Genomic DNA, 57,473 nt, shown 5'->3' with positions numbered 1-57,473 from the left:
CTGGAGGGCAACAGGGAGATGCGTTCGTCACTGGTCGACAGCAGCAGTTGACCCGGCAGGCCTTGCGGCACGCTGCCCTTGTGCAGGAACAGGTCGTAGCTGCTGTGCTCCAGGGCGTCGGGATCGTAGCCGAAGTAACTGGTCATCGAGCCGTGGGGGTCGAGATCGACTACGACCACGCGCTTGCCCGCCTCCGCCAGTAAACCGGCTAAAGCGATGGAGGAAGTGGTTTTACCGACACCACCCTTTTGATTGGCGACTGCCCAGACTCTCATTCGGATTGTTCCTCCCGGCCGAATGGATCGACCGAGAAATAGCTCAACGTGTTAATGCGGGTGACGGAGAATTGACGGCGCTCTCTCGTACCGGCGACTTGACCGGGGTCGGTGCAGTTTGTGTGCCAGCACGCTTCAATGCGGCATCCGGTTGCGCATGGGCGGTTCCGGTGCCGGTCAGGCTGCGGCGAACATCGAGGTTGCGCGACACCACCAGCACCACGCGACGGTTGCGTGCGCGGCCTTCAGCGGTAGCGTTGTTGGCCACCGGCTGAAACTCGCCATAGCCCACCGAAGCCAGGCGACCGGGGTTCACCCCTTGCATCGCCAGCATGCGCACGATGCTGGCCGAGCGGGCCGAAGACAGCTCCCAGTTGGTCGGGTACTGCGCGGTGCGGATCGGTTGATCGTCGGTGAAACCTTCGACATGAATCGGGTTGTCGAACGGCTTCAGGATCGCCGCGACCTTGTCGATGATGTTGAACGCGATGTCGCTGGGCATGGCGTCGCCGCTGCCGAACAACAGGCTGGAATTGAGCTCGATCTCGACCCACAACTCATTGCCGCGCACGGTCATCTGGTTGGAGCTGATCAGGTCACCGAACGCCGCACTGATGTCGTCGGCGATGCTTTTGAGTGGATCGCTGGCGCCGGCGACACCGGCATCGACCTGGTCACTGTCCTTGACCAGCGGCTTGGCCGGAGTCACGGTCTTTGGCCTCTCGTCGCCGATGGGGATCGGCTTGAGCGAACGATCGGAATCGGTGAAGACCCCGATCAACGCTTCGGAAATGACCTTGTACTTGCCTTCGTTGATCGAAGAGATCGAGTACATCACCACGAAAAAGGCGAACAGCAAGGTGATGAAGTCCGCGTAGGACACCAGCCAGCGTTCGTGATTGACGTGTTCTTCATGCTGGCGACGGCGAGCCATGAGCTTATTCCCTTAATCCATGAAACCCTGAAGCTTCAATTCAATGGAGCGAGGGTTTTCACCTTCAGCGATCGACAGCAGCCCTTCCAGCAGCATTTCGCGATAACGCGACTGGCGCAACGCGATGGATTTGAGTTTGGCGGCAATCGGCAGCAACACCAGGTTGGCACTGGCCACGCCGTAGATGGTGGCGACGAAGGCCACGGCGATGCCGTTACCCAGTTGCGACGGATCGCCCAGGTTGCCCATGACGTGAATCAGGCCCATCACCGCACCGATGATGCCGATGGTCGGCGCGTAACCGCCCATGCTTTCGAAGACCTTCGAAGCTTCGACATCGCGGCTTTCCTGGGTGTAGAAATCCACTTCCAGAATGCTGCGAATCGCTTCCGGCTCAGCGCCGTCAACCAGCAGTTGCAGGCCTTTGCGCGCGTAGTTGTCGGGTTCGGCGTCGGCGATACCTTCAAGGCCCAGCAGACCTTCCTTGCGGGCGGTCAGGCTCCAGTTCACCACGCGATCGATGCCACCGGCCAGGTCGACACGGGGCGGAAACAGGATCCAGGCGAGGATCTGCATGGCGCGTTTGAAGGCACTCATCGGCGATTGCAGTAGAGCGGCGCCAATGGTGCCGCCGAGCACGATCAGCGCTGCCGGGCCGTTGGCCAGGGCGCCGAGATGACCGCCTTCGAGGTAGTTGCCGCCGATGATGGCGACGAAGGCCATGATGATGCCGATCAGGCTTAGAACATCCATCAGATACAGGCCTCGACCAGGTGCTTGCCAATGTCGTCGAGGCTATACACCGCATCGGCGAGCTCGGCTTTGACGATGGCCATCGGCATGCCGTAGATCACGCAACTGGCTTCGTCCTGTGCCCAGATCGAACTGCCGCCCTGCTTGAGCAGGCGCGCGCCTTCACGGCCGTCGGCGCCCATGCCGGTCAGGACCACCGCCAGAACCTTGTCGCCGTAGGACTTGGCTGCCGAACCGAAGGTGATGTCCACGCACGGCTTGTAATTCAGGCGCTCGTCACCCGGGAGGATTTTCACCGCACCGCGGCCGTCGATCATCATCTGCTTGCCACCCGGCGCCAGCAGCGCCAGGCCCGGACGCAGGATGTCGCCATCCTCAGCTTCCTTGACGCTGATGCGGCACAGCTTGTCCAGGCGCTCAGCGAAGGCCTTGGTGAAGGCGGCCGGCATGTGTTGAACCAGCACGAGCGGGGCCGGGAAGTTGGCCGGCAATTGGGTCAACACCCGCTGCAGGGCAACCGGGCCGCCGGTGGACGTACCAATGGCCACCAGTTTGTAGGCTTTGCGTTTCGGCGCGGGCGACGACGCGGTGGCCGCATGCGTACGCACAGGGATCGGTGCCGGTGCCGGACGCACGGGCGCGCTGCTGCCGTAACTGCCGACACTCGAAGGCGCAGGTGTTGGAGCGGGTGCGGCCACAGGGGCCGGAGCGCTGTAGGCACTGACACGACGATTGCTGCGCGCAATGCTCAGGATCTTCTCGCACAGCAGTTGCTTGACCTTCTCGGGGTTGCGCGAGATGTCTTCGAAATTCTTCGGCAGGAAGTCCACCGCGCCGGCATCCAGCGCATCGAGGGTGACCCGGGCGCCTTCGTGGGTCAGCGAGGAGAACATCAGGACCGGGGTCGGGCAGCGTTGCATGATGTGCCGCACGGCGGTGATGCCGTCCATCATCGGCATCTCGTAGTCCATGGTGATCACGTCGGGCTTGAGGGCCAGTGCCTGATCGATCGCCTCTTTGCCGTTGGTCGCCGTGCCGACGACCTGGATATTCGAATCCGCTGAAAGAATTTCCGAGACGCGGCGGCGGAAAAACCCCGAATCGTCCACCACCAGGACTTTGACTGCCATAAACACTCCATTAGATGGAGCGAGGCCAGGCGCCCCGCTCCACCAGAATCAAATACGCCGTGTGGCGTAACGCTTGAGCATGCTCGGAACATCGAGAATCAGCGCAATGCGGCCGTCACCGGTGATGGTGGCGCCGGACATGCCCGGCGTTCCCTGGAGCATTTTGCCCAATGGCTTGATGACCACTTCTTCCTGACCCACCAGTTGATCGACGACAAAGCCGATCCGCTGCGTGCCCACCGAAAGGATCACCACATGGCCCTCGCGCTGCTCTTCGTGAGCGGCGGAGCTGACCAGCCAGCGTTTGAGATAGAACAATGGCAGTGCCTTGTCCCGCACGATCACCACTTCCTGACCGTCCACGACGTTGGTGGTCGACAGGTCGAGGTGGAAGATCTCGTTGACGTTCACCAGCGGGAACGCAAAGGCCTGGTTGCCGAGCATGACCATCAGCGTCGGCATGATCGCCAGGGTCAGCGGGACCTTGATGACGATCTTCGAACCCTGGCCCTTGGCCGAGTAGATGTTGATCGAACCGTTGAGCTGGGAAATCTTGGTTTTCACCACGTCCATGCCCACGCCGCGACCCGATACGTCGGATATCTCGGTCTTGGTCGAGAAACCCGGGGCGAAGATCAGGTTGTAGCATTCGGTGTCGCTCAAACGGTCCGCCGCATCCTTGTCCATCACACCGCGTTTAACCGCGATGGATCGCAGGACGTTCGGGTCCATGCCTTTGCCGTCATCGGAGATCGACAGCAGGATGTGGTCGCCTTCCTGCTCGGCTGCAAGAATCACCTTGCCGCCCCGGGCCTTGCCCGAGGCTTCGCGTTCTTCCGGTGACTCGATACCGTGGTCGACCGCGTTGCGCACCAAGTGGACCAGCGGATCGGCCAGGGCCTCGACGAGGTTCTTGTCGAGGTCGGTTTCTTCGCCGACCAGTTCCAGGTTGATCTCTTTCTTGAGCTGGCGAGCCAGGTCGCGAACCAGGCGCGGGAAGCGCCCGAAGACTTTCTTGATCGGTTGCATCCGGGTCTTCATGACCGCGGTTTGCAGGTCGGCGGTGACCACGTCGAGGTTCGACACAGCCTTGGACATGGCTTCGTCGCCGCTGTTGAGGCCGAGGCGGACCAGGCGGTTACGCACCAGCACCAACTCGCCGACCATGTTCATGATCTCGTCGAGACGCGCGGTATCGACGCGCACGGTGGTCTCGGCTTCGCTCGCCGGTTTTTCCGCCGGTGGCGCGGCCGGGGCACGCGCAGCAGCAGGTGCAGCGGCAGCAGCCGGCGTTTCAGCTTTTGGTTCGGGTGCCTTGGTCACTGGTTTCGGCGCCGCAGCCTTCGCGGCCGGCGCGGCAACGGACGTGTTCGATCCGCTGGCGACCGTCGCCTTGCCGACTTCGCTGAACCTGCCTTTGCCGTGCAACTCATCGAGCAGCGATTCAAATTCGTGATCGGTGATCAGATCGCTGCCGACCGCTGCGGCGGCTGGCGCGGCAGGTGCTGGCACAGAAGCAATGGCCGACTCGAGCGCATCGACAGCAAAGTTACCCTTGCCGTGCAGTTGGTCGAGCAGTGCTTCGAATTCGTCGTCAGTAATATCGGAGCTGTCGCCGGCCGCTTTCGGTGCTTCTGGCGCAGCCGGCGTAGGGACCACTGCGACAACGGCGAACTGGCCTTTACCATGCAGTTGATCGAGCAACGACTCGAACTCGGCATCGGTGATTTCGTCGCTGGCAGCGGCATTGCTGGCAGGCGCTGGAGCAGCCGCCGGGGCCTCGGCCTGCGCCTTGACGGCGTTCAGCGAGTCCAGCAGTTGTTCGAATTCATTGTCGGTGATGTCGCCCGATTCGGCTTCAGCCACAGGCGTTTGAACCACAGCAGCGACGGGCGCGGATACCACCTCGTCAGCCGATTGCGGCTCGGCCAGGCGGGCCAGCGCCGCAAGCAATTGAGGTGTCGCAGCCGTGATCGGGCGGCGTTCGCGGACTTCGCTGAACATGCTGTTCACCGCGTCCAGCGCTTCGAGAACCACGTCCATCAGTTCCGAGTCGACGCGACGTTCACCCTTGCGCAGGATGTCGAACACGTTCTCGGCGATGTGGCAGCACTCCACCAGCTCGTTGAGCTGGAGGAAGCCGGCGCCCCCTTTTACAGTGTGAAAACCGCGAAAAATTGCATTGAGCAGATCCGCATCATCCGGACGGCTTTCCAGCTCGACCAGTTGCTCGGACAGTTGCTCTAGAATCTCGCCGGCCTCAACCAGGAAATCCTGAAGGATCTCTTCATCGGCGCCGAAGCTCATTAAGGGGGTGCTCCTAACAGGTCTACCTAAAATCCAAGGCTGGATAGCAAATCGTCCACATCGTCCTGACCGGACACAACGTCTTCTCTTTTATCGGCATGAATCTGCGGACCTTCACCCTGAGAGAGATGTTTTTGTGGATCTTTTTCAGCAAGCATCGCTTCGCGGTCATGTTCGATGCCCGCAAAGCGGTCCACCTGACTGGCCATCAGCACGAGCTTGAGCAGGTTGCTTTCAACTTCGGTGACCAACTGGGTCACACGCTTGATCACCTGGCCTGTGAGGTCCTGGTAATCCTGGGCGAGCAGGATGTCGTTGAGGTTGCCCGACACCGCGCGATTGTCCGTGCCGCTGCGCGCCAGGAACCCGTCGACCCGCCGGGCCAGTTCACGAAACTCTTGCGCGCCGACTTCGCGACGCATGAAGCGCCCCCAGTCCGCGCTCAAGACCTTGGCTTCATCCGCCAGGCCATTGACCAGCGGCGTGGCACTTTCCACCAGATCCATGGTGCGGTTGGCCGCAGCCTCGGTCAGCTTGACCACATACCCCAGACGCTCGGTGGCGTCGGTGATCTGCGACACTTCTTCGGCTTGCGGCATGTGCGGGTCAATCTGGAAATTGACGATCGCGCTATGCAGTTCGCGAGTGAGCTTGCCCACTTCCTGATACAAGCCGCGGTCACGGGTCTGGTTGAGCTCATGGATCAATTGCACCGCGTCGCCGAACTTGCCTTTTTCAAGGCTCGCGACCAATTCGACGGCGTGTTTTTTCAGGGTCGACTCAAAATCGCCCAATGAAGTTTCGTTATTGCCCATAGCTCCCCCATGGCGCACTCATCAACCGATGCGTTCGAAAATCTTCTCGATTTTTTCTTTCAACGCCTGGGCCGTGAAGGGTTTGACCACATAGCCGTTAACGCCGGCCTGGGCCGCTTCGATGATCTGCTCACGCTTGGCTTCAGCGGTCACCATCAGCACCGGCAGGTGCTTGAGCTTTTCATCGGCACGCACGTGGCGCAGCAGATCGATACCGGTCATGCCAGGCATGTTCCAGTCCGTTACCAGAAAGTCGATGCTTCCGCTGTTGAGTACCGGAATGGCGGTAGTGCCATCGTCGGCCTCGACGGTGTTGGTGAACCCAAGGTCACGCAGCAGGTTCTTGATGATCCGCCGCATCGTTGAGAAGTCATCAACGATGAGGATTTTCATGTTCTTGTCCAATTCGACCTCCAAGCAGTCTTAAACGCGCCCAGCACCTGGACGCGCCATTTCAATCAATCCGGCAAAGCACTCGATGACTGTCTGGAGCACAACAGATCGCGACCGGCGCAGTTCAACACCACACCGGCCTCGTTCGCAGTGTCCCCCACACTGCCTTCAGCGCGCTCGCCACTCCCCCAAACGCCCCCGCAAACGGGCTGCGCACTGGCTGTGTAACTGGCTGACCCGAGATTCGCTGACCCCAAGGACCTCACCGATTTCCTTGAGGTTCAACTCTTCGTCGTAGTACAGCGCCAACACCAGTCGCTCACGCTCCGGCAAATTGGCAATCGCATCTGCCAGCGCAGCCTGGAAGCGTTCATCTTCCAGGTCGCGTGACGGCTCGATATGAGCACTCGCGCCATCCTCGTGCAGCCCTTCGTGTTCGCCGTCCTGCAACAGATCGTCGAAACTGAACAGCCGGCTGCCCAGGGTGTCGTTCAAAATCCCGTAGTAATCGTCGAGACTCAATTGGAGTTCGGCCGCAACTTCGTGATCTTTAGCATCACGACCGGTTTTCGCTTCAATCGAGCGAATGGCGTCGCTGACCATGCGTGTATTGCGGTGAACCGAACGTGGCGCCCAGTCCCCCTTACGCACTTCATCGAGCATGGCGCCGCGGATTCGAATGCCCGCGTACGTCTCGAAACTGGCGCCTTTGCTGGCGTCATATTTGGTCGACACTTCAAGCAGGCCGATCATCCCGGCCTGGATCAGGTCTTCGACCTGGACACTGGCCGGCAGGCGCGCCAACAAGTGGTAGGCAATGCGTTTAACCAGCGGCGCGTAACGCTCGATCAGCTCGTACTGCGCATCACGCGCCGATGTTTTGTAGAGGTTGTAACCGCTTGCCGTCATAGAACCGGTCCTGCTGTCTGCTGCACGAGGCGCTCGACGAAAAATTCCAGGTGCCCGCGCGGGTTGGCAGGCAGCGGCCAGGTATCGACCTTCTGTGCGATCGCCTTGAATGCCAGCGAGCACTTGGAACGCGGGAAGGCCTCGTAGACGGCGCGCTGCTTCTGCACCGCCTTGCGCACGCTTTCGTCGTAGGGCACCGCGCCGACGTATTGCAGGGCGACGTCGAGGAAGCGATCCGTGACCTTGGTCAACTTGGCGAACAGGTTGCGCCCTTCCTGCGGACTCTGGGCCATGTTGGCCAGGACGCGGAAGCGGTTCATGCCGTAGTCACGATTAAGCAGTTTGATCAATGCGTAGGCGTCAGTGATCGAGGTCGGCTCGTCGCACACCACCAGCAGCACTTCCTGGGCTGCGCGAACGAAACTGACTACCGAGTCACCAATGCCCGCAGCTGTGTCGATCACCAATACGTCGAGGTTGTCGCCGATATCGCTGAAGGCCTGGATCAGGCCGGCGTGTTGCGCGGGGCTCAGATGCACCATGCTCTGAGTGCCGGATGCGGCCGGAACGATACGGATACCGCCGGGTCCCTGCAGCAGTACATCGCGCAGTTCGCAGCGGCCCTCGATCACGTCGGCCAAGGTACGTTTGGGTGTCAGGCCCAGCAGAACGTCGACGTTCGCCAGTCCCAGGTCGGCGTCCAACAGCATGACGCGCCGGCCAAGCTCAGCCAGAGCCAGGGACAAGTTCACTGACACATTAGTTTTCCCGACGCCACCTTTGCCGCCGGTCACCGCGATCACCTGTACGGGATGCATGCTGCCCATGTTATTTCTTTACCTTGTCTTGCATAGACGGAGGCCACATTACTGGCTGCGCGTTCACAAACGGAACAATGCATGGCAGACCATCGATGTAGGTACAAAAACTGTTCATTACTACCTTAGCCAACCTGCTTGGTTTGGCTGTGGTAAATATCAGCGAACATGTCAGCCATGGCTTCTTCGCTGGGTTCTTCCTGCATTTGCACGCTGACGGCGCGACTGACCAACTGATGACGGCGCGGCAGATGGAGATCATCCGGAATCCGCGGGCCATCGGTCAGGTAGGCCACGGGTAACTCATGACTGATGGCCAAGCTCAGCACCTCGCCCAGACTAGCCGTTTCATCCAGTTTAGTCAGGATGCAGCCCGCGAGCCCGCAACGCTTGTAACTGTGATAAGCGGCGGTTAGAACCTGTTTCTGGCTGGTGGTTGCCAGGACCAGATAATTTTTCGAGCGGATGCCTCGACCGGCCAGGCTTTCGAGCTGCATGCGCAGGGCCGGGTCGCTGGCCTGCAGGCCGGCGGTATCGATCAGCACCACGCGCTTGCGCAGCAAGGGCTCCAGCGCCTGCACCAGGGACTGGCCCGGATCGACGTGGGTCACCGGCACGTTGAGAATGCGCCCCAGGGTCTTGAGCTGCTCCTGGGCACCAATGCGGAAGCTGTCCATGCTCACCAGCGCTATGTTCTGCGCGCCGTACTTGAGCACGTAACGGGCGGCCAGCTTGGCCAGGGTGGTGGTCTTGCCCATGCCGGCCGGGCCGACCATGGCAATCACGCCGCCTTCTTCCAGAGGCTCAATTTCCGGTGTCACGATCATGCGCGCCAGGTGCGCCAGCAACATGCGCCAGGCCTGACGAGGCTCTTCGATATCGGTGATCATCGCCAAAAGGTCGCGCGACAGCGGGCCGGACAGGCCGATGCGTTGCAGGCGACGCCAGAGGTTGGCCTGGTCCGGACGGCTGCCCTGCAGCTGATTCCAGGCCAGCGAGCCCAGCTGTACTTCCATGAGTTCGCGCAGGCTGTTGAGCTCGAAACGCATCGAGTCGAACGCGCGCGGGTCCACGCCAGTGGAGGCTGGTGCAGCGGCCGGTGCGGGGCGACGGGGTTCGGCGTAGGTTGGCTCGATCAACGGCTCGGCTGCGGTGAGCGGCAAGCCTGCGAACAACTGGCGATTGGTCGCATTGTCGCTCTCGCCGTCGCCACGCAGGCTCAATTCGGCCTGGGCGGTGACGATCCGCGACTGAGTCTTGCGCAGCTCGTCTTCGAGTTCCATGTTCGGAACCCGCGGTGCCAGCGCCGACAACTTGTAATCCAGTGCAGCCGTCAGTTCGACACCTCCTGCGATCCGGCGGTTGCCAATGATGGCGGCATCAGCGCCCAGCTCATCGCGAACCAGCTTCATGGCCTGACGCATATCGGCGGCGAAAAAACGCTTAACTTGCATAAACCACTACCTCAGCCGTTGGGCCCTACTGTCGCAACGATGGTCACTTGCTTGTTGTCAGGGATTTCCTGGTAAGCCAACACGTGCAAACCCGGGACTGCGAGCCGACCGAATCGCGAGAGCATCGCGCGAACCGGACCTGCCACCAGCAGAATCACCGGCTGACCTTGCATCTCCTGGCGCTGCGCCGCGTCGATCAACGAACGTTGCAGCTTCTCAGCCATGCTTGGCTCCAGCAGAACGCCCTCTTCCGAGCCTTGCCCGGCCTTTTGCAGACTATTGAGCAATATCTGTTCCAACCTTGGCTCCAGCGTGATGACTGGCAGCTCCGACTCAGTGCCTACAATGCTTTGGACGATTGCACGGGATACGCCAACCCGCACGGCAGCCACCAGCGCGGCGGTATCTTGACTCTTGGCGGCATTGTTGGCGATGGCCTCGGCAATGCTGCGGATGTCGCGCACCGGCACTTGTTCGGCCAACAGCGCCTGCAGCACCTTGAGCAGCTGCGACAGCGAAACCACGCCCGGCACCAGCTCCTCGGCCAGTTTCGGCGAGCTTTTGCCCAGCAATTGCATGAGCTGCTGCACTTCTTCGTGACCGATCAGTTCACTGGAATGCTTGTAAAGTATCTGGTTCAGGTGGGTGGCCACTACTGTACTGGCATCGACCACCGTATAACCGAGGGATTGCGCTTGGGCGCGCTGGCTGATTTCGATCCAGACCGCCTCCAGGCCGAAAGCCGGATCTTTGGCGGTAATGCCGTTGAGCGTGCCGTAGACCTGCCCCGGGTTGATCGCCAGCTCGCGATCCGGGTAAATCTCTGCTTCGGCCAGGATTACCCCCATGAGGGTCAGTCGGTAGGCACTGGGCGCCAGGTCGAGGTTGTCGCGGATATGCACCGTGGGCATCAGGAAGCCCAGATCCTGGGACAGCTTCTTGCGCACCCCCTTGATCCGCGCCAGCAACTGGCCGCCCTGGTTGCGGTCCACCAACGGAATCAGGCGATAACCCACTTCCAGGCCGATCATGTCGATGGGCGTCACGTCATCCCAGCCAAGCTCCTTGGTTTCCTGGGCGCGGGCCGGCGACGGCAGCAACTCCTGCTGGCGCTTGACCTCTTGCAGGGCCTGAACCTTGGCGACGTTCTGCTTTTTCCAGAACAGGTAAGCGCCACCGGCCGCCAGGGCCGCCATGCTCAGGAACGAAAAATGCGGCATGCCGGGCACCAGGCCCATGACCGCCATCAAGCCTGCCGCCACCGCCAACGCCTTGGGCGAGGCGAACATCTGGCGATTGATTTGCTTGCCCATGTCTTCCGAACCGGAAGCACGGGTCACCATGATCGCGGCGGCTGTCGATAACAACAGTGATGGCAATTGCGCCACCAATCCGTCACCGATGGTCAACAGCGCATACACCTTGCCGGCGTCGGCGAAGTTCATGTTGTGCTGGAAGATACCGACTGCCATACCACCGATCAGGTTGATGAACAGGATCAGCAGGCCGGCGATGGCGTCACCGCGGACGAATTTGCTGGCACCGTCCATGGAACCGTAGAACTCGGCTTCCTGGGCCACTTCCGAACGACGGGCCTTGGCCTGGGCCTGATCGATCAGGCCGGCGTTGAGGTCGGCGTCGATCGCCATTTGCTTGCCGGGCATCGCATCGAGGGTGAAACGCGCGCTCACCTCGGAAATCCGCCCTGCACCCTTGGTCACCACGACGAAGTTGATGATCATCAAGATCGCGAAGACCACGATACCGACCACGTAGTTACCGCCGATCACCACCTCGCCGAAGGCCTGGATCACCTTGCCGGCGGCGGCATGACCGTCCTGGCCGTGGAGCATCACCACCCGCGTGGAAGCCACGTTCAACGCCAGGCGCAACAGGGTCGCCACCAGCAGAATGGTCGGGAACACCGCGAAATCCAGCGGGCGCAAGGCGTAGACGCACACCAGCAGCACGACGATGGACAGGGCAATGTTGAAGGTGAAGAACACGTCCAGCAGGAACGGCGGCACCGGCAACATCATCATCGCCAGCATGACCAGCAACAACAGCGGCACGCCCAGATTGCCCCGACTGAGGTCGGCAATGTTGCTGCGGGCACTGTTGATTAACTGAGAGCGATCCACCGGTTTTCCCCGTTCCTTTAAAGCAAACTTTTGACGCCCGAAGCAGGCGCAGAACGGCTACTGCAAGAAGCTTTCCAACTTTTGCAGAGGCAAGAAACAGAGGGGTTACCGAGAGTTTTTTGCGAACCCTGTGGGAGCGAGCCTGCTCGCGATGACGGCGTGTCAGTCGACACAAATTGTGCCTGTGCAGGCGCTATCGCGAGCAGGCTCGCTCCCACACTGATCGATATCGAAATCAGGAATCGCGGCGCAAATCCGGCGGAATCGGCAGGTCATCCTTGAGCGGATCCGGCCGCTTGCCCTTGCCCGCCCGGTACTGTCGAATCTGATAAACGTAAGCCAGCACCTGCGCGACCGCCAGGTAGAGCCCGCCGGGGATTTCCTGCTCAAGTTCGGTGGAGTAGTAGATCGACCGCGCCAGCGCTGGCGACTCCAGCAGCAGGATCTCGTTGGCCGCCGCGATCTCGCGGATCTTCAGGGCCAGGAAGTCGCTACCCTTGGCCAGCAATACCGGCGCATTACCCTTTTCCGGATCGTACTTGAGGGCCACGGCGTAGTGCGTCGGGTTGGTGATGACCACATCGGCCTCGGGAATGGCGGCCATCATTCGCCGCTGGGACATCTCGCGTTGCAGCTGTCGAATCCGCTGCTTGACCTCCGGCCGCCCCTCCTGGTCCTTATGCTCGTCACGCACTTCCTGCTTGGTCATCAGCAGTTTCTTGTGGCTTTCCCAGAGCTGTACCGGCACATCCACCACAGCGATCAGGATCAGCCCGCACGCCATCCACAAGGTACTCCAGCCCACCACCTGCAGGCTGTGAATGATCGCCATGTCCAGGGGCTCATGGGCGATGCGCAGCAGGTCATCGATGTCCGACGACAGTACCGCCAGCGCCACGAACAGGATGATGATGAACTTGGCCAGGGCCTTGAGCAGCTCGATCAGCGACTTGGTCGAGAACATGCGCTTGAGGCCAGGACCGGGATTCAAGCGGCTGAATTTGGGCGCCATGGAACTCGCCGCGAACAGCCAGCCACCCAGGGAAATCGGACCGATGATGGCGGCCAGCACCAGCGTGATCATCACCGGCTGAATCGACCACAGGGCAATTTGCCCCGAGCGCATCAGGTAGGTGGCCATGGAGCGCTGATCCAGAATCACTTCCCGCGGCAGCGAGAAGTTGATGCGCATCAGCTCCATCATGTCCTGTGCCATGGCGCCGCCAAAAATCAACAACGCCGAGGCACCGACCAGCATGATCGCCAGGGTGTTGAGTTCCTTGGACCGGGCTACCTCACCCTTTTCACGGGAGTCCTGCTTGCGCTTCTCCGTGGGGTCTTCTGTTTTGTCCTGACCGCTTTCGCTCTCGGCCATGACTCAGCTCGCCCGCGCCATTTCGCGTAACAACTGCAAGGCCTCGGTGGCCAGCGGTTGATACTGGTTGAGAATGTCCGCCAGCCCGACCCAGACGATGAACAGCCCAAGCACCAGGATCAGCGGGAAGCCGACCGAGAAAATATTGAGTTGCGGCGCCGCCCGGGTCATGACGCCAAACGCAATGTTGACCACCAGCAATGCGGTGATCGCCGGCAGCACCAGCAACAACGCCGAACCGAGTACCCAGCCGAGCTTGCCGGCCAGCTCCCAGTAGTGATTGACCATCAGGCCACCACCGACCGGCAACGTGGTGAAACTCTCGGTGAGGATCTCGAACACCACCAGATGACCGTTCATGGACAGGAACAGCAGCGTCACCAGCATGGTGAAAAACTGCCCGATCACCGCCGTCGACACACCGTTGGCCGGGTCGATCATGGAAGCGAAGCCCATGCCCATCTGGATGGCGACGATTTGCCCGGCGACCACAAAGGCCTGGAAGAACAGCTGTAAGGAAAAACCCATCACCGCGCCGATAAGGATTTGCTCGGCAATCAGCAACAGCCCGCTCAAATCCAGGGGATTGACCGGCGGCATCGGCGGCAGGCCCGGCGCGATGACCACGGTAATGGCCAAGGCGAAATACAGGCGTATGCGCCGGGGCAGCAGGGTCGTGCCAAACACCGGCATGACCATCAGCAAGGAGCCGACGCGAAACAGCGGCAGCATGAACGTCGCCACCCAGGTGCTGATCTGCGTATCGGTCAGCGCTAGCAGTGACATGGTTTAGCCGATGACCTGAGGAATGCTGCCGTACAACTGCAGGATGTAGTCCATGAAAGTCTGCACCATCCATGGACCGCCGACGATCAGCGTCACCAGCATCACCAGCAGGCGCGGCAGGAAGCTCAGGGTCTGTTCGTTGATCTGGGTGGCGGCCTGGAACATCGCCACCAGCAGGCCCACAAGCAAACTTGGAATCACCAGGATCGCCACCATCATGGTGGTCAGCCACAGCGCTTCGCGAAAGATGTCGACCGCGACTTCTGGCGTCATGGCGAGACACCACCGAAGCTGCTGGCCAGCGTGCCGATGATCAGCGCCCAGCCATCCACCAGCACGAACAACATGATCTTGAACGGCAGGGAAATGATCAGCGGCGACAGCATCATCATACCCATGGCCATCAACACACTGGCCACGACCAGGTCGATGATCAGGAACGGAATGAAGATCATGAAGCCGATCTGGAACGCCGTTTTCAGCTCGGAGGTCACGAAGGCCGGCACCAGGATGGTCAACGGCGCCTGATCCGGCGTCGCGATGTCAGTGCGCTTGGACAGGCGCATGAACAACTCCAGATCACTGGAGCGGGTCTGGGCGAGCATGAAGTCCTTGATCGGCACCTGGGCTTTGGCGACCGCATCCTGGGCGCTCAGCTTTTCTGCCAGGTACGGTTGCAAGGCGTCCTGGTTCACCCGGTCGAACACCGGCGCCATGATGAACAGGGTCAGGAACAGCGCCATGCCGGTGAGGATCTGGTTCGACGGTGTCTGCTGCAGGCCCAGGGCCTGGCGCAGGATCGAGAACACGATGATGATCCGGGTGAAGCTGGTCATCAGCATGACAAACGCCGGGATAAAACTCAGCGCCGTCATGATCAGCAGGATTTGCAGGCTGACCGAGTATTCCTGCGCACCCTGCGCATTGGTGCCCAGGGTGATGGCCGGGATCGACAGCGGATCGGCGCCAAATGCCAGCGGCGCGGCCAGCATCAGGGCCAGCATCAAGACGATGCGTAGCGCACCCATTATTTTTTATCCTTCTGATCTTTACCCAGCATCTCCAGCAGGCGCTGGGCAAACTCCGGCGTCGGCTTTTCGGTACTCGGCACTTGCACCGGTTCCTTGAGAACGTGCAGCGCAGCAATGTTGCCGGGGCTCAAGCCCAACAGAATCTGCTCGTTGCCGACCTGCACCAGCATCAGGCGGTCGCGAGGCCCCAGCGCGCGGGATCCGACAATCTCGATCACCTGCCCCTTGCCGGCCGGACCGGCCTGCTGGACCCGACGCAACAACCAGGCGAGGAGAAAGATCAACCCCAGCACCAGCAGCAAGCCGAACACCAGTTGCGTCAGTTGCCCAGCCACGCCACTGCTCACCGCCGGCGCAGCGGCGGTGGTCGCCGTGGCAACCGGCTCGGCCGCCAGCACGCTGAACGGCATTGCGAGCACAAACCCCAGAACCTTTTTCACTCAGCGCAGCTTCTTGATGCGTTCGCTTGGGCTGATCACGTCCGTCAGGCGGATGCCGAACTTCTCGTTGACCACCACCACTTCACCGTGGGCGATGAGCGTGCCATTGACCAGCACGTCCAGCGGCTCGCCGGCCAGGCGATCAAGCTCGATCACCGAACCCTGGTTCAGTTGCAGCAGGTTGCGGATGTTGATATCGGTGCTGCCCACCTCCATGGAAATCGACACCGGGATATCGAGGATCACGTCCAGGTTCGGGCCTTCGAGGCTGACCGGGTCGTGGTTTTTCGGCACGCTGCCGAACTCTTCCATTGGCAAGCGGTTAGACGCGGAACTGCCGGAATCGGCGGCCAGCAAAGCGTCGATGTCAGCCTGCCCGGCATCACCGGTTTCTTCCAGGGCCGCAGCCCATTCATCGGCCAGTGCCTGATCGTCCTGCGTGTTCATATTGTCAGTGTCCTCGGCGAGCAAAAATTCAGAATTCGGTTAATCGCGAATGGGTACGAGCGCCGGTCAACGGCGCTCGATCGGCTCGATCACTTGCAACGCCAGGTTGCCCTTGTGCGAGCCCATCTTGACCTTGAAGGCCGGCACGCCGTTGGCGCGCATGATCATTTCTTCCGGCATCTCGACCGGGATCACATCCCCCGGCTGCATGTGCAGGATGTCGCGCAGGCGCAACTGACGACGAGCCACCGTGGCCCCGATCGGCACGTCGACGTCCAGCACGTCCTGGCGCAGGGCGTTGACCCAGCGCTCGTCCTGGTCATCGAGGTCCGACTGGAAGCCGGCGTCGAGCATTTCGCGCACCGGCTCGATCATCGAGTACGGCATGGTCACGTGCAGGTCGCCGCCACCGCCATCGAGTTCGATGTGGAAGGTCGACACCACAATGGCTTCGCTCGGGCCGACGATGTTGGCCATGGCCGGGTTCACTTCCGAGTTGATGTACTCGAAGTTGACTTCCATGATCGCCTGCCAGGCTTCCTTCAAGTCGACAAAGGCCTGCTCCAGCACCATGCGCACCACACGCAGTTCGGTCGGGGTGAATTCACGCCCCTCGATCTTGGCGTGCCGGCCGTCGCCGCCGAAGAAGTTGTCCACCAGCTTGAACACCAGTTTGGCGTCGAGGATGAACAGCGCGGTGCCGCGCAGAGGTTTGATCTTGACCAGGTTGAGACTGGTCGGCACGTACAGCGAATGCACGTATTCGCCGAACTTCATCACCTGCACGCCGCCGACCGCCACGTCCGCCGAGCGACGCAGCATGTTGAACATGCTGATGCGGGTATAGCGGGCAAAACGCTCGTTGATCATTTCCAGGGTCGGCATGCGTCCACGGACGATGCGATCCTGGCTGGTCAGGTCATAGCTTTTGACGGTGCCGGGTTCGGCAGCGTTTTCGGTCTGTACCAGACCATCGTCGACGCCATGCAACAGCGCATCGATCTCATCCTGGGACAGCAGGTCCTGCACGGCCATGTCGTGTTCCTACTGCAGTACGAAATTAGTGAAAAGCAACTGTTCGATCACCACTTTGCCGAGCTCTTTCTGCGCCACTTCCTGGACACTGGCGGTGGCTTTCTGCCGCAGCATTTCCTGACCGACGGGCGAGGCGAGGGTCGCGAAGTCCTGCCCGGAGAACAGCATGACCAGGTTATTGCGGATCACCGGCATGTGGACCTTGAGGGCATCCAGATCCACCTGGTTGCGCGCGAGCATGGTGATGCTCACTTGCATGTAGCGCTGGCGACCGTTCTGGAGGAAGTTGGCCACGAAGGCCGGCGCCATCGACTCGAAAATCGCTGGCTGTTTGCCGACGGGAGCGTTTTCTGCCACGGCGGCAGCAGGCTTGCTCTGAGCGCTGTGCATGAAGTACCAGGTCGCCCCCACGGACACACCGATCGCCAGCAGCAGGGCCACCACGATCACGATAATCAGCTTGAGTTTGCCTTTGGTTGCGGGGTCTTTTACTACTGCTGCGTCGCTCTTCGCCATGCCAATAATCCGTCACTATTCGGGTTTTCACAGTCGCACGGCAAGGCAAGAGCAAGTGTTATGCCATGTAGGAGCAGCCGGTCGACGCTCGATTGTTCGCGAAGAATTCAAGAGCGCCGCGTTTAGCCAGTAAGCACGCGTTATCGTTAACGATCATCGCGAGCAAGCTCGCTCCTACAGGGGGGGGGCGTTTGGTCAGGCGTAGTAATCGACCGCGCTGGAGCCGATCACGCGGGTGGTATTGGCAGCCACTTCAGCGACGCTCGGGGTAATGTCGTCGTCCATTGAATCGAGGCGACCGCCGCTGGCATTGGTCCGCCCGCTCTGGTTTTGCCGGGCTTGTTCCTGCCCTTGCTGCGAACCACGGGACTGGTCCGAAACGTTGACATCGACCTGCCCCATGCCCTGTTGCGCGAACATGTCGCGCAAGCGATGGACCTGGCCATCCAGCGCCTCACGGACACCCGGATGCGCACTCATGAACGTGACCTGGGTCTGTTGATCGGGAACCATGCTCACCCGAATGTCCAGGCGCCCGAGTTCAGCGGGCTGCAATTGGATGTCCGCCGCCTTGAGATTGGCGCTGGACAGGTACATGACCCGGTTCACCACCTCTTCGGTCCAGCCGCTCTGGTGCATGGCAATCGGCTGGTTCACCGGCAAGGCATTGGCTGTCTTCGGTGTGGCCGCCTGGGTCAGCGCTGCCAGACGGTTGGCGAAATCATCGACACGGGTGTCGCTGCTGGCGGACTTGAGATCCTTCAGGCCGTCATCGATCAAACCGCTGAAAGCCTTGTCGTCGCCCTGACCGGTGCTGCTCTTGTCGCCCTGAACATCCAGCAGGGTCGCCATGCCGGCGGCAAAGTTTTGCGCCGGTGTCAGCTCACCGTCGGCCTGGGCTTGCGCCTGTGTCGGAGCAGCCTTGGGCTGTGTCTGGCTGGAAGCCGATACGTGACCGCTCTGCTCCATCGCCAGGCGCACCGCCGGCAAGGCGTCGAGCGGATCGGTCGAGGGGTCGAAATCGCCGTCGGTAGTGGCCAGCGCTGGAGCGATTGCAGCCGTCGCCGCGGCGGCAACTGGCGCTTCAACGGCAGGTTGCACGGTGTCGGCCACGGCGGGTGCTACCGGTGCCGGCACGACTGGCGGAAGGACCGGCTGCAATGAAGGATCAAGCGCCGGATCGAGCGGTGCGGCATCGACGACTGGAGCCGGGTCGGCAACTGACGCCTCATCGCCGACAGTCTTGTCGTCAGCCTGCACCGACGTGTCGGCAGGCAAGGATTTGCCGCCATCGGCAACCACCGGTTCCTCGGCGGCAGGTTTGTCGTCGCCGGCGTCTTTTTTTCCGGCGACATCGCAGTTTTTTTCGTGACTCGGCTTGACCGAGGCATCCGCCAACGCATCGGGCTTGCTCTGGGCCTGGCTGGCGTAGACATGAGCGAAGCTTGCGGCCTTGTCCCCGGGCTCAGCAGTCAGCGCCGGAGGATTGGCGCAGGCCGCTTGAATCTTGGCCTGCCTGGAGGCCTGAAGCAGAATATTGGGGGTAACGGGCATGAAACAGTCTCCGCTGCACGGGGCTCGTAAGTACAGTTGGATGAGTTAAATGCAAAGGTCGAGCCAGTTTCACTCGAAGGAGACCAAATGAAGCATATGCTCAGATTTTCGCCGTGCAACGCTGTCGTTCAGCTTCGTACAGAGGCCGGATATCGGCGAACTCGCGGTCGATTTCGCCGACCAGTTCCTGAACGCCGGCCCATGGCAAACTTCTGGCCTGCTGCTCAAGTTGATGGCAAAGCTCGGTCAGCCTGACTGCGCCCATATTGCTGCAGCTGCCTTTGAAGCTATGGGCGGTTTCAACGAGCAGTGCGGCACTGTCAGCCGTTCTCAGGACGCTCAGGCGCTCTTCGGAATCCGCAAGAAAGATATCCAGCAGATCCGGATAACCCTCTTCCATCACTTCCTGCAACGCACTCAGCACGCCGCGATCCACATGTTTGTCGTCCACTTGCTCACTCCTTGATCAAGAATGCGCGGATTATGCCGCAGCCTTCCAGATAAACTCCACGCGTGCACTTCGACCATCGTCGGTCCAGCGGGCATTACGCCCCAACTGGCGGATCAGACTGACCCCACGTCCCGACAGGCGGATGTCATCCACGGGTCTTGCCATCATCCGCTCGACATCGAAACCCTTGCCGCTGTCTTCGATGTGAATCGTCAGGCAACCGCCGTCGTCTGTTGGCGCCACCTGCAAATGCAGCCGTACATAGCCGTCCTGCAGCTCGTCCAGCCGAGTATTGCGCTCTTGATAATACCGCGCAAACCCCGATGCATCGCGCTTGAGGCTCGAATCCAGCCCCAGCACGCCATGCTCCAGCGCATTGGAATAGAGCTCCGCCAGCACACTGTAGAGCGCACCGCTCTGAGCCCGAAGGCCATGCACCTCAAGCAGCAACTGCAATAGATAGGGTAAGGGATTGAAACGCTTGAGCGTGGCGGCGCGAAACTCGAAACTCACCGACCAGTCCAGCGGACAGGACTGGCCGCTGTCGGAGTAGACCAACGCCGGCGGCGTGATCTGCGCCGGCTCCAGCAGGCTGATTTCGACCATGCTGACATCGTCGCGCGCTTCTCCGCCAAACTGTCGCAGCGCCTGCTCGATCTCTTCGAACAGCGCATCCGGCTGCCGATTGGCGGCAAACACCTGCTGCAATCGCTGCACGCCAAACAACTGATCGTTGGCATCGCAAGTGTCGATCACCCCATCGGACAGGAGAAACACCCGATCCCCGAGCGCCATGGGAAACACCTCGGTACGCTCATCGAAGGATTCCGGGCTCAGCACCCCCAACGGCAGGTGCCGCGCCGGCAGAGGCGTTCGCTCGCCACTGGCAACGCGATGCAGGTAACCGTCCGGCATGCCGCCGTTCCAGACTTCCACCGAACGACGCTGAAAACTCAGGCACAGCAACGTGGCACAGCAGAACATGTCCACCGGCAGGATGCGCTTGAGCTTGGCATTCATCTCGCGCAGGGTTTCCGCCAGGCCGTAGCCTTTGGCGGTCATCCCGTAGAAGACTTCGGCCAGGGGCATGGCACCCACTGCCGCCGGCAAACCGTGGCCGGTGAAGTCGCCCAGCAGCACGTGCATGTCTCCGGCCGGGGTGAACGCGGCCAGCAACAGGTCGCCATTGAACAGCGCATAGGGCGATTGCAGATAACGGATGTTCGGTGCGGCATTCAGGCAGCCGGAGTGCGCCACCTTGTCGAAAACGGCCTTGGCCACGCGCTGCTCGTTGAGCAGATAGTCGTGGTGCCGGGCGATCTGGTCACGCTGTTGCAGCACGGTGTCCTGCAAGCGCCGCAAGCGATCCATCGCCTTGATCTTGGCAGCGAGAATCACCTGGTTGTAGGGCTTTGCCAGAAAGTCGTCACCGCCGACCTCCAGGCAGCGGGCCAGGGCTTCGCTTTCGGACAACGACGTAAGGAAGATGATCGGCACCAGGGTTTCCCCGGCCAGGGCCTTGATCTGCCGGGCCGCCTCGAAGCCGTCCATGACCGGCATCATTGCATCCATCAACACCAGGTGCGGTTGTTGCTGGCCAAACACGTCGACCGCTTCGGCGCCGTTGGCCGCCGTCAGCACTTCGTGCCCCAGGCGGCGCAGGATGCTCGACAGCAGCAGGCGATCGGCGGCGCTGTCCTCGGCAATCAGGATCGTCAGCGGCTCCAATGGCTGCATGGCAATCAACTGATGTCGAACAATTTGTCGAAGTTGGAGATGGCGAAGATTTTGCGCACGTCGGTACTGCTGTTGACGACGCGCACATCGGAGTCGTCGCCACCGGCGTGATCGCGCAGCAAAAGCAGCATGCCCAAGGCCGAGCTGTCGAGATAAGTGGCCTCTTTCAGGTCGACCACAACCGCCGATAGCTGTTTATCTTCGTAGGACTGACGAAATTCCTGATGCTTGGCAAAATCGAATCGTCCTTTGACCGATATCGTCAATTTTTGCCCATCAGGGGATACTTCGGTAACGACTGACATTCAATGGCTTCCTTGTCTTTGGAGAACGTTTAGAAGGTTTAGCACCTGCTGTGGATGGGGGCAAGCCAGCCTGTTTTTCGAAAGCGCGCTCAATACGGGTTCTCGCGCGGCAAGCGCTGGGACAATTCATCCAGCAGTTTCTGTTCGCGCCGGTCTTCAAGCGCCCGCGCCTCATCGGCATAGCGCTGAACCAGCTTGCGCAAACCTTCGACCCGGGCAAACGCCTGCTGCCAGGTGTCCCGGGCCTTGTTCAGGTTGTTTTGATGCCAGGCCAGGCTTTGCCGCTGCTGGTCGATGGCCGTGCCCAGCTGCGCGAGAAAGCCCTGATAACCCAGCAACCATTGGCCCGAGACGCCGCCGCTGCCGCGTACGATCCATTGTTCCTGGTAGTCGAGACGAAAGGCTTCGAGGTCGGCAAGTTTGCTTTGTGCCAGGCGAACCTGCCCTTGAAAGTGCCCCAGACGCTGGACCGCGGTTTTCTCGGCCTTTTCAGCCATTTCCACCACTGGCGCCAGCCTTCCTGCCCGACTCAGGGCCATGACCGCTTAACCGCCTGCCGCGGGCGCGAAGATCGAGGCGAGATACGCCTCGCTTTCGCCCAGGCTGATGCTGTCGTTGAGGCCCTGACGCAGGTATTTGACCAATTGCGGCTGCAGGGAAATCGCCAGATCGGTCTCCCGGTCACCGCCGGCGACATAGGCACCGACGCTGATCAGGTCGCGGCTCTGCTGATAGCGCGACCACAATTGCTTGAAATATTGCGCACGGGCCATGTGTTCCGGCGACACCACCGCCGGCATCACCCGGCTGATGGATGCCTCGATATCGATGGCCGGGTAATGCCCTTCCTCGGCCAGGCGCCGGGACAGCACGATGTGCCCGTCGAGCACGCCCCGCGCCGAGTCGGCAATCGGGTCTTGCTGGTCATCGCCTTCGGACAGCACGGTGTAGAACGCGGTGATCGAACCACCGCCCTTCTCCGCGTTGCCGGCGCGCTCCACCAGTTTCGGCAATTTGGCGAATACCGACGGCGGATAGCCCTTGGTCGCCGGCGGCTCGCCGATGGCCAGGGCGATTTCCCGCTGGGCCTGGGCGAAACGGGTCAGCGAATCCATGAGCAACAGGACGTTCTTGCCCTTGTCGCGGAAATACTCGGCGATGCGCGTGCAATACATCGCAGCGCGCAGGCGCATCAGCGGCGCATCGTCCGCCGGGGACGCCACCACCACTGAACGCTTGAGCCCTTCTTCACCGAGGATGTGCTCGATGAACTCTTTAACTTCACGACCCCGTTCACCGATCAGCCCGACGACGATGATGTCGGCCTCGGTGAAGCGCGTCATCATGCCCAACAGCACGGACTTACCGACGCCGGTACCGGCGAACAGCCCGAGGCGCTGGCCGCGACCGACCGTCAGCATGCCGTTGATGCAACGGATGCCCACGTCCAGCGGCTCGCTGATCGGTTCGCGCTTGAGCGGGTTGATGGTCGGACCATCCATTGGCACCCAGTCTTCGGCCTTCATCCCGCCCTTGCCGTCCAGCGCACGGCCGGCGCCATCCAGCACCCGCCCGAGCATGCTCATGCCCATCGGCAAACGCCCGGTATCGGACAAGGGAACAACGCGGGCGCCAGGCGCAATACCGGCGACGCTGCCGACCGGCATCAGAAAGACTTTGCCGCCGGAGAAGCCCATCACTTCGGCTTCGACCTGCACCGGGTGATAGCTGTCGTCGTTGATCACCATGCAGCGACTGCCCATGGCTGCGCGCAGACCTTCGGCTTCGAGGGTCAGGCCGACCATGCGCAGCAAGCGACCCTCAAGGATCGGCGCGCCAGCCAATTCAGTCGCCTCGGCATAACTGCCCAGGCGCTTGGCGAAGCTGGTGCGTTCAAGGCGCATCAGGTGCATCCGCTTCTGGCGCGGTCGCAGGTTTGCTGTCGATCGGCAGTTCCAGGCTCAAGTCCGGCGCAGCCGGGTGCAAGGTTTGCTCGTGCAACTGATCGAACAGCTTGTCCATCACCTGCGCGATGCGGGTTTCCACCGTGGCGTCGATGCGGCTGTGTTCTGTCTCGACCCGGCAACCGCCAGGCAATAACGATTCGTCCTCGACGATGCGCCAGGTTTCTTCATGGCGTTCGCGCAGGGCTTTGACCTGTGCGAAATCCTGCGGATTGATGTACAGCCGCACATTGCCCACGCCCAACGGCAAGAGTTTGAGGGCTTCGCGCATGACGTGTTCGATCTGCGTCGAGTCGATGGCCAGTTCGCGCTGGATCACCTGTCTGGTGATGTGCTGCACCAGGTCGACCAGGGACTTTTCGATCTGGGTGTCCTGCTCGGCGATGGGCTCGAACAGATGGGTCATCAGTTGCTCCAGGCCGGCAAGCTTCGGCGCCAATGCCTGTTCGGCTTCCTGGCGGACCTTAAGCGTGGTGCTGTGGAAACCCTCTTTCTCACCCACCGCGAAACCTTCGTTGTAGGCTTCCTGGCGAATGCTTTCGAGCTCTTCGAGGGTCAGTGGCTGGACTTCCTCCAGCGGCACTTCCTCCATTTCCGGTGGCTCGGGTTCAGGCTCAGGTTCCGGCTCGGGTTCCGGCGGGTCGAAACTGGGCAGCGCCCAGGTATCGAAGCCACTGACATCCCTGGCCCGGATCAGGTCAGTAGGCGCTTCATCATGCTTGGCCATGGTGTTAGATCATTTCCTCGCCGCCCTTGCCGCCGAGCACGATTTCTCCGGCTTCGGCCATACGACGGGCGATGGTGAGGATTTCCTTCTGCGCGGTTTCCACGTCGCTGACGCGCACCGGGCCCTTGGCTTCCAGGTCGTCGCGCAACAGTTCGGCCGCACGCTTGGACATGTTCTTGAAGATCTTCTCCTTAACGCCTTCGTCCGAGCCCTTGAGGGCCAGCACCAGCACATCGGAGGACACTTCGCGCAACAGCGCCTGGATGCCGCGGTCGTCGACATCGGCCAGGTTGTTGAAGACGAACATGAGGTCTTCGATCTGACCGGACAGGTCTTCGTCGACTTCGCGGATCGAGTCCATGAGCTGGCCTTCGATCGAGCTGTCGAGGAAGTTCATGATGTCCGCCGCGCGCTTGATGCCACCCAGGGTGGTGCGCGAGGCATTCGAGTTGCCGGAGAACTGCTTCTCGAGAATCTGGTTGAGTTCTTTCAAGGCCGCTGGCTGTACGGTGTTCAGCGAAGACACCCGCAGGATGATGTCCAGCCGCACCTTGTGGTCGAAGTTGCCGAGTACTTCACCGGCCTGGTCCGGATCGAGATACGCCACCACGATCGCCTGGATCTGCGGGTGCTCGTAACGGATCACGTCGGCGACGGCGCGCGGCTCCATCCACTTCAGGCTGTCGAGGCCGCTGGTGTTGCCACCGAGCAGGATGCGGTCGATCAGGCCGTTGGCCTTGTCTTCGCCCAGGGCCTGGGTGAGCATTTTGCGCACATAGTCGTCGGAGCCGACGCCCAGGCTGGTCTGGTCGCCGACGATATCGACGAACTCGCTCATCACCTGCTCGACCTGCTCGCGGTGCACATTACCCATCTGGGCCATGGCCACGCCCACGCGCTGAACCTCTTTAGGGCCCATGTGGCGCAGCACCTGGGCCGCGTCGGTGGAGCCCAGGGACAGCAACAGGATTGCGGCCTTGTCGACCTTGGACAGTTTGGCGGCAACGGCTCGGTTATCACTCATCTGCGTTAATCCACTCTTTCACGACCTGGGCCACGCGACCCGGGTCTTCTGCCACCAGACTCTTGATTGCGTTCAACTGAGCGTCATAGCCTTCGCTCGGGCTCGGCAGCAGGATGCTGGTCGGGCCACCGAGGCTGACACGGTCGTTGGCCAGTTCGCCATCCAGACCGCCCATGCCCCCCAACTCGACGTCGCTGCCGATACCGGCCAGCTGCTTGCCCTTGCCGCCACCGGTGATGTTGTTGAGCACCGGACGCAGCACACCGAACACCAGCACCAGAATGAACAACACACCCAGCACTTGCTTGACGATGTCCCAGAACCACGGCTGGGAGTAGAACGGAATATCGGCAATCACTTCACCGCGTTCGGCGGAGAACGGCATGTTGATTACGCTGACGCTGTCACCACGGCTGGCATCGAAGCCGACTGCGTCCTGCACCAGACGCGTGAAGCGCGCCAATTCATCGGCGCTCCAGGGCGCACGGCTGGTTTCGCCGTTGGCCGGGTTGATCTTGACCTGATCATCGACCACCACCGACACCGACAGGCGATTCAACCGGCCCTGCTGCTGCTTGGTGTGGCTGATGGAACGGTCGAGTTCGAAGTTCTTGGTCGATTGTTGACGCTTGTCCGCCGGGTATGGGGCGAGCATCGGCTGACCGGTGGCCGGGTCCATGATTTGCTGGCCGTTGGCATCGATCAGCGGCTGGCCTGGCTGCACCATACCCGCCGACGCGGTGGCGCCACCAGTGGTTTGCGGTGCGGAGGCCGGTGACGGCGGCTGGTTGCTCAAGGCACCCGGTACGCCTTGCGGACCATTGCTGGCGGTACGTTGTTCGTTGACCGACTGTTCGCTGCGCAATGCCGGCTGGTCCGGATTGAACTGCTCGGAAGTCGACTCGACCGCACTGAAATCCACGTCAGCCGAAACTTCGGCCTTGTAACGGTCGTTGCCCAGCACCGGCTGCAGGATGTTGTGCACGCGCTGGGTGAGCATGCTTTCCATGCGACGGCTGTAGTCGAACTGCTTGCCGGCCATGGTCAGTTCGGAGTTTTCCGCCTGATCCGAGAGCAGGTTGCCCTTCTGGTCGACCACGGTGATCTGCGACTTGCTGAGTTCGGGAACGCTGGTCGCCACCAGGTTGATGATGGCCACCACCTGGCCGGGTTCGAGGGAGCGACCGGAATAGAGTTCTACCAGAACCGAAGCGCTCGGCTTGCGCTCGTCGCGCACGAACACCGAGCTTTTCGGGATCGCCAGGTGCACGCGGGCACCCTTGACGTTGTTCAGGCTGGAGATGGTGCGGGCCAGTTCGCCTTCGAGGCCACGACGATAGCGGGTCGCTTCCATGAACTGGCTGGTGCCCAGTCCCTGTTCCTTGTCGAGGATTTCAAAACCAATGTTGCCGTCGCTGGGAGTGACACCAGCGGCCGCGAGCTTGAGCCGCGCACGGGACAGGTCATCGGCCTTGACCAGCAAGGCACCGGAATTGGGTTCGACGGTGTACGGAATATCGGCGGAGGCCAGGGTATCCATGACCTGCTTGGCGTCCATCCCGGCAAGACTGCCGTACAGAGGCCGGTAGTCCGGTTGCTGGGACCACAACACCACGGCAAAACCAATCGCCACGCTCGCTGCCAGGCCGACCAACAGGCCCACCTGACGCAACATGGTCATCTCGGAGAGGTTTTCCAGGAAGGACAACCCGAACAGCGGCGGCTTGCCATCTATTGGGGTGGCCTTGGCCGGAACGTTATCGGCGACTGCTTCTGCCATGACTCAATCTCGTCCTTTAAACCGGCATCTGCATGATGTCTTGGTAGGCCTGAACCACTTTGTTGCGCACTTGGGTCAACGCCTGGAATGACACGCTGGCCTTCTGCGAAGAAATCATCACGTCCGTGAGGTCGACGCCGCTTTTGCCGATTTCGAACGCACTGGCCAACTGCGTGGAAGCCTGCTGGGTGTCGTTCACTTTATTGATGGCCTGACCGAACATGTCGGAAAAGCTGCTGCCCGTCATTTCAGGGACGGCAGTCGATTTCGGCGCAGACATGGCATCCATTTGCATGGCGCGCATATCCAGCATCAACCGATTGAATTCAATACCTTGGCTCATGGTTTCTCTCTTTGACGACCCGCAATTTTTTGACACTCACTCGGCGGGTAATGAGGTGTTAGCAACAAGGGTGCCAGCTTTCCCGGCGCCTCATCTGTAGGAGCGAGCTTGCTCCGGGCGGCGTTCCGACGATGAACCCAAGAACAACGTATTTATTCTGAATCCCCGCGTTATCGTTAACGACCATCGCGAGCAAGCTCGCTCCTACAGGAACACGGTCAAGTCGCGAACAAAAAGGCTTCCACATCCATGCCGGCATCGCGCATCTGCGCCAGCTTGTAGCGCAAGGTGCGCGGGCTGATGCCCAGGCGCTCGGCCGCCTCTTTGCGACGACCGCGCTCGGCGCGCAAGGTATCGATGATCATCTGGAATTCACGGCGACGCAGGTCATCACCCAGCGCACCAGCCGACTCGGATTCGACTTCCACGGCACGCATCGGCGCCTGCGCCAATGCAGGCAGAGGAGCGCAAGTCACCGGCCCGGCCAGGCAGAAATCCTGCGGCTGGATCAAGCCACCCTGCTGCAGAATCAGCGCACGCTGAATCGCGTTGTCCAGTTCACGCACGTTACCCGGCCACGGATAACCGATCAGGCACGCCTGGGCCTCGGGCGACAATCTGGCAGCCGAATGCATCATTTTATTGACGTGCCTGGCCAGCAGGCGCTCGGCCAGCGGCAGGATGTCGGCGGTACGTTCGCGCAATGGGCGCCAGGCCAGGGGAAATACCGACAGGCGATAGTAAAGATCTTCGCGGAAGCGCCCTGCCGCCACTTCACCCGCCAGGTCGCGATTGGTGGTCGCGACCACGCGAATGTCCAGCGTGATCGGTTTACGCGCCCCAACCCGTTCGACCTCGCGCTCTTGCAGCACGCGCAGCAATTTGGCCTGGAGCCCCAGGGGCATTTCGGAAATTTCATCGAGCAGAATGGTACCGCCGTCGGCCTGCTCGAACTTGCCGGCTTGCGCGGCAATGGCGCCGGTGAAGGAGCCCTTCTCGTGACCGAACAAGGTCGCTTCGAGCATGTTGTCCGGGATTGCCGCACAGTTGATCGCAATGAACGGCTGACGGGCGCGATGAGAATGCTGATGGATGTAACGTGCCAGCACCTCCTTGCCCGTGCCCGACTCACCCGAGATCAACACCGTGGAATCACTGCGCGCGACCCGCGCCGCCAACTCGAGCAATTGCGCACTCGCCGGCTCGAACGCTACTGGCCCTTCGCCCTCGGTCAGGCCGAGACTGCCCAGGGCATGACGCCCCACCAGATCGAGCAACGCCTTGGGCTCGAAAGGCTTGACCAGGTAGTCCGCCGCCCCTTGGCGCATCGCATCGACCGCACGCTCGACCGCACCGTGAGCGGTCATCAGCAACACCGGCAACTGCGGCTGCCGCGCTCGCAGCAGGCCCAGCAACTGGTGGCCGTCCATGCCCGGCATGTTGACGTCGCTGATCACCAGGTTGAAGGCCTCGCCGCCGACTGCAAGCAACGCCTCCTCTGCCGAACCCACCGCCTTGTAATCGTGCCCCCCGAGCAATAGCGTATCGGCCAGCGCCTCGCGCAACGCGCGGTCGTCCTCGACCAGCAGAACCTTGATACCCATCTGCGTCACTCCGCTCCTTGAGCGCTGCTGAACAACGGCAGGATCACCTGTGCGCAGGTGCCGCGACCGAGTCGCGAACGCAACTGCAATTCGCCCCGATGAGCACGCGCCACGGCCTTGACCACGGTCAGGCCAAGACCTGTACCGGTGCTCTTGGTGGTAAAAAAGGGTTCGCCCAATCGCGCCAGAACGGCCGCACTGATACCGCTGCCACTGTCACTGACGCACAGGCGCAGGTTGTTGCCGCGGGTGTAGAGGTGAATCTTGAGTCGCAATTGACCGGCACTGGCCTGGATGGCGTTCTCGATCAGATTGAGGATCGCGCCGACCAGGGTGTCGCGATTGCACAGCAACTCCCCCGAGTGACTGTCGCACTGCCAGCGGATCGGCAGATCCTGCACGTGGGTCAGCGCCGCCGCTTGCAACGATTGCATCAGTTGACCGGGCGTCACACGGTCGGTCAGCGGCAACTCGCCACGGGCGAAGACCAACATGTCGCGCACCTGGTGCTCCAGTTCGTGCAGGCGCTCCTTGAGGCGCCCGGCAAAGCGCTGCTGGGTAGCGACCGGCAGCTCTTGCTCGGTCAGATGACTGGCATACAGCAGCGCGGCGGACAGCGGCGTACGTATCTGATGAGCCAACGAAGCGACCATGCGCCCCAGCGACGACAGACGCTCATGACGGGCCAGTTGATCCTGCAGATGGCGGGTTTCGGTCAGGTCGTTGAGCAACACCAACTGGCCGGGCTCGGCGTCCAGCGAGCGCGTGGCGATCGACAGACGCCGACCATCCTTGAGGGAGATTTCATGACCATCGTCTTCGCGCGGCGCAAAACAGCGGGCAATGACGTGGCGCCACAATTCGCCTTCGAGCGGTAAACCCAGCAACTCGCACGCCGCCGGATTGGCTTCGCGCACAATGCCCTGGGCGTCAATGACGATGACACCACCGGGTAACAGATCAAGGAGGTTTTGCAGGCGGTTGGCCAGGCGTTCTTTTTCCGCCAGCTCCTGCATGCGCTGCGCACTGACCACCGCCAATTCACCCTTGAGCTCGGCGACCCGGGCTTCAAGCATGCTGTAGGAATCGGTCAACTGACTGGACATCTGATTGAACAGCGCGAATGCCTGCTCAAGGCCAAGCCGGCTCGCCTGCTCTACGGACGACGGTTGCCGCGAAGCGTCAGGGACAGGAGACATCTGGGCGGCTTGGGGCATTGTGCTCTCTCGCTTGGCTGACCGTCAGTGAAACGGAACGTTGCGAGGGATGTAGCAATACCCGTGCCTAAAAAAACTTCTTATAAATGAATGGATTGGAAAACAGGCGTCAATCATCCGCCTGTTCATCTCCATCACGACGGCTCATGCCGTACTTGCGCATCTTTTCCACCAACGTGGTACGACGGATGCGCAGGCGCTCAGCGGCGCGGGCCACAATGCCATTGGCGTCATCCAGCGCTTGCTGGATCAGCCCCTGTTCCAGACCACCGAGGTAGTCCTTCAGGTCCAGGCCTTCCGGCGGCAGCATGGCATTGGCCGTGAAGTCCTGGGTATGGCCGTTGATGGCCACGCGCTCTTCCAGATCGCTGCGCAGGCTGTCGACCATTTGCTCGTCTTCATCGTCGACGTAGCGGAATTTCTTCGGCAACTCGACCACGCCGATCACGCCGTATGGATGCATGATCGCCATGCGCTCCACCAGGTTGGCCAGTTCACGGACGTTGCCCGGCCAGCCATGCCGGCACAGCGACATGATCGCCGCCGAGTTGAATCGGATCGAACCGCGCTTTTCGTGCTCCATGCGCGAGATCAGCTCGTTCATCAGCAACGGAATGTCTTCGACGCGCTCACGCAGCGGCGCCATCTCGATCGGGAACACATTCAGGCGGTAGTACAGGTCTTCGCGGAAGGTGCCGATCTCGATCATGCTTTCGAGATTCTTGTGGGTCGCCGCAATGATGCGCACGTCGACGCTCTGGGTCTTGTTGCTGCCCACGCGCTCGAAGGTGCGCTCCTGCAACACGCGCAGCAACTTGACCTGCATCGGCAGCGGCATGTCGCCGATTTCATCGAGGAACAGGGTGCCGCCGTTGGCCAGTTCGAATCGACCGGCGCGACTGGTGATCGCCCCGGTAAAGGCGCCCTTCTCATGGCCGAACAATTCGCTTTCCAGCAGCTCCGCCGGGATGGCCCCGCAGTTGACCGGCACGAACGGCGCTTCGCGGCGCTTGGAATGGTAATGCAGGTTGCGCGCAACCACTTCCTTGCCGGTGCCGGACTCACCGAGGATCAGCACGCTGGCATCGGTGTCGGCGACTTGCTGCATCATCTGGCGGACGTGTTGAATCGCCCGGCTGGTGCCGACAAGACTGCGGAAAAGATTGGGTTCGCGATGACGACCGCGCTCGCGGGCCTGGTCGTACATCTCGCGATAGACCTGGGCACGGTGCAGCGAATCGAGCAATTTGCTGTAGCTGGGCGGCATTTCGAGGGTCGAAAGCACTCGCCGACGCTGGTCTTCCGGCAGGTCAATGGAAGAATTATCGCCCATTAACAAAACCGGAAGGAACTCATCCCATGTCGAGAGTGTCTTTAACAAACCCAGAAGTGAACCAGGAGCATTGACCGTCCCGATGAGGACACAGATTACTTCACGACTTGACGACAAAGAGCCGACAGCCTGCTGCCAGTCATGGCTTCCGCAGGGTAAATTTTCTTCACCGAGAAAATTTAAAATCACCGCCAGGTCGCGGCGGCGGACGCTATCGTCATCAATCAGCAGAATTTTGGTTTCACGCCACATGCAATAGCAACTTCCCTAGTCAACTCAATGCCCAAAATGCTGGGGCAAGCTAGACGCTTGCAGACATGTTATGCCTGAAGACGACTGAAATCTGGAACCAGCCACTAGTTAAGTCAAAAAACCGCGCACAGTCAAATTTATGGCGCACATATCTGGATTAACTTGGGGTTAATTAACCAAACAGATGGTAAACCTTTGCTGCGTTCCGCGCTTGCTGGATCTGAGACATTTCATCGACTATCGCCTGCCTCTCCCCCATCGCTACCTCAAGTAGCTGCTTGTAGACATACAGCAACTCCTCAAGATTGCTACGCAGAACTTCTTCGTCCAGCGAAGCCTCGCTCAAGACGTCTTCCATGCAGGAACGGCAATCCAGGTCCAATTGACCGATAGCCTCCCAGTCGCGCTCGGCCAAGGCACCGACCAGCGCTTCACGAGTTTGTTCTATTCGCTGCAATACAAGACTCATGGCGATCTCCCTAGAACTGCGGACCTGGCGCAGCAATGCCGTCCCAGCCTTCTTTCACCGTGCGCAGCAAGCCCGCGACCTCATCGAGAATCCTCGGGTCGCTGCTGATGTTCGCCTCGGCCAGGCGCTTCATCATGTAGATGTAAAGGCTGTCGAGTTCGCCCACGGTATCGGCGCATTTTTCAAGATCCAGGCCTTCACGCAAGCCACCGATGATGCCAATCGCCTTGCTGATCGACACACACTTGCCGGGAATGTCCTTGCGCTCCAGGGCACCTTTGGCCTGAGCGATACGGTCCAGGCCACCTTCCATGAGCATTTGCACCAAACGATGCGGACTCGCTTCGGACGTCTGGGCGTGCGCGCCCACTTTCTGATACTGCCGAAGGGCTAACATTGGATTCATGTTCTACCTCATTACCACAATGACTCGTATAGCCAGTGTATCGTCCGCGCACCGGGAAACTTTAGAGCAAAAGACAAAAACCCGGCACACGCGAAAATGCGTAGCCGGGTTTTGTCGACAGCTTTTGACTAGCTGTTGGACTTCTGGGCGTTCAAGGAAGTGAAGAACGAGGTGATGTTCGTCGCCGTCGCCTTCATTTGCCCGACCAAAAGGTCCATTGCGTTGTATTTGGCAGTCAACGTCTTGGTCATGTTGGCGACACGAAAGTCCAACGCAGTCTGCTGAGTTGAAAGGTTCTTGCTCACGCTCTGCAGGTTGGTATTGCGCTGATCAAGCAACCCGCCCGTCTGCACATAAGGCTGGATTGCGGTGCCCATGCGCGCCAGCAGGCCGTTGGTAGCATTGCTACCGTTGAACAACTGCTGCATCTGGCCGCTCATGCCGTTGATGGCCATCTTCTCGTTGAACGCCGTGGTGTTGAACGCCAGGTTGCCGGTTTTCTCGTTCGTCAACACGCCGATCTGCGACAGCACGGCCAATGGACCGCCCGCCCCGGGAGCCGTCAGCACACCGCGGATATCGGAAATCAGCGTGCGCGACATCGAGTCGCCGGTAAACGCCGCCTGAACCGTCAGGCTGCCATCGGCATCCGCTGTCGCCTTGGACAGGGAGTTGATGGTGTTCATCAGGGTGTTGTAGGAATCAACGAACGATTGGATCGACGTCTGCAAACCGGTGGTGTTAGTCGCGACGGTGATTGTCGCAGCAGCCGGCGGCGTACCCGGGCTCACGGACGCCAGGTTCAGGGTCAGGCCGCTGACTGCACCGGTCACCGTATTGCTCTTGCTGGTCACTGCCAGGCCATCGATGGTCAGCGATGCATCCACCGCAACCCCGTTGACAGCCCCCGAACTGGTAGCCGAAGGGTTAGCGCCCATCGGTTGGGTGCCGTCGATATCAAGGCCGGCGATACCGCTGACCGTAAGGTCGGAACCCGCGCCGGTCTTGCTGGTACTGATCACCAGCCGTGACGCACCGCTGCTGTCGGTCACGATGTTGGCAGAAATACCATTACTCGCCTGCGCAGTGTTGATGGCATCCCGGGTGCTCTGCAAGGTCGCATTGGCTGGAATCGTGACATCGTAATCAGTGCCATTCTGACTGATTTTCAAAGTACCACTCGGAATGGCACTGGCGGCACCGCCGGCAAAAGAAGCACTGGCGACTTTCGAGCTGGTGGCCAGATTATTCACAACAACGCTGTAGGTACCGGCAACGGCGGTGTTGTCGGAAGTTGCACCCAGGATCGACGGGGTACCCGAAGTGGCGGTATAGCCCGCAAACGCAGGATTGGTCTTGCTACCGAGATTGGTCAGCGCCGTCTGAAAGGCCGTCAGTGCGCTTTTCAGGGAACCGACACCGGAAATCTTCAGCGTGTTGGTTTTGGTCTGAGTATCGATCTGCGTCTGTTTCGCCGATTTGTCGGCGTTGACCAGCGCAGTGACGATCGCACCGATATCCAGGCCGGAGCCTAAGCCCGTACCCGGCAAAATTGGACTTGCCATTTTTCGTCTCCCTTCAGGTTGCTGCCACTCTTTTGACCAATACCTGCGCCCAAGAACGTACAAACACTATTCATGCCAGCTATCAGACCTTGGCGTCGAACAATACGTGGCTCGCATTGCTCAGGCTTTCCGCCAGCTTGAGGGCCTCTGCGGAGGGGATCTGTCGCACGACTTCGCCCGTTTCGCTTGCAATCACTTTGACGACGACCTTTCCGGATTGCTCGTCTATCGAGAACTCCAGATTGCGCTTGATCGACTGTACGAACTTTTCGATCTGCTGCACCGCCTGCTTCAAATGGGCGCCATCCACATCCGTTTTTTTATCCGCCACTGGCGTCACTTTGGCGGCTTCAGGCTTTTCCGGCGCTTTATCCGAGACAGCGCTCGCTGGCTGGGGAGCCGGAGCCGGATAAGACACGCCAAGCTTTACGCTCATCTCCATGCCCATCACCTCTTAACGTAAAAAGCGAGAGAGCATGACAAGCACACTCCCCCGCTTAAACTCATTCCGAAATTACTGAAGCAGCTTCAGTACAGCGGAAGGCAGTTGGTTGGCTTGAGCCAGAACCGAGGTAGAAGCCTGTTGCAGGGTTTGCTGCTTGGTCAGGTTCGCGGTTTCTGCGGCGAAGTCGGTGTCTTGTACACGGCCTTGTGCAGCAGTGGTGTTTTCCACGATGTTCTGCAGGTTGGAGATGGTGCTGGTCAGACGGTTCTGCGAAGCACCCAGGTTTGCGCGGGTGGCGTTGATCGATGCCAGAGCAGCGTCGATCGCGGTGATCGCATTGTCGATGTTGGCAGACAGGGTAGCGGAAGTCGCACCGGTCAGAACAACTGTACCGCTGCCTACGGACAGGGATACGGCGTCGAACTTGGAGCTCAGTACCAGGTCGATGCGGTTGGCCGAGCCAGTGTTGGCGCCAACTTGCAGTTGCATGGTACCAGCCGTACCGTCCAGCAGGTTTTTGCCGTTCAGGTTGGTAGAGGCAGAGATACGAGTGATTTCGTCAGACATCTGAGCGAATTCGGAGTTGGTAGCGGTCTGGTCAGCAGTGCTGTTGGTACCGTTACGTGCTTTAACAGCCAGTTCACGCATACGCTGCAGAATGTCGGTCGAAGCTTGCAGCGCGCCTTCAGCGGTCTGGGCAACGGAGATACCGTCGTTGGCGTTCTGCACTGCCTGGTTGCCACCACGAATCTGTGCGGCCATGCGAGTTGCGATCTGCAGGCCAGCGGCGTCGTCTTTGGCGCTGTTGATTTTCAGGCCGGAAGACAGGCGAGCCATCGAAGTCGACAGAGCGTCGGTAGCACGGTTCAGGTTTTTCTGAACGTTCAACGACGTGGTGTTGGTGTTTACTGTTAAAGCCATGACGAATTCCTCGTTGGTTGGGTACTGCGGCTTCCGGCCCTGGCAACCGCCGGGTATGGCCTAGAGAACCTTCGTAATAGTTATCGTCGGGTTGGCAGGTTGCTTGAGGGCTTTTTTTAAAAAAAATGCCATCACCCTGCCACCCCCGAGAAAACAAGGGCTTAGCGCCCCTCAACCACGAAAAAATGACGCCATAAAACTGTCCGACCCACAAACGCCCGTACCAAAGCGGTCGTCGCCCCTCAAACCGACAGGTTTTCGAGCAACTCGATCAATTCATATTCCATGAAATCGGCGAGCCCCAGCCAATCCTGGCGCTCCTGACAGGCCAGCATCTGCCTGAGCATCAAGGCCCAGGCCTGCTGGACATCCCGGGGTGCCTGCGCAAACAGCCGCTGCGCCTCATCGAACAGATCAACCATGTTCAACGCCGCTTCGACATCACGTCCCAGGCGAAAAAGCCCTGCGCACTGCCGGTACTCGTCGATGCCTTTCACTTGAGGCTTCATTGCGCGAAATCCTGGTTGAACTGCGTACCGGCAATCATTGCCCCAGCCCGACTGCTATTGAAAAAAAGCACCTCCGGATGCCTGGCAATGTAACGCTCGAGCTCGCACAGGTAACTGCGGAAATTCAATTGCGTCTTGACCTTCTGCCCATGACCATCGTGCACCCAGTGCCTGGCCTGGTTCACTGGCGGTCCCAGGTCACCATCATTCCAACCGGTATGGGTCTTGTTCATCGGAAAGGAAAAATCCGCACCGAAAAGCGTGATGCGCTGCGCGCCCATCTTCACCGCCAGATCGACCGCCGGATGGATCACGCTGCCGCTGACGTAGAGCTGCGCACGCGGGTGTTGTTCACGCAACGCGGCGTAGATCGGGCTGGCGGAATAACCGCCATACCGTTTGCCTTTCCAGGCCTTCAGCATGTGTGGATCGCTCAAAGGCAAGTACACCAGCGGAATGCCTTCGGAGTCCTCGCCTGGCAGGTGCAGCACACTGATGCGCTGATCGATGCTCACGACCAGGTCAGGTTTGATTCCGTGTTCGCGAAGGGGCCGGTAAGCGGTATCCACGCTGATGAACAGGGGGCGTGGCGTTTGATTACGCACGGCGGCCAGGCGCTCGAAATTCCCTTCAAGGCTGGGCCCTGTGCCGATCACATAGATTTCACGCCCGGAACACGTGCCAAACAGCTGTGCCACATCATCATCGGCCAGCAGCACTTCGAGGGTGTCCTGCAAGCGCTGCTGAATGACCGGAGACTGCGGGTCGAATTCTCGATTGTTGAAACTCAAGTGCACTTCGCTGACCAGGCGATCACGAATCTTCGCACTGAAGTCATCCGCCAGCAGCATTTCGGCCGGCAAGGCAAAAAACGCTGTGCAGATGTCCGACAGATCGCCGGCATACAGCAGTTGCACACGCGGATCGCCCAACCACTGACGCTGATCGATCAGCTGCAACACCAGTGCGAAAAGCGCGCCGTTGAGGATATGGACATAGAGCTTTTCAAGCCCCGGGCGCTCCAGCAAAACCGCAGGCAAATCGCCGAAACCGGTGCCGTAGACGTGCAACTGTTCCTTGTCGAGTGGGAGGTTGGCAGCCTGCAATCGGGCCTCGCCCAAGCGATCATGGCGGCTGGTGAGCTGGATGCCACCCACACACAACGTCGAGTCCCGCCCCTCGATCAGGTCGACCTCGACGGCCAGGCCATCTTCCGCTTTCAATCGCGCATACAGCGACGGCCAGCGCCGCTGGATAACCTGAGCATTGTCTTCAAAGCATTCGCTCATGCTACCTCGCATTCCTTACAAGCAAAAAAGCGCTCAAGGTTAACCCTTGAGCGCTTTTTTGTACCGGCCTTTTTTATTAAAAGACTTTCACTCAAGGGCGATAGATGATCGCCGAACCCCATGACAGCCCCACACCGAAACCGCTGAGCGCAACGCGCTTCCATTCGGAATCGAGAATATGCTTTTCCAGCAGCAATGGAATGCTCGAGGACACCGTGTTACCGGTCTCGACCATGTCCTTGATGAACTTCTGCGGGCACTCTTCGAAGCGCCGCGCGACTGCATCGACAATCGCCGCGCTGCCCTGGTGAATGCAGAACGCATCGATGTCGTCGGCGCTCAGTTGCGACTCGCCGAGCAACTCATGCAAATGTGCCGGCACCTTGAGCAGTGCGAAGTTGAACACCTGGCGACCGTTCATGAAGAACACGCCGTCGGTGACTTTCAAATGTGGAGCGCCGGAACCATCGGTGCCGAACTTGGCCTTGCCCAGAGCCCAGGTCGGGTTTTCGCCCATCCAGGTAGCCGTGGCCGCATCGCCGAACAGCATGGTGGTATTGCGGTCTTCCGGGTCGACGATCTTCGAATACGGGTCGGCAGTGATCAGCAGGCCGTTCTTCAGGCCAGCGGCCTCCATGAAGCCCTTGATCGCATAGATGCCGTAGACGTAACCGGAACAGCCCAGGGAAATATCGAACGCGGCGACGCTGGTCGGCAGGCCGAGTTTGTCCTGAACGATGGCCGCGGTATGCGGCAGGCCTTCTTCATCACCGTTCTGGGTGACGACGATCAACGCATCGATGGATTCACGTTTCAGATCAGGATTGCTGGCAAACAGCGCATTGGCCGCTTCAACGCACAGATCGGAAGTTTCCTGATCAACGCCCTTGCGCGGCAGGAAAGCCGAACCGATCTTGCCCAGGATGAATTCTTCATCCTTCTCGAATTTTGCACCTTGTGCGTAATTGTCCACGCCGGCTACAGGAACGTAGCTCGCAATGCTCTTTATGCCAATCATTACGGCTTCCCAATAATAAACAGCCCAATACCACCACTCGCAGCAATCGAGGGGCGCCGACAAACTGGATTTCCGCCACCCCAAGGCGACGGCCGGGAAGCGTAGAGGGCCATCACTGAACCCGATAAAGGGTCAGGCGCCATCTTCCCGGTCAATACAATACAGTGAAGATGCCCGTTCTGACTCGCAGGTCACGCTATTTTGCCGAATCAGCCCGGCAACGGGTCATTCGACCAATGACCAGTCCAGTGCTGTTCCACGCTTGATAGCCTGACGGGCACGGCGTCCCAGGAGGCTTTGCGCATGCTTGGGCGCCAGCCCGAACCCCGGACGGATGGCTCTCAGATTTGTCCCGTCGAAGGGCTCGCCGGCCTCCATGTCCCGGGTCACATACAACGACCGACGGTACACCAGGGATTGGCGCTCAGCCTCGGTGGCACCGTAATGCACCTGCCCCATGGCTTGCCAGGCGCGTTCGGTTTCGATCACCAGGCTGGCCAGTTCGGAAGGCTCCAGCGAGAAACTGGCGTCGACGCCACCGGCCGCACGGTCGAGGGTGAAATGCTTTTCCACCACCGTTGCCCCCAGTGCCACCGCAGCCACGGACACACCAACGCCCATGGAGTGATCGGACAGCCCCACCTGGCAATCGAACAACTCGCGCAGATGAGCAATCGTGCGCAGGTTGCTGTTCGCGGGTGATGCCGGATAAGTGCTGGTGCATTTGAGCAGCACCAGATCCTTGCACCCGGCCTCGCGGGCGGCGCGCACGGTTTCATCGAGTTCGGCGATGCTGGCCATGCCAGTGGAAATGATCAGCGGCTTGCCCGTCGCGGCCACCCGGCGTATCAGCGGCAGGTCGGTGTTTTCGAAACTGGCGATCTTGTAGGCCGGCACGTCGAGGCTTTCGAGGAAGTCCACGGCGCTGTCATCGAATGGCGTGGAGAACGCCAGCAGACCCAGTTCCCTGGCGCGAGCGAAAATCGGCGCATGCCATTCCCAGGGCGTGTGGGCCTTTTCGTACAGCGCGTACAACGAAGTACCGGCCCACAGGCTGTTCGGGTCCTTGATGAAAAACTCGCCCTCGGCCAGGTCCAGGGTCATGGTGTCGGCGGTATAGGTCTGCAGCTTCAACGCATGGGCACCGGCTTTGGCCGCGGCCTCGACGATTTGCAGCGCCACGTCCAGGGACTGGTTATGGTTGCCGCTCATCTCGGCAATGATGAACGGCGGCGCATCGGCACCGATCAGGCGCTGGCCAATCTTGAAGCTAGTCATCTGCGTGATCCTTCAATACGCGCGTGAACGCGCAGGCACTCTGGGTAAATCCGGCTTCGCGAAAGACCTTCAGCGACGGCTGGTTAGCGGGCAACACCTGGGCGGTGAGCGACTCCAGTTCTGGCCAGTGAGCCTTCACAACGTCCTCCCCACGGTCCAGCAGCGCCCTGCCCCAGCCCAGGCCGAACCGGCCTTCGAACAGGTAAATCGACACCTCGGCGGTAAAGCCACGCAGGTCATAACGCAGCACACCGACCGGACCGTCATCGGCCTCGGCAATCAACAACAGCCGCCGGGGATTGCTCAGGCTCGCGGCCAGCCAGTTTTGATGCGCGGGCCATTCGATCACGCCGGTCTCCAGCGACCAGCGGCGCACGGCCTCGGTGTTGCGCCCGTCGAACAACAGCTGCGCATCACCCAGGGTCGCCGGGCGCACCCTCAGCACCGCGCCGGCCAGCGCAACCGCTACCCGCTGCGCGCCACGACCATCGACCAACAGTCGAGATTGTTGCGCCAGGCTCTGGCGCAGCCCCTGGTTACCCGCGACAAAGCCGATGGCCAGGCGTAGCTGCTCGACACTGACCTGCTCGCGGGCGCCCATGAACACATGGGCGCCCGCGGCCGCCATGACCTCGCCGTTGGCCTGCTGGTTGTTCGATACGGCAATGCAAATCGTCGGCAGCCCCATGGCCGCGCGCTCCCAACTGGTGCCGCCACCCGCGCCGACAAACAGGTCGGCCTCGGTCATCAATCGATAAAAGTCGCTGACAAAACTGTGCAGGCGCCAATGCGGGCGACTCGCCGCCAACACCTGCATCCGCGCCCAGGCCGGATTACCCGCACCGGCGACAAAATCGACTTCCAGCTCGGCAAAATCCGCCAGCGCCAGCATTGCATGATGGGTCTGCATCGCAGCGTCGAACCCACCGAAGTTCACCAGCACACGCCGGGCCTGGGGCTTGATTTCGATAGCCGGGCAACGGAACTCGTCGCGCAACATGGCGAATCGGGGGCCGAACAATGTCCGGCAGCCTGGCGCCAGCAGCGAGGTATAAGCCTCTGGCGTACCCGAGAGGTTCTGATTCAACAGCAAGTCGGCGCTGTAGGTTCGCGTGGCGAGATCATCCACCACGGCGATCCGTGGCGCAAAGCGCCGCGCAGCCGTCTGCCAGTGATGATCGAGGCCGTAGTGGTCGACAATGATCCAGTCGAACGCCGGCTGGTGTTCCAGCAGCGGCTCGAGCGCGGCGATGTCTGCCTGCCAGGGCAGCATGGATTCGATGGCTTGCTGCGGGTCTTCATCTTCGTAGCGCTCGGGCAGCGCGAAGGTTTCGAAACCTTCGGCCCGCAGTGCCTCCAGACGATGCCCTGGTAACAGGCGACAGGCGAAAGCCACATGACTGCCCTGCCTGCGCAATACGCGGGCCAGGCACAAGCAGCGCGCGATGTGGCCGCTGCCGATGGTCGGCGAGGCGTCGGAGCGAATCAGCACTCTCATTGCAGTTCACCTCCGGCTTTGAGCGCGGCATACAGGTACTCCGCGCGCTTCCAGTCCTGCGGTGTGTCGATGTCCTGCACCAGATGACGCGGCAGGATGACCGGCAGGCTGTACGGCGAGTACAGCACCTCGCCACACAGCCAGGCATCGCTGCGGCCCCAGTAGAACTGCCCGGCATCCTGATAGGCGATCGACAAATCCTGGGAGCGGGTATCACGATACTGCGGATACAGCGCCGTCAATGCACCGTGATCATCAAGGGTCAGGGCTCGCTGAACCGGGAAACCGAAGTCGCACACCGAGAAGGCGAAAGACTTGTCAGGATGCTGTTCCAGCAGGCTCAGCCCCTGGGCAAGAAATCGCGATTGCAACAACGGCGCGGTCGCGTAGATGCAACAGGCACGATCAAACTTATCACCCTGTTCACCCAAGGCTTGCAGGGCATGGGCGATCACCGCTGCGGTACCCGTGAAGTCATCGGCCAGTGCCGCCGGGCGCATGAAGGGCACCTGGGCGCCACAGTCCCGCGCCAGCCCGGCGATTTCCTCGTCGTCGGTGCTGACCACCACCCGGGAAAACAACCCGGACTCCAGGGCGACCTGAATCGAGCGGGCAATCATCGGCACACCGGCGAACGGTTTGAGGTTCTTGCCGGGTATGCGCTTGCTGCCACCGCGGGCCGGGATGATGGCAACGTTGTTCAACGGCGTTTTTCCAGGACAAACCAGGTGATGTCATCCACCGGGAATTGCCGATCGCGGTGGTAACCGAAACCGTAATCAACCAGTTGCAGGTCCTCATAGCGATCGAGCATTTCACCGGCAAAATCGCGCTTGAACAACTTGCCGCTGTTGCCGCGATACGGGACCTCGACCGGCGCCGGGTTGTAGTACTCGGCGATCAGTATGTAGCGCTGGCTCAGCTCATACAGTTGCGCGTACGCGGCCGGCAGCAACTCTGGTGCCAGGTGAATCAGCACGCCTTTGCTCAGGGTCAGGTCGAAGGTGCGTTCCCGGGGGAAATCGAACAGCGAACCCTGCCAGATCTGTGCAATACCCAACGCCCGGGCCGCGGCACAGGCGCTGGCATTGATCTCCACGCCGAACAACTCGCAGCGTGGCAACAGCTGCCGCAATGCCTGCAGGTTGTTGCCGGCATTGGTGCCCAGTTCCACCAGGGTGTCGATGTGCCCGACCCGTGTCAGTGCCTTGGCGAACAACGCCAGGTTGGCCGCCACCAGCGGCTGCCCGACATTGCGCTCAACGTACTGGTTGCCGAATTCGCCCTGCCAGAATGTTTCCTGTTCGGTCAGTTCACGCATCACACATTTCCCACCCGCCGCAAGGGCTGGATTATTTCGATCAGCTGCCGCATCTGCTCGACCACGTAGTCCTGTTGTTCATCACTGAGCAACGGATACAACGGCAGGCTGATGGCTTCTGCGTAGTAACGTTCGGCCTGCGGAAAATCTCCTTCGGCGAACCCGAGATCACGATAGTAAGGCTGCAAATGTACGGGAATGTAGTGCAGGTTCACACCGACCCCGGCAGCTCGCAAGCCCTCGAACACCTCACGATGAGTGAGATTGATCTGATCGAGTTGCAGGCGCACCACATACAGATGCCATGACGACTCGGCCTCAGGTTGTGCACCGGGCAAGGTCAGCGGCAAATACGCCAGCAAGCGCTCATAACGCGCCGCCAGTTCACGCCGACGCTCGATGAACTCATCCAGTTTGCTCAACTGCGACAAACCAAGGGCCGCTTGCAGGTCGGTAATGCGGTAGTTGAAACCCAGCTCCACCTGCTCGTAGTACCAGGGGCCGTCGCTGGGTCCGGTCATTTGCTGCGGATCCCGGGTCATGCCGTGGCTGCGCAAGCGTTGCAAACGCTCGGCGAGTTGCGGGCTGTTGGTCATCACCATGCCACCTTCGGCACTGGTGATGATCTTCACCGGATGAAAGCTGAACACGGTCATCGCGGCAAACTCGCCACAACCCACCGGGCGCCCGGCGTAGGACGCACCAGCGGCATGGGCCGCGTCTTCGATCACCGTTACGCCATATCGCCTGGCCAAAGCGGCAATCCTGCGCATGTCGCAGCTCTGCCCCGAGAACGCCACGGCCACCAGGACTTTCGGCAACCGGCCTTCACGCTCGGCCCGCTCCAGCTTGACGGCCAGCGCAGCGGCATCGAGGTTCCAGGTCAGCGGGTCGATATCGACAAAATCCACCTCGGCACCGCAGTAGCGACCACAGTTTGCCGAGGCGAGAAAGGTGTTCGGTGTCGTCCACAGCCAATCGCCCGGGCCGAGCCCCGCCGCCAGGCAAGCGATGTGCAGGGCCGCCGTGGCATTGCACACCGCCACGGCAAAACCGGCCTCGCAGCGTTCGGCCATCGCTCGCTCGAAGCGCTCGATGGTCGGCCCCTGGGTCAGCCAGTCAGACTGCAATACACCGACCACGGCGTCGATGTCCGCTTGATCAAGGCTTTGTCGAGCGTAAGGAATCATGCTGGCAACCAGGCACGCACCAGCGCGTCCCGGATGATCTGACACCCGAACGAACCGGTCCCGCCTGCGATGAAAATCGATTTTCCGTTGAACATGCCTTGAATCCTTATACCTGTTCGCCGGGCCTAGCCGAGCATCTGCGCCCAGTTCACCGAAGCACTTTCACCCAGGGTAAAGCCTTTGCCGTTCAAGGCCAGGTTGGCGTTATAGGCCTGGTCCTGGGCAAAGGCCGCCGCCCACTTGTCACGCAGCGCATCGAGGGCCTGCGGCACCTGTGGCACTTCACCCGAATGAATGACCTGTACCAGCGGCGTCCACACAGTGAGGTAACCGGCCTGACCGGCCCTGAGGCACAGATCGACGTCGCTCAAGCCGTCGGCGAAGGTCACGTTGTCCAGACCGTCCAGTTCGTCGAACAACGCTTTACGCACCATCAGGCACACCTTCGACACCGCCGAGTAGTTCTGCTCCAGCGCCAACCGGTGCAGGTAACCTTCGGCGTCGTGTTTTTCCCCGACAAAGGCTGAGCCCACACCACCGTTCATGCCGAGAACCAGCCCGGCCTGTGTGACCTTGCCGTCGCGGTCGATCAACTTGGGACCGACCACGCCGACTTCCGGACGCTGGGCGTGATTGAGCAGCGATTCAAGCCAGTTCGGGTTGACCACTTCACTGTCGGCGGCCAACAGCACCAGGTACTCGCCCTGCGCCTGCTGGCTGGCAGCGTTGTACAACGCCGCGTCGCTGAGGGTCTGGTCGGCACGCAGCACGCTGACTTTTGGATGCTGGTAAGTACCGAGCCAGTCATTGACCTCGGCCGACTGATTCGGGTTGAGTGCGATCAGTACTTCGAACTGGATGTAGCGAGTTCGCAGCAAGACCGCTTGCAGGCACTGTTGCAGGGCCGAAAGATTGCCCCCGGCCGGCACGATAATCGACACCAGCGGGCGCTCGGTGTGGCGGTAATCGATCTGATAAGTACCCGGCACCGTCGAAGTGATCTTGGCCTTGTAGCCGCGATTGACCAGGTGGCGCAACAACGCCAGGCGCTCATCGGCGTTTTCTTCCAGTACCGGCGCCCGGGCAATCACCAGCGGCTCATCCAGGTGGGCCAGCCCGTTGAGGCCACCCTGCTCGATGATGCGCAGCAGCAGGTCGAATTCCAGGGCCTTGCTGAAGTCAGGCTGGTAGCCGCCGACTTCAATGAACACTTCCCGACGGATCAGCCAGTGACGCGCCATCAAGGCCGGCAGGCTTTGCAGCAAATCCAGATTGAAGCCAGGCCGGAACACGTCCACCAGTGCGCCTTCGGCGGTGCGCTGGATTTCGTCGGTGGCGACGGCGCAGCAATCCGCGGCAGACAGCAGTTCCAGGCTGGCACGCAACAGACCACCGGCGGTGAATTCGTCGCCGGCTTCAGCCAGCATCAACCAGTCGCAAGGCGACTGACGAGCACTCTGGTTCAGCTTGTCGACGTAGTTGCTTTGGGTAACCCGGACAAAGTGCAGGGTGTTCTGCGCCGTGGTCGCGGCCGGTGCTTCACCGGTGGTGAAGACCACGATTTTGAACGCCTTGCCGTGGCCTTCGAGCAGGCTGTCGAGAGAGACCTGCAGCTTGTCGATGTCGTTATCCAGGTCCAGCAGGAAGATCCCGAACTGTGGACCACCGTCGTTGGCCGCCAGGTGCCGGGCGATCGACTCTGCCTCATGGGCATCGGGCTGACGGGGCGCAAGCCACTTGAGCAAACGACCGGAGAGCATCTTGTCGAATGTTGCACGATTACCCTCGACCGACACCGCCTCAAGACGTGCAGCCCAGTCGCGCAGGGTCTGCGCCTCTTCGTCTTCGCCCAGCAGTTCCAGCTGAGCCACCAGACGCTTGACCACCGTGCGGTTGAACACATTGCTGTCGTGGGCTTGCCACAAACGGTCGACCACACTTTCCGGCGTGTCATTGTTACGCGCCAGCATCAGGCTCTGCTGACGGGTCCAGATACCTTCCAGGCCTGCCAACTGAACGCGTCCGGCCGGCATGGCGTGCAACAGGAATTCGAACTGGGTCAACTGATCGAAAAACTGCTGATTGTAGAACGGCATTTCGACGTATTGCTTGGGGCCGAAACGGCGCTCAGGGCCTTTCTCGACGCTCGTCCAGGCGGACTCGATAATCAGCTCGGTGGTCAGTGCGCGCCCGGTGCGCAAGCTATCGGCCAAGGCCTCAAAGCTTTGCAGTGCGAACTGCCGGCCTTGCTCCGGGTCCTCGCCTTGAACTTGAGTCGGCAGCCCGAAGAGGAAAGCGGCAAAGGCTTCACGCTCGGCGACCGTCTTGGCATCGGTATGAGCCAGCGTGTGGAAGATCTCGGTGTTGTGGTCCGAATACCCGTAGTTCATCTCCCGCACCACATACGGGATCGGCAGAATCCGCGCCTTGCCCCGCGCCAGCATGTAGTACGTGTGACCGATTTCCTGCCATTGGAAGGACGTATCCTGAGGCATCACCTGATACCAGTCACGTACCAGGTCGGTGCGCTGTACGGCATAGAAAGGCGGCAGGTACTGGTGCATGTAATCGAGCACACGTTCCTCGGCGTACTCGGACGAATAGTCTTCGCAAACCTTCTTGTCACGCCGCAAGTAGCTGACGCTGTTAGGTTGCGACAGGTACATCATGCTGTAACCGTGGCACAGGCCGTAGTCGGGATTGGCCTCCATGAATGCCACGGCGGCGCGCAGGGCGTCATGTACATGGAAGTCATCGTCGGCGGCGAACACCATGAACGGCGTGGTCACTTGCTCCACGCCAAAGGCCAGCTTGGCGCGAACGCCCCAGTAGCCAAACTGCGGGACATGCTGGTAATCCACATTTTCAAACTGCCCGGCCAGGCTTGGCTGACCTTCGGTCGAAGAATCCAACACCAGAATCCTGCAAGGCAAGCCGCTGTAGAAACGTGCCGCCCGGCGCAAAAATGCCGGCCGCTCGTGAGACATCAGCACCACGGTCAACTGTTCGTTGAGTGCCAACCCGTGTTCAGAATTATTCTTGCCTTGCATACATTTCCCCACAACGGCGAATCGCCGAAAAAACCCAACGATGTCTTGTCGATTACCGCACGCGACGCAGGTAGCCATCCGGCGCGACGGTGATCAGCAGCTTGCTGTGAATGGCCTGGTCGATTTCAAAGTCGCGGTTTTCTTCCAGGTAGGCCCATACCGCGGTTTTCGGGTTGTCGCCCTTGCCCCACGGACGGTCCGGGAAGGCGTCTTCCGGCATGTCTTCAACCACGGTGTCCATCACCACGCAGTAGCTGCCCACCGAGGTCATCGGTGCATAGGCCCGCAGTTCTTCCAGTACGTGTTCGTGGGTGTGGTTGGAGTCCAGAACCACCAGCACTTTCTTGCCTTCGACGCGCTGGCGAACCTGCTCGACGATCGCCGGATCAATGCTCGAACCCTGGATCATCCGGATCCGCTTGCTCATCGGGTGCGCTTCGATTGCCTCACGGTTGTGCTGGCGGATATCGATGTCGACGCCCAGCACTTGGCCATGGCCGATCAGTTCCAGCATCGAGGCGTAAAACACCAGCGAGCCGCCGTGGGCGATACCGGTCTCGACGATGATGTCCGGCCGCAGCGCCCAGATGATCTCCTGCATGGCGACCATGTCCTGGGGGAACTGAATGATCGGGCGGCCCATCCAGCTGAAGTTGTAGGTGTACTTATGTTTGGCTGTGGTGCCAACCCAGTCCAGCGATGTGGCTTGCAAGGCTTTGTCCTGTTGCAGGCCTTCGATGTTGTCTTTTACTTCTTCACGAAACTGCTCATGAGGATTCATTACAGACTCTCCGGAAATTAGTCGCGGTGGTTACTTGAAAACCCGACCGTCTTGAAAGGAAGCAGGATTGGTCTTGATGGTCCTGGCGGGGCTGCCCACCACAACCGCATAGTCTGGAACGTCTCTGGTCACCACGGCGCCCGCACCGATGGTGACCCAACGACCGATGCGCAAACGCGGCAGGATCGTGGCGTTGGTGCCGATGAAGGTGCCGTCACCGATCACGACACAACCGGCAATGCAGACACCCGGCGCCATGAACACCGAATGGCCGACCTGCCCCTCATGCCCGACTACGCTGCCGGCGCTGATACTGGTGTTGTCACCCAGGCTGACTTGCGCCTGCATGATCACGCCCTCTTGCAGATAGGTGCCGACGCCCATGGTGATCATCGTCAGATCGATGCCTGGGTGGATGAAGTTGCCCAGGATGCCACCGGCCTCGACGATCTCGCAGGTGGTCCGGTAACGCAGCGCCGTGCTGCCGGTGATCAGATTGACAAAGCGTGTGTCGGGGCCTTTCAGCTCGGCCACCTTGTCGGTACCACCCACCACCGGCACGCCATGAAACAACGTGCCTTGCTTGGCCGGATCGTTATCGAGAAAGGCGAACTGCACCTCCGGCTGGCTGCGTTGCAGGGTGAGGATCATCCGTACCGCTTCAGGATTGGCCGCCCCCAGCAGGTAAACCTTCATAGCCGCGTCCTTTTGAGTACCAGCACGCGCAGCACCTCGATGACCCGGTGCTGATCGTCATCGGTCATGTCGTGGTAACTCGGCAGATTGATCGCGCGCTCCGGCAGCGAATGCGCCACGGGCGAGTCGGCCGTCAGTTGGCTGAACATCGGCAAGGACGACAGCGGCCAGAAGAACACCCGCGCGTCGATATCGGCGGCCTGGAAGGCTGCGCTCAACATGTCCCGCGTGATCCCCAGCTCGCGGTCAAAGACCACGGTGGGCATCCAGTAACCGTTGCGCGCGTGTTCGGGCTCAGGGTTCATGGACAAGCCCGGCAACGACGCCAACGCCTGGGCGTAGTGGGCAAAGATCGCTCGCTTGCGTTCGATCAACTCGTCGATCCGCTCGACCTGTGCGCAACCGACGGCCGCTTGCAGGTTGCTCATCTTGTATTTGAAACCGAGGAAATCCGGCCAGAACTGTTTGCTGCTGCCGGCCACCCGGCCATGGTTGGACAGGGTCAGTACACGGTCATACAGGGCTTTGTCCGACGTCACGAAGATGCCGCCTTCGCCAGTGGTCATGGTCTTGGTGCCGTGAAAGGAAAACGCACCGAACGCGCCCAGCGAACCGGCTGCCTGACCACGCCACTGCGAGCCGATCGCCTCGGCCGCGTCTTCGATGACCGGCAGGCCAAACTCGCGACCGATGGCCAGCAACGCATCCATGTCGCAGAGATTGCCGTAGAGATGCACCGCCAGAATCGCTTTGGTTCGTGGGGTGATCGCCCGCCTGACCTGCTGCGGGTCGAGGCACCAACTGTCGGCCAGCACGTCGACGAACACCGGCGTTGCGCCTAGATAGGTGATGGGCGCGGCCGAGGCGATCCAGTTGGTATCGGCGAGGATCACCTCATCGCCGGCACCGATGCCCAGCGCCGCCATGCCCATGTGCAGCGCGCCGGTACAACTGGACGTTGCAATCGCGTACGTCGCACCCAGGTGCTCGGCAAAGGACTTTTCGAAGCGCGTCAGGTACTCGTAACAGCGCTCTCCCCAACCATGGCGGACGGCATCGAGTACGTAGTCAGCTTCCAGCTCACCGACACTGGGTTTGGTGTAATGAATTCGGCTCATCGAATGATCAACTCGGGAATGGCAATGACAAAACGACCGTCCCATGCACGGATGCCGGCAAAGGCCTGGGTGATCTCATCCAGCAGGTTCCACGGCAGTACCAGCACGTAGTCCGGTTTTTCGATGTCGATCTGTGCCGGCGACACGATCGGAATGCGGCTACCGGGCAGGTACTTGCCTTGCTTGTGCGGGTTGGCATCGGCCACCCAGGCCAGCAGGTCCGGCTTGACCCCGGCGTAGTTGAGCAGGGTGTTGCCCTTGGCGGCGGCGCCGTAGCCGACCACGCGCTTGCCATCGGCCTTGGCCTGCAACAAGAAGCGCATCAGGCCATGCTTGATGCGCTCGGCGGCGGGCGCCAGGGTCGCGTAGAACTCAGGGGTTTTCACCCCGGCGGCGAGTTCCGCCTGCAGTTGTTGCCGGACCGCCGGTTGTACTTCGCGACGCCCGCCGTCCAGGCGCTGGACGAACACCCGCAGCGAACCGCCATGGGTCGAGAGCTGACTGACGTCGAACACTTGCAGGCCATTGCGCTCGCACAAGGTCTGCACAGCGGTCAGCGACAGGTAGGAATAATGCTCGTGGTACAGCGTGTCGAACTGCTGACCAGCCATCAGCGTCAGCAGTTGCGGAAACTCGAAGGTCGCCACACCCGTCGGCTTGAGCAGGGTCGCGAAACCGCCAAGAAAATCATTGATGTCCGGGACGTGGGCCAGCACGTTGTTGGCGGCCATCAGGTCGGCGCCCCAGCCTTCGTTTTTCAGCTGCGCGGCGGTGTCGCGACCGAAAAACAGTTCACGAATCTCCAGGCCTTTTTCCCGCGCCGCTTGCGCGGTGCTGCGGGTCGGCTCGACGCCCAGGCAAGGGATGCCGCGCCTGGCCACGTACTGCAACAGGTAACCGTCGTTGGCCGCGACTTCCACCACACGGCTGTCGGCGCTCAGGCCGAAGCGCTCGACCATCTCGGCCACATAACGCTCGGCATGGGCCAGCCAGGTGCTGGAGAACGAACTGAAATAGGCGTACTCGGCATCGAACAGGCTGTCGGCGCTGGTGTAATCCTCGGTTTGCACCAGCCAGCATTGCTGGCACACGGCAACCTTCAGTGGCACCCATTGTTCGGCCTGCTCCAGCTGGTCGACACGCACGTAGGCGTTGGACGGCGGCGAGGTGCCCAGGTCGATCAGCGGCAGGGTCAGCGCAGTCGCGCAACCACGGCAGTTCATAGACGCACTCCGGCAAAGTGTTCATCGAGCGCCGGATGACTCGCATCGCGCGCCGACAGATTATTGACAGGCAACGGCCAGGCAATCGCCAGCCGTGGATCGAGCACCGACAACCCGCCTTCGTGTTCCGGCGTGTAGTCGTTGCTGTGCAGGTAAAGCAGCTCGGCGTCGGCGCTCAGGGTCTGGAAGCCGTGGGCGAACCCGGCCGGAATCAACAGGCTGCGGCCATCGCCGGCACGCAAGTGTTCGGCGTGCCAGTGCAGGAAGGTCTCGGAGTCGGGACGCAGATCCACCGCGACATCCCAGACTTCACCGCGCAGGCAGGTGATCAACTTGGCTTCCGGCGCACGGGCATTCTGGTAATGCAGGCCACGCACGCTGCCGCGTTCGCGGGTGCAGGAGTGATTGATCTGGCGGATATGAAACGCCTGGCCAAACGCACCGAGGCTGCCTTCGCAAAACAACCGGGAAAAGTGCCCGCGCCCGTCCTCGAAGCGTTTGTGCTGCACGCAGAACAAACCGCTCAGCGGCAACGCCTTCAGCAGAAATTCACTCACAACGCGCCTCGGTACAGGTTCAATTGCGCCAGGCTGATGGCGCGCATGTCATCGCCGTTCTGCCACGCCAGATGCCAATCCAGGGTCTGGGTCAGGCACTGCTGCAACGACCAGCGCGGTTGCCAGCCGAGCAATTGACGGGCGCGGCTGCTGTCCAGGCGCAGCAGGCCGGCCTCATGCAAATCGCTCGGTTCGATGCGTAGCCCGCGCGCCTGCGGCCAGCGGCTGGCGAGCAGTTCGACCACTTCACCGACGCTGCACATGTCCGTCTCGCCGGGACCGAAATTCCACGCCCCGGCGAATTGCGGGCCTTGCTCATACAGGCCGGCCGCCAGTTGCAGATAGCCGGCCAGCGGTTCCAGCGCGTGTTGCCATGGGCGTACCGCCTGCGGATAGCGCAAGGTCACGGGTTCATCGGCCGACCACGCCCGCAGCACGTCGGGAATCAGCCGCTCCGGGGCGAAATCGCCACCGCCGAGCACATTGCCGGCGCGCGCCGTGGCCAGCGCCAGACCGTGCTCGGCGTGCTTTTCAGGCGCAAAGAACGAGGCGGCATAGGATTGCGCCAGCAATTCGCAGCACGCCTTGCTGCTGCTGTAGGGATCGTGACCGCCCAGCGCTTCGTTTTCGCGGTACGGCCACAGCCATTCCTGATTGGCGTAGACCTTGTCGGTGGTCACCAGCACGCAGGCGCGCACACCGCCCACCTGACGGATCGCTTCGAGCAGATTGAGCGTGCCCATGACGTTGCTGGAGTACGTGCCCAACGGGTCGCGATAACCTTCGCGCACCAGCGGCTGGGCCGCCAGGTGCAGGACGATTTCCGGCTGGGTCTCGGTGATCAGCTCCAGCAAGGCCCCGAGGTCACGCAGATCGCCGCGCTGATCATTGATGCCTTCGTGAGCGCGGGCCAGCCCGAACAGGCTCGGCTCGGTGGACGGATCGAGGGAAAACCCGCTGACCTCGGCACCCAGGCTTTGCAGCCACAACGTCAGCCAACTGCCCTTGAAACCGGTGTGGCCGGTGACCAGCACCCGCTTGCCGCGCCAGAATTGCGGGCTCAGCCCCATTGCTTCCATGGGGCCTCCCCGCTCTGCCACAACGCTTCCAGGTGATTCTTGTCACGCAGGGTGTCCATCGGTTGCCAGAAACCGTCGTGCTGGAACGCCATGAGCTCACCGCGCTCGGCCAGGCCGTCCAGCGGACCGGATTCCCACGAGGTGTCGTCGCCGTCGATCAGCGGCAGCACCTTGGGCGACAGGACGAAGAACCCGCCATTGATCCAGCCACCGTCGCCGCGAGGTTTTTCGGTGAAGCCCAGGACACGATCGCCATCGCGATTGAGCGCGCCATACCGGCCTGGTGGTTGCACTGCGGTGACGGTCGCCAGTTTTCCGTGCTGGAGATGGAAGTCCACCAACGCGCCAATGTTGAGGTCCGACACGCCGTCGCCATAGGTAAAACAGAAAGCCTTTTCGTCTTCGAGGTAGCGGCGGGCGCGGCGCAAACGGCCGCCGGTCATGGTCTCTTCGCCGGTGTCGATCAGCGTGACGCGCCATGGCTCGCTGTAGTTCTGGTGAACATCCATGCGGTTGTTGCACATGTCGAACGTGACGTCAGAGGTGTGCAGAAAGTAGTTGGCGAAGAAGTCCTTGATCGCATAGCCCTTGTAGCCAAGGCAGATCACGAAATCGTGGATTCCGTGGGCGGAGTACTGCTTCATGATGTGCCAGAGAATTGGCTTGCCGCCGACCTCGATCATCGGCTTGGGCTTGAGGTGCGACTCCTCGCTGATCCGCGTACCCAGGCCACCCGCCAAAATAACTGCCTTCATCCCCTTCCTCTCTTGTTCGTCACAGGGCTCAGCCAAGCTGTATCAAGCTTTTGCGGGCCATCCGGGTTAAACCTGCCGCCGTTCAGGGCGCATCCGTACTCACCGGAAGTGCTCGTTTTATGGCGATATAAGGGGGACTTGCAGGAAACGCGCCAGCTCTTTCAATCCGTTACCGGGCAATGCTTGGCGGGCATCTTCAACGCTGATTGCAAAGTCTGGCGGCAAAAAAAAGGCAGGCGACTCAACGTCGCCTGCCTGGTCGGGATGGGTGCGCGAACGGTCAGTCCGCCAGCCAGCCATTTTCCCAGTAGCGCAAATTGTCGCCGCGCAGCACGTAGTCACGCAGCACGATCTCGCGCAACTCATCGCCCATGCGATAGCTGGCGTCCGGATCGTCCAGGTGCATGCGGATCGCTTGCAGCCATTCATCCGTGGAGTTGGTCTTGATCCGGGTGCACGGCAGGTAGCCGCGATAGGCTTCGGTGTCGGTGCAAATTACCGGGTAACCGCAAGCGCCATACTCCAGCAGGCGCAGGTTGCTCTTGCAGTCGTTGAAGATGTGGAACTCCAACGGCGCCAATGCCAGATCCAGGTTCAGGCTGGCCAGTTTGGCCGGGTACACATCCAGCCCGATCACCCCGTGAAACTCATGCATGTACGGGCGCAAATCGTCCGGGCACATGCCGAAGAAGACCCAGTCGACTTCATTGGCCAGTTCGCGAACCACATCGGCGATGACCGCCAGGTCACCGTGGTGGCTGGTGCCGCCACCCCAGCCGACCCGGGGCTTTTTCGAGGTTCTGCGCTGACTGCGCAGGTCGGTCCACAAGTGCGACGCCAACATGTTGGGCACCACGCGAATGTCCTGATGCATGTCCGACAGCGCGTTACCCAGCGGCTCGGTGGAGACCACCACGCGATCGCACATGCCGATGGCACGCCGCACCAGCGCCTCCATTTCGTCCTTGCCCGGCATATTGCGGATATGCGCATTGCGGTGCGGAACGTTGATCACGAAGTCATCCAGCTCATAGATACGTCGCGCGCTGGAGTATTTTTGCAGGCTCGGGATTTCGTTGATCGGACCTTCGGAATAGCGCCCCTGCAAGATGATCACGTCAGGCGAATGGCGCTCGACTTCGATGATGGTCGGCAGGTTGTAATGAATCCGCCCGTGCGCCCTGCCGGCGGCCTCCAGCTCGATCAGCGGCTGCGTGACCCGGTAATGGCCGATGGCGGACGCGTTGACCGGCAACGCGAGAATCTTCGGCAGCTGAGCCTTGGAAAACGGGCTCCAACCGGATCGCAAGCCCGGCTCGAGACTGAAGCTTGCCCCGCCCAATCCCTGCAACGCCAGGTTGGTGTTGTAGGCCGGATCACGGGCCACGATCGGCAGCCAGCGCTTATAGAAGACTTCCTGCTCCTGCTCGCCCCGGGCCTGGTCACCTTCTTGCGCAGCCACCGCCGGTTGCGCGCCCAAGGCCAGTTGCGCGTGAGGCGTCCACACCACCAGATAACCTTCCTGGCCAACCCGCAGGCACAGGTCCACCTCGTTGAGGGATTGCGCCAGGCCCTGCTCGTCCAGGCCGCCGACTGCGTCAAAGACCGCCTTGCGTACCATCAGGCAATCGCCGCCGACGGCACTGTAATTGTGAGCGACCTGCAAGCGGTACATGTACCCCGCTGCGTGCAGCATCTCACCATGGAACGGCATGCCGGCCGGCCCTTGCAACCCGAGAATCAGGCCGGCATGCAGCACGCGGCCATCGGGGTTGAACAGCTTGGCCCCCACTACACCGACTTCCGGACGTTGTGCATGATTGAGCAACTCGCCCAGCCATTGCGCCTGGGTGATCACCGTGTAGGGGTTGAGCATCAGCACGTACTCGCCAGCGGCCTGCTGCACGGCGAAGTTGCGCACCGCCGCCGCATTACCCTGCAACTCGCAGCGCAGCACCCGGATCCGCTCACTGCCCAACTGCGCCATGCCGGCGAACCAGTCAAGCGCCTCGGCGCTCTCGCTGCCGTTATCCACCAACAGCAACTCGTATTCGCCGTAGGCGGTTTTCTCCAGCAGACTCTCGACACAGCGTTGCAGCGCCAGGGTCTGATCCTTGCTGACGATAACGATCGACACCAGCGGCCGATCAGCATGGTGATAGTCGACCCGATTGAGCAGCGCGGAACTGCCCTGGCGAATATCGTGGGCGACACCCAGGCGCTGCAAGTGCGCCTCAAGCAACCGCGGATTGGTGTCCACCACTTGCGGCAGCGACAGCCATTTGGCCAGGTCGAACGCCGACTCCAGCAACACCTCCGAAATGTGCCCGACCACGTGCGTGCCAGCACTCTCGACCATGCGCCATAACACATCGTGTGGCGCCAGTTCGCCGTACACCGAATCGAAACCGCCCAGCGCCAGGAACTGCTCGCGCTCGAATGCCAGCGCTCGCCCCACGTAGGGATAGCTGCGCATCAAGTCCAGGTTGAAGTCCGGCTTGAATGCAGGTTCGGCCGACTCACCCTGATGCAACCCACCTTCGTCGCTGTACAGGCAGGTCAGCGTGCGCGACAACGCAATCCGCTCGGCCATGACCAGCAAGGCCGGCGCCACCAGGCGATCACCGGCACGCAGCAGATAAAACCAGCCAATGCCTTCCAGTTGCGGCAACAGGACGTTGATCTGCTGCTGCCAGCCGTCCTGCAACGGCAAGCGGAACACACGCTCATCCAGCACAGCTTCTGTGCACGATGCCGACAGCACCAGCGTCAGTTCAGGGGGGTAATCCTGATCCGCCAGCGACTGCAGGGTGAGCTCCAGTACCGAACGGCTGCCTTGCTCGTCGATGATGACCGGAACGATTTTGGGTCTGCTTGGCCAAGCCTCCAATGTATCCGCCAGCAGCTCGCGCTGACCGTCGGTGAGACTGCGGCACGCCAGCCACTGGGCATACAGTTGCGCGAAACTGACACTGGCGATGCCGACATGCCAGTCCTGGGTGGTCTGCTTGGTGCCCAGGGTCCGGCTCAACGGCAACTCTTCCCATACCCGCGGTGACTCGTCCACTTTGGTCAGTGGCACATAGCGCACCCAACCCTGGGCCGGCGCTGATTCGCCGCTACGGGCCTTGAGCATCTGCGACAGCCATTGCCGTTCGGTTTCGGCCGCGTCCTTCATCGACTGCTGGCTGCTCAGACGTTCGGGGTACAGGCGCTCGACGCCGAGCACGTGATTGGACACCGCCAGATTGCCGCGCCGCATCAGGCAGACGTACAAGGCAAAATCGAGGGTCGCGACGAAGCAATGGCCGGGCTGCGTCAGTGCCGGGAACAGTTCGAGCACGTCAGCCCGACGGAACATCGCATTGCTGAAACCACCGAGGATATTGACCGGGAAGTTTTCGAAGATCGCCAGCAGGTCCTCGCCCTTGAACACCCCGCCCACCGGGGAAAGCGGGGTGTTTTCCAGGCGCGAAGGCAGCGGCATATCGTCGGCATCCCAGAGCAGGCGCTGGGCGACCACCAGGTTGACGTCGGCACAATCGATGAGCACCTGGGCCTGACGCTCGATGCAGGCGGAAAACAACTGGTCGTCATCACAAAGAAACTTGATGTACTCGCCCTGCGTCTGCTCCAGGCAAGCTTGCAGGTTACCCACCAACCCCAGGGTGCGTTCGTTACGCACATAGCGCACGGTCGCGCCCTGCTCGACCAGCGACGCCACGATGTCTTCGATCTCCTGACCACGACTGTCATCGCAAACGATGATCTCCAGATTGCCGTAGCTCTGGCTCACAGCCGTGTGCAAGGCACGACCGAAAAAGCGTGGATTGAAGGCGGGAATGACCAGGCTGACAAGCGGAAGTGAATTCACGGCGGGCTCACAGGCGGCGCGAGCCCGCCCTGAAAAGCGAGCCCTTTGTTACCGCAAAAAAGACGATAAATACTGAAGGGGCAAGGCCATCGGGCGCCTGCGCGCCCGACCACCGTCAGATCTTGTTGAACAGGCCCAACTGGGAAATCTTGCTGAACGCCAGCTGCGCCGCCTGCAACATGGTCTGCTGCAAGGTCAGGCGAGTCATGGCTTCAGCCGGGTCCGAATCGCGAATCGACTTCTGGCTGGCGCTGTTCGCCAGGGTCAGGCTCTCGTTGGTCGCGGCCTGGTTATCCAGTGCCTGACCGCGGGCACCGATCGTGGTGATGGCTGAGCCGATCTGGTTGGCGGCACTGTCGATGTTGCCCATTCCCGACTCCATGGCCCCCAGTAACTTCTGCTTGGCCACCGGGTCGCCGTCGATCGGCGTGTTCAGCGCGGTGATCATCTGGCCCAGGGTGTCGAGCACGTTCTGGGTCTGATGGTTGTTGGACTGAATCACGAACTGGTCGCCGGACGCCGGGGCGCCACCGCCCAGGGCAAAGGTCACGCCCGCCGCGGTGGCGTTGCCGCCCGCCACG

The 57,473-nt window shown here is 60.9% G+C and carries 55 protein-coding genes (2 of these 55 cut by a window edge); all 55 read right to left on the bottom strand.

The window, feature by feature from the left end; all coding sequences use genetic code 11:
- Positions 1–275 carry the start of a ParA family protein gene (locus AC3ITY_RS07845; protein ID WP_046037687.1) on the bottom strand. The gene continues 514 nt to the left of window position 1, outside the view, so only the first 275 of its 789 coding nucleotides appear in the window; it begins with the start codon at positions 273–275; its stop codon lies beyond the left edge, outside the window.
- A gap of 43 nt (positions 276–318) precedes the next feature.
- Positions 319–1,209 carry a flagellar motor protein MotD gene (gene motD / locus AC3ITY_RS07840; RefSeq protein WP_085716991.1) on the bottom strand — a complete coding sequence of 297 codons (891 nt, stop codon included), beginning with the start codon at positions 1,207–1,209 and terminating at the stop codon, positions 319–321.
- 12 nt (positions 1,210–1,221) lie between these two features.
- Positions 1,222–1,962, bottom strand: a complete 741-nt coding sequence (locus tag AC3ITY_RS07835) for a flagellar motor protein (protein ID WP_150724481.1) — start codon at positions 1,960–1,962, stop codon at positions 1,222–1,224.
- Positions 1,962–3,092 (bottom strand): protein-glutamate methylesterase/protein-glutamine glutaminase, encoded by a 1,131-nt coding sequence (locus AC3ITY_RS07830; RefSeq protein ID WP_489308346.1) that lies wholly within the window; start codon positions 3,090–3,092, stop codon positions 1,962–1,964. Before AC3ITY_RS07830 ends, AC3ITY_RS07835 begins: the two co-directional genes overlap by 1 nt.
- Positions 3,093–3,140: 48 nt before the next feature.
- Positions 3,141–5,399, bottom strand: a complete 2,259-nt coding sequence (locus AC3ITY_RS07825; protein WP_489308345.1) for a chemotaxis protein CheA — start codon at positions 5,397–5,399, stop codon at positions 3,141–3,143.
- 26 nt (positions 5,400–5,425) lie between these two features.
- A complete protein-coding gene (locus tag AC3ITY_RS07820) occupies positions 5,426–6,214 on the bottom strand; it encodes a protein phosphatase CheZ (RefSeq protein ID WP_223460026.1) in 789 nt (262 codons plus the stop codon).
- 21 nt (positions 6,215–6,235) lie between these two features.
- Positions 6,236–6,607, bottom strand: coding sequence for a chemotaxis response regulator CheY (locus tag AC3ITY_RS07815; protein ID WP_003183998.1), 372 nt, complete (start codon positions 6,605–6,607; stop codon positions 6,236–6,238).
- A gap of 168 nt (positions 6,608–6,775) precedes the next feature.
- On the bottom strand, positions 6,776–7,516 hold the full coding sequence (gene fliA / locus AC3ITY_RS07810; RefSeq protein ID WP_223460028.1) for an RNA polymerase sigma factor FliA: 741 nt from the start codon (positions 7,514–7,516) through the stop codon (positions 6,776–6,778).
- Positions 7,513–8,343, bottom strand: a complete 831-nt coding sequence (gene fleN, locus AC3ITY_RS07805) for a flagellar synthesis regulator FleN (protein WP_008001746.1) — start codon at positions 8,341–8,343, stop codon at positions 7,513–7,515. Before fleN ends, fliA begins: the two co-directional genes overlap by 4 nt.
- Positions 8,344–8,459: 116 nt before the next feature.
- Complete coding sequence (flhF, locus tag AC3ITY_RS07800; RefSeq protein ID WP_489308344.1) at positions 8,460–9,788, bottom strand: flagellar biosynthesis GTPase FlhF; 1,329 nt, start codon at positions 9,786–9,788, stop codon at positions 8,460–8,462.
- Between the two features lie 11 nt (positions 9,789–9,799).
- Positions 9,800–11,929: a flagellar biosynthesis protein FlhA gene (flhA, locus tag AC3ITY_RS07795; protein WP_477752423.1), complete on the bottom strand. Its 2,130-nt coding sequence runs from the start codon at positions 11,927–11,929 to the stop codon at positions 9,800–9,802.
- Positions 11,930–12,164: 235 nt separating this feature from the next.
- The gene (gene flhB / locus AC3ITY_RS07790; protein WP_489308343.1) at positions 12,165–13,304 is read right to left on the bottom strand and encodes a flagellar biosynthesis protein FlhB; all 1,140 of its coding nucleotides are present in this window, start codon (positions 13,302–13,304) and stop codon (positions 12,165–12,167) included.
- A 3-nt stretch (positions 13,305–13,307) separates the two neighbouring features.
- Positions 13,308–14,090, bottom strand: a complete 783-nt coding sequence (fliR, locus tag AC3ITY_RS07785; protein WP_150724473.1) for a flagellar biosynthetic protein FliR — start codon at positions 14,088–14,090, stop codon at positions 13,308–13,310.
- 3 nt (positions 14,091–14,093) lie between these two features.
- The gene (gene fliQ / locus AC3ITY_RS07780) at positions 14,094–14,363 is read right to left on the bottom strand and encodes a flagellar biosynthesis protein FliQ (protein ID WP_007983364.1); all 270 of its coding nucleotides are present in this window, start codon (positions 14,361–14,363) and stop codon (positions 14,094–14,096) included.
- Positions 14,360–15,118: a flagellar type III secretion system pore protein FliP gene (gene fliP, locus AC3ITY_RS07775; protein WP_489308342.1), complete on the bottom strand. Its 759-nt coding sequence runs from the start codon at positions 15,116–15,118 to the stop codon at positions 14,360–14,362. The genes fliQ and fliP overlap by 4 nt, the downstream gene beginning before the upstream one ends.
- Positions 15,118–15,531, bottom strand: a complete 414-nt coding sequence (fliO, locus tag AC3ITY_RS07770; RefSeq protein WP_477799524.1) for a flagellar biosynthetic protein FliO — start codon at positions 15,529–15,531, stop codon at positions 15,118–15,120. The genes fliP and fliO overlap by 1 nt, the downstream gene beginning before the upstream one ends.
- A 30-nt stretch (positions 15,532–15,561) precedes the next feature.
- Positions 15,562–16,008, bottom strand: a complete 447-nt coding sequence (gene fliN, locus AC3ITY_RS07765; RefSeq protein WP_489308341.1) for a flagellar motor switch protein FliN — start codon at positions 16,006–16,008, stop codon at positions 15,562–15,564.
- Positions 16,009–16,074: 66 nt separating this feature from the next.
- A complete protein-coding gene (gene fliM, locus AC3ITY_RS07760; RefSeq protein ID WP_057398369.1) occupies positions 16,075–17,043 on the bottom strand; it encodes a flagellar motor switch protein FliM in 969 nt (322 codons plus the stop codon).
- A gap of 9 nt (positions 17,044–17,052) precedes the next feature.
- The gene (gene fliL, locus AC3ITY_RS07755; RefSeq protein WP_489308340.1) at positions 17,053–17,559 is read right to left on the bottom strand and encodes a flagellar basal body-associated protein FliL; all 507 of its coding nucleotides are present in this window, start codon (positions 17,557–17,559) and stop codon (positions 17,053–17,055) included.
- Between the two features lie 195 nt (positions 17,560–17,754).
- Complete coding sequence (locus tag AC3ITY_RS07750; protein ID WP_489308339.1) at positions 17,755–19,113, bottom strand: flagellar hook-length control protein FliK; 1,359 nt, start codon at positions 19,111–19,113, stop codon at positions 17,755–17,757.
- 100 nt (positions 19,114–19,213) lie between these two features.
- Complete coding sequence (locus tag AC3ITY_RS07745) at positions 19,214–19,564, bottom strand: Hpt domain-containing protein (RefSeq protein ID WP_489308338.1); 351 nt, start codon at positions 19,562–19,564, stop codon at positions 19,214–19,216.
- A gap of 30 nt (positions 19,565–19,594) precedes the next feature.
- On the bottom strand, positions 19,595–21,301 hold the full coding sequence (locus AC3ITY_RS07740) for a SpoIIE family protein phosphatase (RefSeq protein ID WP_489308337.1): 1,707 nt from the start codon (positions 21,299–21,301) through the stop codon (positions 19,595–19,597).
- 5 nt (positions 21,302–21,306) lie between these two features.
- A complete protein-coding gene (locus AC3ITY_RS07735; protein ID WP_489308336.1) occupies positions 21,307–21,606 on the bottom strand; it encodes an STAS domain-containing protein in 300 nt (99 codons plus the stop codon).
- An 89-nt stretch (positions 21,607–21,695) separates the two neighbouring features.
- Complete coding sequence (gene fliJ / locus AC3ITY_RS07730; RefSeq protein ID WP_150753430.1) at positions 21,696–22,145, bottom strand: flagellar export protein FliJ; 450 nt, start codon at positions 22,143–22,145, stop codon at positions 21,696–21,698.
- 6 nt (positions 22,146–22,151) lie between these two features.
- Entirely contained in the window at positions 22,152–23,510 is a 1,359-nt protein-coding gene (gene fliI / locus AC3ITY_RS07725) for a flagellar protein export ATPase FliI (RefSeq protein ID WP_489308335.1), read from the bottom strand.
- On the bottom strand, positions 23,500–24,297 hold the full coding sequence (gene fliH, locus AC3ITY_RS07720; RefSeq protein ID WP_489308334.1) for a flagellar assembly protein FliH: 798 nt from the start codon (positions 24,295–24,297) through the stop codon (positions 23,500–23,502). The genes fliI and fliH overlap by 11 nt, the downstream gene beginning before the upstream one ends.
- Positions 24,298–24,301: 4 nt before the next feature.
- Positions 24,302–25,321 carry a flagellar motor switch protein FliG gene (gene fliG, locus AC3ITY_RS07715; protein WP_007983391.1) on the bottom strand — a complete coding sequence of 340 codons (1,020 nt, stop codon included), beginning with the start codon at positions 25,319–25,321 and terminating at the stop codon, positions 24,302–24,304.
- On the bottom strand, positions 25,314–27,101 hold the full coding sequence (gene fliF, locus AC3ITY_RS07710) for a flagellar basal-body MS-ring/collar protein FliF (protein ID WP_489308333.1): 1,788 nt from the start codon (positions 27,099–27,101) through the stop codon (positions 25,314–25,316). The genes fliG and fliF overlap by 8 nt, the downstream gene beginning before the upstream one ends.
- 16 nt (positions 27,102–27,117) lie before the next feature.
- Positions 27,118–27,444: a flagellar hook-basal body complex protein FliE gene (gene fliE, locus AC3ITY_RS07705; RefSeq protein WP_008052868.1), complete on the bottom strand. Its 327-nt coding sequence runs from the start codon at positions 27,442–27,444 to the stop codon at positions 27,118–27,120.
- A gap of 218 nt (positions 27,445–27,662) precedes the next feature.
- On the bottom strand, positions 27,663–29,048 hold the full coding sequence (locus tag AC3ITY_RS07700) for a sigma-54-dependent transcriptional regulator (RefSeq protein ID WP_489308332.1): 1,386 nt from the start codon (positions 29,046–29,048) through the stop codon (positions 27,663–27,665).
- A gap of 5 nt (positions 29,049–29,053) precedes the next feature.
- Positions 29,054–30,247 (bottom strand): sensor histidine kinase, encoded by a 1,194-nt coding sequence (locus AC3ITY_RS07695; RefSeq protein WP_489310796.1) that lies wholly within the window; start codon positions 30,245–30,247, stop codon positions 29,054–29,056.
- A 127-nt stretch (positions 30,248–30,374) separates the two neighbouring features.
- Positions 30,375–31,850, bottom strand: coding sequence for a sigma-54 dependent transcriptional regulator (locus AC3ITY_RS07690; RefSeq protein WP_150724458.1), 1,476 nt, complete (start codon positions 31,848–31,850; stop codon positions 30,375–30,377).
- A gap of 172 nt (positions 31,851–32,022) precedes the next feature.
- On the bottom strand, positions 32,023–32,319 hold the full coding sequence (gene fliT, locus AC3ITY_RS07685) for a flagellar protein FliT (protein WP_015096255.1): 297 nt from the start codon (positions 32,317–32,319) through the stop codon (positions 32,023–32,025).
- Positions 32,320–32,329: 10 nt separating this feature from the next.
- Entirely contained in the window at positions 32,330–32,725 is a 396-nt protein-coding gene (gene fliS, locus AC3ITY_RS07680; protein WP_151213381.1) for a flagellar export chaperone FliS, read from the bottom strand.
- Positions 32,726–32,853: 128 nt separating this feature from the next.
- Positions 32,854–34,290: a flagellar filament capping protein FliD gene (gene fliD / locus AC3ITY_RS07675; RefSeq protein WP_489308331.1), complete on the bottom strand. Its 1,437-nt coding sequence runs from the start codon at positions 34,288–34,290 to the stop codon at positions 32,854–32,856.
- Positions 34,291–34,372: 82 nt separating this feature from the next.
- Entirely contained in the window at positions 34,373–34,732 is a 360-nt protein-coding gene (locus tag AC3ITY_RS07670) for a flagellar protein FlaG (protein ID WP_489308330.1), read from the bottom strand.
- A 72-nt stretch (positions 34,733–34,804) separates the two neighbouring features.
- Positions 34,805–35,656 carry a flagellin domain-containing protein gene (locus AC3ITY_RS07665; RefSeq protein ID WP_057715895.1) on the bottom strand — a complete coding sequence of 284 codons (852 nt, stop codon included), beginning with the start codon at positions 35,654–35,656 and terminating at the stop codon, positions 34,805–34,807.
- A gap of 242 nt (positions 35,657–35,898) precedes the next feature.
- Positions 35,899–36,165, bottom strand: a complete 267-nt coding sequence (locus tag AC3ITY_RS07660) for a hypothetical protein (protein WP_489308329.1) — start codon at positions 36,163–36,165, stop codon at positions 35,899–35,901.
- The gene (locus tag AC3ITY_RS07655) at positions 36,162–37,454 is read right to left on the bottom strand and encodes a motility associated factor glycosyltransferase family protein (protein WP_489308328.1); all 1,293 of its coding nucleotides are present in this window, start codon (positions 37,452–37,454) and stop codon (positions 36,162–36,164) included. Before AC3ITY_RS07655 ends, AC3ITY_RS07660 begins: the two co-directional genes overlap by 4 nt.
- A 91-nt stretch (positions 37,455–37,545) precedes the next feature.
- Positions 37,546–38,472, bottom strand: coding sequence for a ketoacyl-ACP synthase III (locus AC3ITY_RS07650; protein ID WP_477752404.1), 927 nt, complete (start codon positions 38,470–38,472; stop codon positions 37,546–37,548).
- Positions 38,473–38,697: 225 nt separating this feature from the next.
- Entirely contained in the window at positions 38,698–39,750 is a 1,053-nt protein-coding gene (pseI, locus tag AC3ITY_RS07645) for a pseudaminic acid synthase (RefSeq protein WP_489308327.1), read from the bottom strand.
- The gene (gene pseG, locus AC3ITY_RS07640; protein WP_489308326.1) at positions 39,743–41,248 is read right to left on the bottom strand and encodes a UDP-2,4-diacetamido-2,4,6-trideoxy-beta-L-altropyranose hydrolase; all 1,506 of its coding nucleotides are present in this window, start codon (positions 41,246–41,248) and stop codon (positions 39,743–39,745) included. The genes pseI and pseG overlap by 8 nt, the downstream gene beginning before the upstream one ends.
- Entirely contained in the window at positions 41,245–41,952 is a 708-nt protein-coding gene (gene pseF / locus AC3ITY_RS07635; RefSeq protein WP_489308325.1) for a pseudaminic acid cytidylyltransferase, read from the bottom strand. Before pseF ends, pseG begins: the two co-directional genes overlap by 4 nt.
- Positions 41,949–42,569, bottom strand: coding sequence for a pseudaminic acid biosynthesis-associated methylase (locus AC3ITY_RS07630; protein ID WP_489308324.1), 621 nt, complete (start codon positions 42,567–42,569; stop codon positions 41,949–41,951). Before AC3ITY_RS07630 ends, pseF begins: the two co-directional genes overlap by 4 nt.
- The gene (gene pseC, locus AC3ITY_RS07625; RefSeq protein WP_489308323.1) at positions 42,569–43,759 is read right to left on the bottom strand and encodes a UDP-4-amino-4,6-dideoxy-N-acetyl-beta-L-altrosamine transaminase; all 1,191 of its coding nucleotides are present in this window, start codon (positions 43,757–43,759) and stop codon (positions 42,569–42,571) included. The genes AC3ITY_RS07630 and pseC overlap by 1 nt, the downstream gene beginning before the upstream one ends.
- 125 nt (positions 43,760–43,884) lie before the next feature.
- A complete protein-coding gene (locus tag AC3ITY_RS07620; RefSeq protein ID WP_489308322.1) occupies positions 43,885–46,809 on the bottom strand; it encodes a TIGR00180 family glycosyltransferase in 2,925 nt (974 codons plus the stop codon).
- Positions 46,810–46,861: 52 nt separating this feature from the next.
- Entirely contained in the window at positions 46,862–47,590 is a 729-nt protein-coding gene (locus tag AC3ITY_RS07615; RefSeq protein WP_489308321.1) for a cephalosporin hydroxylase family protein, read from the bottom strand.
- A gap of 30 nt (positions 47,591–47,620) precedes the next feature.
- Positions 47,621–48,286 (bottom strand): acetyltransferase, encoded by a 666-nt coding sequence (locus AC3ITY_RS07610; protein ID WP_489308320.1) that lies wholly within the window; start codon positions 48,284–48,286, stop codon positions 47,621–47,623.
- Complete coding sequence (locus tag AC3ITY_RS07605; protein WP_489308319.1) at positions 48,283–49,404, bottom strand: DegT/DnrJ/EryC1/StrS family aminotransferase; 1,122 nt, start codon at positions 49,402–49,404, stop codon at positions 48,283–48,285. The genes AC3ITY_RS07610 and AC3ITY_RS07605 overlap by 4 nt, the downstream gene beginning before the upstream one ends.
- On the bottom strand, positions 49,401–50,627 hold the full coding sequence (locus AC3ITY_RS07600) for a methyltransferase domain-containing protein (RefSeq protein ID WP_489308318.1): 1,227 nt from the start codon (positions 50,625–50,627) through the stop codon (positions 49,401–49,403). The genes AC3ITY_RS07605 and AC3ITY_RS07600 overlap by 4 nt, the downstream gene beginning before the upstream one ends.
- The gene (locus AC3ITY_RS07595; RefSeq protein ID WP_489308317.1) at positions 50,624–51,184 is read right to left on the bottom strand and encodes a dTDP-4-dehydrorhamnose 3,5-epimerase family protein; all 561 of its coding nucleotides are present in this window, start codon (positions 51,182–51,184) and stop codon (positions 50,624–50,626) included. Before AC3ITY_RS07595 ends, AC3ITY_RS07600 begins: the two co-directional genes overlap by 4 nt.
- On the bottom strand, positions 51,181–52,263 hold the full coding sequence (gene rfbG / locus AC3ITY_RS07590) for a CDP-glucose 4,6-dehydratase (protein ID WP_489308316.1): 1,083 nt from the start codon (positions 52,261–52,263) through the stop codon (positions 51,181–51,183). The genes AC3ITY_RS07595 and rfbG overlap by 4 nt, the downstream gene beginning before the upstream one ends.
- Positions 52,245–53,018 (bottom strand): glucose-1-phosphate cytidylyltransferase, encoded by a 774-nt coding sequence (gene rfbF / locus AC3ITY_RS07585; RefSeq protein WP_489308315.1) that lies wholly within the window; start codon positions 53,016–53,018, stop codon positions 52,245–52,247. The genes rfbG and rfbF overlap by 19 nt, the downstream gene beginning before the upstream one ends.
- 280 nt (positions 53,019–53,298) lie before the next feature.
- Complete coding sequence (locus AC3ITY_RS07580; RefSeq protein ID WP_489308314.1) at positions 53,299–56,892, bottom strand: glycosyltransferase; 3,594 nt, start codon at positions 56,890–56,892, stop codon at positions 53,299–53,301.
- Positions 56,893–57,007: 115 nt separating this feature from the next.
- Positions 57,008–57,473: the 3' end of a flagellar hook-associated protein 3 gene (locus AC3ITY_RS07575; RefSeq protein WP_489308313.1), read on the bottom strand. Its footprint extends 1,106 nt past the window's final position; the window shows 466 of its 1,572 coding nt (coding positions 1,107–1,572); its start codon lies off the right edge, out of view; its stop codon occupies positions 57,008–57,010.

This window comes from Pseudomonas sp. GL_091 (genome assembly GCF_057837725.1).
Note: the sequence above shows the minus strand (reverse complement) of the source record. Positions and strands in the feature narration are given on the sequence as shown.

What these genes read in the sequence shown, in the direction of transcription:
- fliT (WP_015096255.1), bottom strand. Translation starts at nt 32,319, where the DNA reads ATGAGTCTTGTATTGCAGCGAATAGAACAAACTCGTGAAGCGCTGGTC.
- fliJ (WP_150753430.1), bottom strand. Translation starts at nt 22,145, where the DNA reads ATGGCCCTGAGTCGGGCAGGAAGGCTGGCGCCAGTGGTGGAAATGGCT.
- fliO (WP_477799524.1), bottom strand. Translation starts at nt 15,531, where the DNA reads ATGCCGTTCAGCGTGCTGGCGGCCGAGCCGGTTGCCACGGCGACCACC.
- fliQ (WP_007983364.1), bottom strand. Translation starts at nt 14,363, where the DNA reads ATGACGCCAGAAGTCGCGGTCGACATCTTTCGCGAAGCGCTGTGGCTG.
- AC3ITY_RS07740 (WP_489308337.1), bottom strand. Translation starts at nt 21,301, where the DNA reads ATGCAGCCATTGGAGCCGCTGACGATCCTGATTGCCGAGGACAGCGCC.
- AC3ITY_RS07630 (WP_489308324.1), bottom strand. Translation starts at nt 42,569, where the DNA reads ATGCGTGAACTGACCGAACAGGAAACATTCTGGCAGGGCGAATTCGGC.
- flhB (WP_489308343.1), bottom strand. Translation starts at nt 13,304, where the DNA reads ATGGCCGAGAGCGAAAGCGGTCAGGACAAAACAGAAGACCCCACGGAG.
- AC3ITY_RS07690 (WP_150724458.1), bottom strand. Translation starts at nt 31,850, where the DNA reads ATGTGGCGTGAAACCAAAATTCTGCTGATTGATGACGATAGCGTCCGC.
- AC3ITY_RS07610 (WP_489308320.1), bottom strand. Translation starts at nt 48,286, where the DNA reads ATGAAGGTTTACCTGCTGGGGGCGGCCAATCCTGAAGCGGTACGGATG.
- rfbF (WP_489308315.1), bottom strand. Translation starts at nt 53,018, where the DNA reads ATGAAGGCAGTTATTTTGGCGGGTGGCCTGGGTACGCGGATCAGCGAG.
- AC3ITY_RS07600 (WP_489308318.1), bottom strand. Translation starts at nt 50,627, where the DNA reads ATGAACTGCCGTGGTTGCGCGACTGCGCTGACCCTGCCGCTGATCGAC.
- fliF (WP_489308333.1), bottom strand. Translation starts at nt 27,101, where the DNA reads ATGGCAGAAGCAGTCGCCGATAACGTTCCGGCCAAGGCCACCCCAATA.
- AC3ITY_RS07830 (WP_489308346.1), bottom strand. Translation starts at nt 3,092, where the DNA reads ATGGCAGTCAAAGTCCTGGTGGTGGACGATTCGGGGTTTTTCCGCCGC.
- fliD (WP_489308331.1), bottom strand. Translation starts at nt 34,290, where the DNA reads ATGGCAAGTCCAATTTTGCCGGGTACGGGCTTAGGCTCCGGCCTGGAT.
- AC3ITY_RS07695 (WP_489310796.1), bottom strand. Translation starts at nt 30,247, where the DNA reads ATGTCTCCTGTCCCTGACGCTTCGCGGCAACCGTCGTCCGTAGAGCAG.
- fliH (WP_489308334.1), bottom strand. Translation starts at nt 24,297, where the DNA reads ATGGCCAAGCATGATGAAGCGCCTACTGACCTGATCCGGGCCAGGGAT.
- flhF (WP_489308344.1), bottom strand. Translation starts at nt 9,788, where the DNA reads ATGCAAGTTAAGCGTTTTTTCGCCGCCGATATGCGTCAGGCCATGAAG.
- fliL (WP_489308340.1), bottom strand. Translation starts at nt 17,559, where the DNA reads ATGGCGAAGAGCGACGCAGCAGTAGTAAAAGACCCCGCAACCAAAGGC.
- fliP (WP_489308342.1), bottom strand. Translation starts at nt 15,118, where the DNA reads ATGGGTGCGCTACGCATCGTCTTGATGCTGGCCCTGATGCTGGCCGCG.
- AC3ITY_RS07815 (WP_003183998.1), bottom strand. Translation starts at nt 6,607, where the DNA reads ATGAAAATCCTCATCGTTGATGACTTCTCAACGATGCGGCGGATCATC.
- fliR (WP_150724473.1), bottom strand. Translation starts at nt 14,090, where the DNA reads ATGTCACTGCTAGCGCTGACCGATACGCAGATCAGCACCTGGGTGGCG.
- pseI (WP_489308327.1), bottom strand. Translation starts at nt 39,750, where the DNA reads ATGACTAGCTTCAAGATTGGCCAGCGCCTGATCGGTGCCGATGCGCCG.
- rfbG (WP_489308316.1), bottom strand. Translation starts at nt 52,263, where the DNA reads ATGGAAGCAATGGGGCTGAGCCCGCAATTCTGGCGCGGCAAGCGGGTG.
- AC3ITY_RS07620 (WP_489308322.1), bottom strand. Translation starts at nt 46,809, where the DNA reads ATGCAAGGCAAGAATAATTCTGAACACGGGTTGGCACTCAACGAACAG.
- AC3ITY_RS07605 (WP_489308319.1), bottom strand. Translation starts at nt 49,404, where the DNA reads ATGAGCCGAATTCATTACACCAAACCCAGTGTCGGTGAGCTGGAAGCT.
- motD (WP_085716991.1), bottom strand. Translation starts at nt 1,209, where the DNA reads ATGGCTCGCCGTCGCCAGCATGAAGAACACGTCAATCACGAACGCTGG.
- AC3ITY_RS07835 (WP_150724481.1), bottom strand. Translation starts at nt 1,962, where the DNA reads ATGGATGTTCTAAGCCTGATCGGCATCATCATGGCCTTCGTCGCCATC.
- fliG (WP_007983391.1), bottom strand. Translation starts at nt 25,321, where the DNA reads ATGAGTGATAACCGAGCCGTTGCCGCCAAACTGTCCAAGGTCGACAAG.
- fliE (WP_008052868.1), bottom strand. Translation starts at nt 27,444, where the DNA reads ATGAGCCAAGGTATTGAATTCAATCGGTTGATGCTGGATATGCGCGCC.
- AC3ITY_RS07660 (WP_489308329.1), bottom strand. Translation starts at nt 36,165, where the DNA reads ATGAAGCCTCAAGTGAAAGGCATCGACGAGTACCGGCAGTGCGCAGGG.
- AC3ITY_RS07735 (WP_489308336.1), bottom strand. Translation starts at nt 21,606, where the DNA reads ATGTCAGTCGTTACCGAAGTATCCCCTGATGGGCAAAAATTGACGATA.
- pseC (WP_489308323.1), bottom strand. Translation starts at nt 43,759, where the DNA reads ATGATTCCTTACGCTCGACAAAGCCTTGATCAAGCGGACATCGACGCC.
- AC3ITY_RS07700 (WP_489308332.1), bottom strand. Translation starts at nt 29,048, where the DNA reads ATGGGTATCAAGGTTCTGCTGGTCGAGGACGACCGCGCGTTGCGCGAG.
- AC3ITY_RS07820 (WP_223460026.1), bottom strand. Translation starts at nt 6,214, where the DNA reads ATGGGCAATAACGAAACTTCATTGGGCGATTTTGAGTCGACCCTGAAA.
- fliA (WP_223460028.1), bottom strand. Translation starts at nt 7,516, where the DNA reads ATGACGGCAAGCGGTTACAACCTCTACAAAACATCGGCGCGTGATGCG.
- AC3ITY_RS07670 (WP_489308330.1), bottom strand. Translation starts at nt 34,732, where the DNA reads ATGGAGATGAGCGTAAAGCTTGGCGTGTCTTATCCGGCTCCGGCTCCC.
- fliM (WP_057398369.1), bottom strand. Translation starts at nt 17,043, where the DNA reads ATGGCCGTGCAGGACCTGCTGTCCCAGGATGAGATCGATGCGCTGTTG.
- AC3ITY_RS07655 (WP_489308328.1), bottom strand. Translation starts at nt 37,454, where the DNA reads ATGAGCGAATGCTTTGAAGACAATGCTCAGGTTATCCAGCGGCGCTGG.
- fliS (WP_151213381.1), bottom strand. Translation starts at nt 32,725, where the DNA reads ATGAATCCAATGTTAGCCCTTCGGCAGTATCAGAAAGTGGGCGCGCAC.
- fliI (WP_489308335.1), bottom strand. Translation starts at nt 23,510, where the DNA reads ATGCGCCTTGAACGCACCAGCTTCGCCAAGCGCCTGGGCAGTTATGCC.
- AC3ITY_RS07825 (WP_489308345.1), bottom strand. Translation starts at nt 5,399, where the DNA reads ATGAGCTTCGGCGCCGATGAAGAGATCCTTCAGGATTTCCTGGTTGAG.
- AC3ITY_RS07650 (WP_477752404.1), bottom strand. Translation starts at nt 38,472, where the DNA reads ATGATTGGCATAAAGAGCATTGCGAGCTACGTTCCTGTAGCCGGCGTG.
- AC3ITY_RS07615 (WP_489308321.1), bottom strand. Translation starts at nt 47,590, where the DNA reads ATGAATCCTCATGAGCAGTTTCGTGAAGAAGTAAAAGACAACATCGAA.
- fliN (WP_489308341.1), bottom strand. Translation starts at nt 16,008, where the DNA reads ATGAACACGCAGGACGATCAGGCACTGGCCGATGAATGGGCTGCGGCC.
- AC3ITY_RS07750 (WP_489308339.1), bottom strand. Translation starts at nt 19,113, where the DNA reads ATGCCCGTTACCCCCAATATTCTGCTTCAGGCCTCCAGGCAGGCCAAG.
- fleN (WP_008001746.1), bottom strand. Translation starts at nt 8,343, where the DNA reads ATGGGCAGCATGCATCCCGTACAGGTGATCGCGGTGACCGGCGGCAAA.
- AC3ITY_RS07665 (WP_057715895.1), bottom strand. Translation starts at nt 35,656, where the DNA reads ATGGCTTTAACAGTAAACACCAACACCACGTCGTTGAACGTTCAGAAA.
- pseG (WP_489308326.1), bottom strand. Translation starts at nt 41,248, where the DNA reads ATGAGAGTGCTGATTCGCTCCGACGCCTCGCCGACCATCGGCAGCGGC.